The organism is Planktotalea sp. (assembly GCF_050633725.1).
Classification (GTDB): domain Bacteria; phylum Pseudomonadota; class Alphaproteobacteria; order Rhodobacterales; family Rhodobacteraceae; genus Planktotalea.
In genome coordinates, this window is sequence record NZ_JBOEHB010000004.1 from 1 (window position 1) to 56,549 (window position 56,549).

The window sequence follows — 56,549 nt, forward strand, 5'->3', positions numbered from 1 at the left end:
CTTTCTATCGCATCGTTGCAGCAGACAGCCGCATGCCACGCGATGGTCGCTACATCGAAAAGCTCGGCACATATAACCCACTGCTTCCAAAAGACAGCGAAGAGCGTGTGAAAATGAACGTTGAGCGCATCCAGTACTGGCTCGGTGAAGGCGCACAGACAACGGACCGTGTGTCTCGTATGCTCGAAGCGGCTGGTCTTGCAGAGAAGAAAGAACGCTCCAACCCTAAGAAGGGTACGCCAGGCAAAAAAGCAACTGAGCGCGCTGAAGAGAAAGCTGCAAAAGCGGCTGAAGCTGCAGAAGCAGCGGCAGCACCTGCTGAAGAAGCAGCGGCAGAAGAGTAAGAACCGCAATGACTGGTCCCGATTTCGATACCGAGTTTCGGGATCAGCTCAACGCGCTCTTTCGGTGGCGGCGCGATGTGCGCCGCTTCCAAACCACCCCTGTTGACGAGGCCACGCTGGCCCGTTGCTTGCAGGTCATTCCTTTGGCCCCCTCTGTGGGTCTCAGCGAACCTTGGCGCGTTGTGCGCGTGTCCTCAAAGGACGCCCGATCCGCCGCCCTAACCAATTTCGAGAGTGCGAATGAAGAGGCGCTTGCTGGATATTCTGGCGAGACTGCGAAGATTTATTCCAGTCTCAAGCTCTCTGGCATGCGCGATGCGCCTGTGCAGCTCGCGATCTTTTGCGACGATGAAACCACGCAAGGCAAAGGCCTTGGCGCTGGCACCATGCCCGAAATGCGCCGCTATTCGGTGGTCGCCGCGATCATGCAATTCTGGCTTTCTGCGCGCGCGGAAGGCCTTGGCGTTGGCTGGGTATCTATCCTTGATGCCAAGCGCCTGACCGCTGACCTGGATTGCCCTGAGGGCTGGAACCTTGTGGCCTATCTTTGCGTCGGTTGGCCCGAGCAAGACACAGAGACGCCCGAACTTGCAAAAGCGGGTTGGGAAACCCGTACGCCTCACTTAAAGATTGAGGAACGATGATGTTTAAGTTGATCCGTTTGCCGATCTTATTTGGCGTTGCCTTTATCCTAGGCGTTTTTTCGGAACGCAATGCAGCGCTGGACAAATGTCTGGAAGCTGGCGGAACTATTAAAAGCGGCGTCTGCCGAGGAGTTTCAGAATGAGCGACGATCTGATTTGCGTGGGCTCGTTAGGCGGCTCTTTCGGGGTGCGCGGCGATGTGCGGCTCAAGAGCTTTTGCGCCGAGCCTTCTGACATTGCCAACTACAACCCGCTCACGCTTGAGAACGGGCGTAGTTTTAGCATGACTTTGCTCGGCCCGTTGAAAAACGGTTATTCTGTGCGCCTGTCTGGCATTACAAGCAAAGAAGAAGCGGATGCGCTGAGCGGTGAAAAGCTCTATGCGCGCCGCGATCAACTGCCGGCTTTGCCCGACGATGAATTCTATCATGCAGACCTTGAGGGGCTTGAGGTTGTCGATACGGGCGGCACGGTTCTTGGCACGGTGAAGACAGTCCAGAACCACGGCGCAGGTGATCTACTTGAGGTGATTGGCCCAAACATAAAAACCGCTGTTTTGCTGCCCTTCACGCTTGCCGCCGTCCCGACGGTTGATCTTAAAGCTAAACGTATCGTAACCGATCCTCCAGAAGGATTGTTTGAGTGACCGACAAACCCCGCTCTTATGGTCGCAAGGCGATCCGCCCGACGTTCAAGCCGCGCGAATTGATGACGCCGACGCCTGAATTGGCGGGTGTTTGGCGTGCACAGATTATTACCCTGTTTCCAGAGAGCTTTCCGGGCGTTCTTGGCGCGTCGCTGACGGGTAAAGCCCTGCATGAAGGTTTGTGGCAGCTTGAAACCATTGATCTGCGCCCCTTTGGTGAGACCAAACACAAGAACGTGGATGACACGCCCGCAGGTGGCGGCGCGGGGATGGTTTTGCGCGCGGATGTGCTTGGCAAAGCTCTCGACAAGGCGGCGGAATCCGAGCGTGGGAATTGGCCCCGCGTCTACCTTTCGCCGCGCGGCAAACCGATGGATCAGGCGATGGCGCGGCGCTTTGCGCAATGCGACGGGATCACCTTGCTGTGCGGGCGTTTCGAGGGCGTGGACGAGCGCGTGATCGAAGAATACGGCATCGAAGAGGTCTCCCTTGGTGACTTTATCCTCACAGGCGGCGAGATTGCAGCGCAGGCCTTGATTGATGCAACAGTGCGGCTTATACCGCGCGTGCTTGGGAACTATGATTCCACGCAGGACGAATCGTTCTCGCATGGGTTACTAGAGCATCCTCAGTATACGAAACCTGCCGAATGGAAGGGTCGCAAGATCCCAGAGGTGCTTCTCTCTGGTCATCACGCGAAAATCTCCGACTGGCGGCAGGCTATGGCCGAAAGGCTAACAAAAGAACGTCGACCTGACCTCTGGCGGGCTTGGTGCGCATTGCGCGGCAGGGACCCGATTGAAGACCAAGAGCTCTGAGGACGCATAAACCTTTGCGGATCAACCGCGAGCATATCATAGGAGATGAGACATGGATCTTATCGCACAATTGGAGGCCGAACAGGTCGCCGCACTCGGGAATGACATTCCTGATTTCAAAGCCGGAGACACAATTCGTGTTGGCTATAAAGTAACCGAGGGCACGCGCTCTCGTGTTCAGAACTACGAAGGCGTTTGCATTGGCCGTAAAAACGGCAAAGGCATTGCGGGTTCTTTCACAGTTCGCAAGATCTCATTCGGTGAAGGCGTGGAACGTGTGTTCCCATTGCACTCCACGAACGTAGACAGCATCACAGTTGTCCGTCGTGGCCGTGTTCGCCGCGCCAAGCTGTACTACCTGCGCACACGTCGCGGTAAGTCTGCTCGTATCGCTGAAGATACGAACTACAAGCCACTTAAAGCCTAAGGAGCTTTCACATGAAAAACGATATTCACCCAGATTATCACATCATCAATGTGAAAATGACCGATGGCACCATCCACCAGATGAAATCCACATACGGTAAAGAGGGCGACCAGCTCGCGCTCGACATCGACCCATCTGCGCACCCTGCGTGGACAGGTGGCGGCACGCGCCTGATGGATGCCGGTGGCCGTGTATCCAAGTTCAAGAAGAAATACGAAGGTCTGGGCTTCTAAGCTTAGCTACTTTTTGTTTTGCAGAAACGCCGTTCCTTTTGGAGCGGCGTTTTTTTGTTTCCGCGCAGCTCAGAGACGGTTAATCAATTGACAGATGAAGGCGTTTATTTCGATAGTTTCCCGTTATCAGGAACCCTGGTGCGCGCACCTCTGGATAGGTATCCGCCCAATCGCGAAAGCGATCATTTGTTACGATCTGCGCACCCATGTCACGCGCGGCTGTCAGAATGTAGGGATCGGCGGGTGTGCCGCTAGGAACAACCATAATTCGCTCTTCAGGCAGACCTAAAAGGCGGCTGAACGCATCGTCATTCTGGTGTCGATCAATCAGTTTATATCCTGCATTTGCGTCAAACATGACACCAACGGTAAATCCGCGCCTTTCAAGGTTCTTAATCACATCTTTGACAGGTCTAATATTCGGCTCGCCGCGCCAATGCATCACGTTAGAGCCATCCACAACGATCCAGTTTTGCGCGCCTGTGCCTGTCCTGGAGCGTGCGCGAGGTGACTTTGCCGCGCGTTTGTTTCGCGTTTTGGCGGATCGTGGAGCGCTGCGTCGCCCCCAACCACGCCACAGCAACCAAAGGCTGGCAAGCACACAGGGCGCACCTAACAGTAACAAATCCGACCAAGCAGGAATAACAAATCCAACTGCACAAATAAGTGTTGAAATCACTAACAATAATAGAGGTATTTTCATCCAGACATGAGTAGGTGTGCAAGGAATCGGTGTCAATAACACACGCTAAAGCAGTGCGATGTTTCGCGGGCACTGGACATAACCCAGCAACAAGCGCAGGAGTTAGGGACCGCTTTCGTTGAGGCGCATACACATGACCAATCGCCCCCTCTGGCTCAGGCTCGCACCGTTCATGTTTTTGGTTTTGTGGTCGCTGGGCTATTCCTTTGCCAAGATAGGCTTGCAGTATACCGCCCCGATGACATTACTGGCACTGCGGTTTGGCTGCGTGGTCATCATAATGGCGCTTCTTTTCCTCTTTATTCGACCGCCTCTGCCAAAAACACGCTCGGACTGGGGACATTTAGCGCTTGTCGGATTTCTCATCCAAGCCGTGTATTTTGGCATGTGTTACTATGCTTTCAACTCTGGCATCGGTGCGGGAACGTTAGCATTACTCATGTCGTTTCAGCCCATTCTCGTGGCCTTGATCGCGCCGCTTTGGACAAGCGAAATTATCGGCCGTCGGAGCTGGATCGGTTTGGCGCTTGGCTTGTTCGGAACGCTTCTTGTGATTGGTTCTCGCTCGACAATAGAGCCGCCAACGTTGATCGGGCTAACATTTGCTGCAATTGGCCTGCTAGGCATAACAAGCGGCTCGCTGTGGGAAAAACGCTTTGGGCTAGATCATCATCCAGTAACCGCAAATCTGGTGGGTTATACTGCCGGGTTCATTGGAATATTGCCTGCGTTGGCCTTTCAAGACGATTTTCACATCGAATGGAGTGGCCCCTTTATTGGCGCGCTTGCCTATTTGGTGATAGGTAATTCTTTGATCGCAGTTGGCTTGCTCCTTGCGATGATCCGCGCGGGGGATGTGAGCCGCGTATCGGCTCTTTTCTTTATGGTACCGCCGCTTGCGGCGCTTGCAGCTTGGATCGCACTAGAAGAAGTGATGCCACCGCTTGCATGGCTCGGCCTTGCCTGCGCTTCGTTTGGAGTTTTTCTTGCAACCCGAAAGCCTAGCAATGTTTGAACGATATGCTGTCTATCACTCCTTCGATGTTCCATTGGCAACGCAAGGCGCCGCTTGGCTTGGCTGGGATATCGCATCTGGCCGCAAAGCGGAGCATCCCGCGCTGGATGACTTAGATCTGGACAGGGTCACGCAACGCCCACGAAAATACGGGTTTCATGCTACGATAATGGCCCCCTTTCATCCCGCAGATGGGATTCTCCAAGCCGACATCGAAGCCGCATTTGTTGAAATTTGCGAGGCGTTGGCACCAGCGCGTTACGATGGGCTTGAATTGAGCCAACTTGGTCGTTTTTTGGCGCTCACCCCAAGGGGGCGAACCACGCAGATAAACGCGCTTGCTCGCGATGTGATCACGCAACTTGATCGCTTTCGCGCACCGTTAAGTGCGCACGATTTACAGCGCCGTTCCAATTCCCGCATGACAGAGCGGCAACGCGAGAACCTTGAGCGTTGGGGATATGCGCGTGTGATGGAAGATTTCCAGTTTCACGCGACATTGACGGGCAATCTAAAGACCTCTGAAATTGGCAATGTTCATCGCCAAGCAGAGCGCTTTTTCGCGCCCGCTCTGACGGGGTCGGTTGCGCTCTCGCATTTGTCGTTGGTCGCAGAAGGCAAAGATGGAATGTTCCATGAAGTTCTTCGAAACCCCTTACGGGCTTAAGTGACCCTAATACTGCGCTTTGAAAAAGCCGTGCAAAGGCCCCTTCCCCTTGCGCTACGCTTGCTCTAATTCCTTCGTCAAGAACGAGCCGCAGGGGGCCAAAGCATGGCGCATATAATTGTTGTCGGAAATGAAAAAGGCGGGGCTGGAAAGTCTACGGTTTCGATGCATGTGGCGACGGCACTTGCGCGAATGGGCCATAAGGTCGGCGTGCTTGATCTGGACCTGCGCCAAAAGACATTCGGGCGTTATGTAGCCAACCGTATTGCGTTCCTTAAGGACCAAGGCATTGATCTGCCTTGCCCTGATTACCGCGAACTGCCCGAGATTGACAAAAATAACCTACGCCCCGGTGAAAATGTCTATGATCATCGCCTTTCCGCTGCGGTTGCGACGCTAGAGCCTGATTGCGATTTCATTGTGATTGACTGCCCCGGATCGCACACGCGCCTTAGTCAAGTTGCCCATTCGCTTGCTGACACTTTGGTGACGCCGCTCAATGACAGTTTCGTGGATTTCGATCTACTGGCGCATACCGACACCGATGGTGTCAAAATCAAAGGGCCGTCGGTTTATTCGGAAATGGTCTGGAACGCGCGTCAACTGCGCTCTCAAGCGAAATTGCCTCCGATTGATTGGATCGTTTTGCGTAATCGCATGGGCGCGCAAAACATGGTGAACAAGCAAAAAATGGAAGCTGCGATTGAGCAGCTTGCCAAGCGCATCGGCTTTCGGGTCTCCCCCGGCTTTAACGAACGCGTTATCTTTCGCGAACTGTTCCCGCGCGGTTTGACCCTATTGGACCTCAAAGACGTTGGCGTAAAGCAAATGAACATTTCAAACGTCGCCGCGCGTCAGGAATTGCGCGATCTGATGAAAGCGTTGAACCTTCCGGGTGTCACTGTTGATTTTTAGAAACGCGAAATAAAACCTCTGAGACGATGGATTTTGTAGTCCCCCATGATCCGAATTGGGCCGCTGACTATCGCACCGAAGCCGAAGACATTAGGCGCGCGCTCACTGGGCTTTCTATAGAGCTACACCATATTGGCAGCACTGCAGTGCCCGGCGTCCTCGCCAAGCCGATCATAGATATCATGGGAGTCGCCTCTGATCTTGCTGGTCTGGACAGATACAATGCAAATTTGGAGCGACTCGGCTACGAAGTGATGGGTGAGCTGGGCATTCCCAATCGACGTTTTTTCCGCAAAATCACGGCTGAAGGTCTGCGAACACATCACCTGCATGTCTTCCTATCGGAATCCCCACACGTTGTTCGCCACATTGCATTTCGGGACTATTTGCGAGCGACCCCAGAAATCGCGACCAAATACTGCGCACTGAAAGCAGCTTTGACGAAAAACGAGCAAGCAGGTTGGGATGCTTATCTGGACGGCAAAGAGCGCTTTGTTATCGAGACTGAAGCGCAGGCCTTAGTATGGTGGCAGAGCAATTCAACGTCTTCTGGCGACGCGCTATCCATTGCTCAGACGTAGCAAGAGCTTTTTCAGAACAGCGCTTTCCTGTTCGCTCATTTGGTTCGCGATTTCTTGATCATAGCGCCAAGCTTCTTCACGTAGGTCGTGATAAACACTCATGCCGAGCGGTGTCAGCTCCAAGGCCTCAACTCTGCGATCGGTTTCAAGCCGGGTGCGTTTGATATAGCGTCGTGTTTCCAGGGCTCCTACGGCCCGACTAATCTTGGTCTTATGCGAGCGCGCCCGCTCGCCGATCTCCTTCGCCGTCAACGTGCCATAGATCCCAAGGTGAAACAAAACCCGCCATTCTGTTCGCAGCATTCCATAGCGATCCTTGTAGATCTTGGTGAACGCAAGGCTCGACGCTTCTGCTGCTTGGTTCAGCAGATACGGTAGGAAGAGTTGTAGATCAAAATCATCTTTTTCGCTCATACCCCTGTTTAGGTGGTTGTTAGTTACAAAATCAACTAATATTCCCAGCGCCAAGCAATCTGCATGGGAGCCCACTATGAACCGCCAAGTCACACCATCCACCTTGACCCACGCTGCAACACCAATGGGAACCACAGACGGGTATATGCCCGGCTTTGGAAATGACTTCGAAACCGAAGCCCTGCCCGGTGCTTTACCGCAAGGTATGAACAGCCCGCAAAAGTGCAACTATGGCCTTTATGGCGAGCAGCTATCCGGCACTGCCTTTACCGCGCCATCGCATCAAAACGAGCGCACGTGGTGCTATCGCATCCGCCCTTCGGTCAAGCATTCGCATAGATATGAAAAAATCGATTTGCCCTATTGGAAGTCTGCACCCTGCGTTGACCCTGATGTGATCTCACTTGGTCAATATCGATGGGATCCTGTTGCGCACACTGATGAGCCGCTGACATGGCTGACAGGCATGCGCACGATGACAACAGCTGGTGATGTTAACACCCAAGTGGGCATGGCCACGCATATCTATCTTGTGACTGAGTCGATGGTGGATAGCTATTTCTTCTCTGCGGATTCCGAATTGCTGGTTGTCCCGCAAGAGGGCCGTTTGCGCTTTTCCACCGAGCTTGGCGTGATTGACGTTGAACCAAAAGAGATCGCGATTATTCCACGAGGCTTGCTCTACCGTGTTGAAGTGCTCGAAGGACCTGCGCGCGGCTTTGTTTGCGAGAACTACGGTCAGAAATTTGAACTACCGGGTCGCGGCCCGATTGGCGCGAACTGCATGGCAAACCGCCGTGATTTCAAAACCCCTGTTGCAGCCTATGAAGATCGCGATGCGCCTTCAACCGTAACAATCAAATGGTGCGGACAGTTCCATGAAACGAAGATCGGGCACTCTCCGCTCGACGTGGTGGCGTGGCATGGCAACTATGCGCCTTGCAAATACGACCTGCGCACGTATTGCCCTGTTGGCTCGATCCTGTTTGACCACCCTGATCCGTCGATCTTTACTGTTCTCACAGCGCCATCAGGCCAGCCAGGCACCGCGAATATCGACTTCGTTCTGTTCCGCGAACGTTGGATGGTGGCCGAGGATACGTTCCGCCCGCCTTGGTATCATAAGAACATCATGTCCGAATTGATGGGCAATATTTACGGTCAGTACGATGCAAAACCGAAGGGGTTTATTCCCGGTGGAATGAGCCTACATAATATGATGATCCCTCATGGCCCCGACAAGAATGCCTTTGAGGGCGCGTCAAACGCAGATCTGGGGCCAGAGAAACTGGACAACACTATGTCCTTCATGTTCGAAACCCGCTTCCCGCAGCACTTGACCGCCTTTGCCGCCAAAGAAGCACCGCTGCAGGACGATTACATCGATTGCTGGGAAGACATCGAAAAGAAATTCGACGGCACGCCCGGTAAGAAGTAAACCAAGCTCAAGGAGGGTGCGTGAGATCACGCACCCTACATTTGCGACACCCCGTAAGGTGCCGTGCTTCGCACGCACCGCCCGCCAAAAGGACCATACATGACGCTGTTAAAATCTTGGGTGGCTTCGGCTAACTCAGCCGAGACTGACTTTCCCCTTAATAACCTGCCCTATGGGGTTTTCTCTACTGACGACCTAGACCCACGCTGCGGCGTTGCGATTGGCGATATGATCCTAGATTGCCGCGCCGCTGAAGAAGCAGGCCTGCTGGTCGTCGCGGACGAGCCGCTCTTTGACGTGCCGTTCTGGAACGAAGTCATGGAAGATGGCTCCGAAACTTGGGCCAAACTGCGTGCGCGTTTAACCGCGATCCTTGCAGCGGGTTCCGAGGATGAAGCCGCCGCTAAAGACATGCTGGTGGCGCGCGAAGGGGTCGAGTTGCACATGCCCTGCCTCGTTGCGGAATACACCGATTTTTACGCGGGCCGTCAGCACGCGCAGAACATGGGCGCGATCCTGCGCGGCTCGCCTAGCCTGCCTGCGAACTGGCTGCACATCCCGATTGGATACAACGGACGCGCATCCTCTGTTGTTGTCTCAGGCACGGATATTCATCGCCCGAATGGACAAACTAAAGCGCCTGACGCAGAGATGCCAAGCTTTGGCCCGAGCAAGCGCCTCGATATCGAACTTGAGATGGGCGCTATCGTTGGCAAGAGCACTGACCTCGGCCAGCCGATCACCGTGGATGAAGCCGATGACATGATCTTTGGCTATGTGCTGCTCAACGACTGGTCCGCGCGCGATATTCAGGGCTGGGAATACCAGCCGCTCGGCCCGTTCCAAGGCAAAGCCTTTGGCACCACAATCAGCCCGTGGATCGTCACAGCCGCTGCACTAGAGGATTTCCGCGCGCCGACACCAGAGCGTGATTTCACGCTCTTGCCTTACCTCAACGGCTCCAAAGACGGGCTCTATGATATCGAACTTGAAGTGCTGATGCAGCCCGAGGGCGCGGCAAAAGCCACGTCTATCGCCAAGACCAACTACAACCGCATGTACTACTCCGCGGCAGAGCAGCTTTGCCATCACGCGATTGGCGGCTGCGCGATGACGGCGGGTGATTTGCTCGGGTCCGGCACGATCTCTGGTGCCGACAAGAGCGAATACGGCTCGCTCATGGAACTGAGCTGGGCTGGCAAGGAGCCTTTCACGCTCGACACGGGCGAGACACGCGGTTTCCTTGAGGACGGCGATACAATGACCCTGCGCGGCGCTGCAAAGGGTGACGGATATAAAATCGGATTTGGCGATTGCGTCGGGAAAATTCTCCCCGCCGTCACTTGGCCTGCAAAATAAGGACTTCAGACATGGCAAAAGCATTCGCATCACAAGGCGACATGACCGAAAAGAAAATCACCTTTGACGAGGTGGGCAAAGACCTATGGGCCTTCACGGCTGAGGGCGATCCAAACTCTGGCGTCATCATTGGCGATGAGAGCGTGATGATCGTCGAAGCGCAGGCCACGCCGCGCCTTGCAAACAAGGTGATCGAGAAGGTACGCGAAGTTACCGACAAGCCGATCAGCCACGTTGTCCTGACGCACTACCACGCCGTGCGCGTGCTCGGGGCCTCAGCCTATGGCGCGGATCAAATCATCATGGGCGACGCCGCCCGCGCGATGGTTGTTGAGCGTGGACAGGAAGACTGGGACAGCGAATTTCAGCGCTTCCCACGTCTGTTTGAAGGCCACGAGAGCATTCCGGGCCTTACCTACCCTACGACAACATTCAGCGATGACATGACGATCTACCTCGGCAATCGCCGCGTTGACCTGATGCACCTCGGCCGCGCGCACACGGCAGGCGATATTGTCATTCACGTGCCGGATGAGAACGTGATGTTCACAGGCGACATCGTGGAAGACCATTCCGCGTGCTATTGCGGCGATGGTCACTTTGCCGATTGGGGCGATACCTTGGACAACATCGCCTCCTTCGACGTGGACGCGATTGCACCGGGCCGCGGCGGCGCATTGATTGGCAAAGACGCCGTTCACCGCGCAATTGAAAGCACACGCGACTTTGTAGAGAGCACATATCGCCCAGCGGCCAAGGTTGCCGCACGCGGTGGCAGCCTCAAGGAAGCATGGGACGCTGTGCGCGCGGAATGCGATCCAAAGTTTGCGGACTATGCGATCTACGAGCACTGCCTGCCCTTCAACGTTGCGCGCGCCTTTGATGAAGCGCGCGGCATTGAAACACCGCGCATCTGGACGGCAGAGCGCGACCTGCAAATGTGGGCCGACCTGCAAGGATGACAACGAGCACGCTCATACTGCTCACCCTTCAAGGGGTGATCTTTGCAGTCTGGGCATTTTTGATGTTTAGAACACTTTTTCTTCTGGCGGGCCGCGCTCGCCAGAAGACCGGAAAGGCCTTTCCAGGCCTGCTAGAAGCGCTCAGGCAATGGCGTGAATGGTTAACATCGGCAGAAGATAAACGCTCCCGTCACCTCTTAGGTGCCGTGACGCTTCTATTAATCGCGACGAGCGGGGTTTTCGCGATTTTTCAACCTTAGACTGCCGAAAAGCCGAACATTGTCCGAAATGTGGCGCGTTTTGCTAATAGTTCCCCATATAGCCCCCAATGGAACAAACTTTTTACACACTACATAGAGAGAAAGAGCTCGTACTTATCTCGATCTTGAGATGGGGATGTGTCCTGTAGTGTACGATTTGATTGTTGGTTTTCGACTAACGGCCCTTTTCAGCAACCACTGAAAACTGGCCAACGGCTCAAGGCTCGGCTTCAACTCTAAGCATTGAAGGGTACTTTCCTAAACCTAAGGAATGCTACTATGCCGATCGCGTCGGAACTGAATATTGATAACACCGCTGATGCAACAACGCTGATGCAAACCATTTTTGGCAGCGGCGTAACAATTACCGCTGGCACGGCGACGGTTTCAGGCACTGCGTTGCAGTCGGCCACCTATTCTGGCGGTATCGCGACGCTTGGTGACATTGCGCCAGCAGACACTGGCATCATTCTTTCTACCGGTGATGCTGCTGAATTTACCAATGACAGCGGTACAATTGACACGAACACCGCAGCAGGCACTGGAACCAATCAAGGAGGCGCTGGTGACGCTGATCTGAACTTGGTTACGGGGCAAACCACTTTTGATGCGGTGGTCCTTGAAGCCGACTTCACGACGACCGGTGACTTCATCACGATGCAGTTCACTTTCTCGTCTGAGGAATATCTCGAATATGTAAACGGCGGTGTAAACGATGCATTTGGCGTATGGATCAACGGCGCGTACGTCCCGTTCACACCAGCGGCGAATGATCTCGTCTCAATCGACACGATTAATGATACAACATCGTCCAACCTATATCTGGACAACGACGCAACAGCAGATACCTACAACACAGAGATGGACGGCACGACGCTCGTCCTATCCATCAAGGCACCTGTGAATTCATCTGGGTCAAACTCGATCAAAATTGCTTTGGCCGATGGCGGCGACGGCGTATTTGATTCCAATGTTCTGATTGCTGCGAACTCTGTTCAAGTTATTGCCTTGGCATTCGATGACACTGTCACGATGGAAGCCAACACACAGATTTCCGTCGACCTTTTGGCGAACGATGACGACAATACTGGCACCGGCCTAACAATCACCGAGATTAACGGGCAAGACATTGTCGTCGGTCAGACAATTACGCTCCCGACTGGCGAGCAAATCACGTTGAATGCTGACGGTACAGTTACCATTGAAAGTGATGGTGATGTTGGCAGCGAAACCTTTACTTACAAAGTACTAGATGGCGCTGGCAATACTGACATCGGCTTTGCCACCATTAACACAGAAGCCGCGATTCCTAACGATTTTATCGTTGAAGGTACTGCTGGCGATGACACGATTGATGCCGCGTACACAGGTGACCCTGAAGGCGATCGGATCGACAATCTCGATCATAGCGATGCCTCTAACGCAGATAGCGTTGAAGCAGGTGCAGGCAATGACGTCGTCAATTCAGGTGCTGGCAACGACACGATCCATGCAGGAGCAGACAACGATACTGTAGATGCGGGTGCTGGTGACGATACCATTTTCGGTGAAACTGGCGATGACTCCCTTTCTGGCGGCGCGGACAATGACAGCATCGATGCTGGCGAAGGCGATGATTTCGTCTCTGGTGGAACTGGTACTGACACGATCCTCGGTGGAACGGGCGCTGATACGCTGACTGGCGATGGCGGCGACGATACTTTCATTTTGGAAGATGGTTTTGGCGCAGATGACATTCAGGGCGGAGAAACCAACGACGCGACAACCGGCGATACGCTGGATTTAAGCGCGGTAACAGACGACCTTGTCGTTGATCTTACAGATGCAAACGCTGAAACTGGCACTGTTTCTGATGGTACAGACACTGCGAGCTTCGTTGAAATCGAAAACATTACGCTTGGCTCGGGCGCAGACACGATCATTCTGGCAGACGGCAGCGGCGACGACGTTGTTTCTGGCTTCAACACGACAGATTCTGGCGACGGAACCACGGTTGATCAGCTCGATGTCTCTGGATTGACGAACGATGGTGGAACAACTCCTGTCAGCACTGACGATGTTGTTGTAACTGACACCAATGGTGACGGCACCGGTGACGCAATACTGACCTTCCCGGGCGGCGAGAGCATCACTCTGGTTGGCGTTTCCCCAACTGAGGTTGATACCCCAGCCGAATTGGAAGCAATTGGCATTCCTGCAGCTGTTGTGCCGCTAAACTACATTGTTGAAGGTGACGGCACGGCCAACTTGATCGACAGCGGCTATGTTGGTGATCCTGAAGGCGATCAAATCGACAACAGCGATGCGCTAGATGGCTCACAAGATGACTCTGTTGTTGGCGGCGCTGGCGATGACACGATTTTGTCTGGCCTGGGCGATGACTCTGTCGATGCAGGCGACGATGACGATAGCGTTGATGGTGGCGCGGGCTCTGACACAGTTCGTGGTGGTGATGGTGCAGATACTATCGAAGGCGGCGACGATCACGACTCGCTCTTTGGCGACGATGGAGACGACAGCATTCTCGGGGAAGCTGGCAATGATACGCTTGAAGGCGGTATCGGCAACGATACGCTAATTGGCGGTGCTGGAAACGACTCAATCAACGGTGATTTTGGTGACGACTCCATCGTAGGCGGCTCCGGCGACGACTTCCTGCGTGGTAGTTTTGGCGACGACACTCTGGTCGGTGGCACGGGCGATGATACGCTTTGGGGCGGATTTGGAGATGACAGCATCGTCGTTGATGCAAACTTTGGTGATTACAACATCGAAGGTGAAGAAGAAGACGAGACCCTTGGCGACACTATGGACGTCTCTGGCGTTACCGATGACCTCACTTGGGATCTGAGCAACGTAAACCCAGAAGCGGGTAGCTTCTCCGATGGCACCAACACAGCAACATTTGTTGACATTGAAAACATCGTTTTAGGAAGCGGCGAGGACACGCTCGTTCTGGACACCTTTGGCGGGTCAAATACCGTTATCGGATTCTCCGCGCCGACTGATACGGGTGGCGGGACCTTCTCTGGCAATGACTTGCTTGATGTAAGCGGCCTTGAAGATTTTGACGGCAACCCAACTCATACGGGCAATGTTACAGTCACAGAAGTAGGCGGCAACGCCGTTCTGACCTTCCCCAATGGGGAATCTCTGACACTTGTTGGCGTTCCAGCCGCTGATGTTTCATCCCCTGCTCAGCTCATCGCGATGGGCATCCCTGAAGGCCCAGACGGATATGTCGACGGTACCGCAGGTGATGACACGATTGACGGCTCCTATGTTGGTGATCCGAATTTCGATCTCGTCGACAGCGATGACGCCCTTCTCGTCGGCATGAGCGGAGATGATGACTATATCCGTGCAGGGGCAGGCAACGACAGCGTTGTTGCCAACCTTGGCGACGACAGTGTGGAAGGTGGCACTGGCAGCGACACAATCGAAGGCGGCGAAGGCGAAGACACGCTTCTTGGTGAAGCAGGTGACGATAGCCTTGTTGGCGGCCTTGGAAATGACAGCCTTGTTGGCGGCGTCGGTGACGACACGCTAAACGGCCAAATCGGCGATGATGTTCTTGAAGGCGGCGACGGCTCGGACAGCTTCGCGCTAGAAGACGACTTTGGCAACGACACGATCGTGGGCGGCGAAGTTGATGACGCAGCAGGCGACGTTCTTGATATGAGCGGCGTTGGCGGAGCGCTGACCTATGATCTGACTGGTGCAGATAGCGAAAGCGGCACGGTTACTGACGGTGTTGGCACGGTTGAGTTCAGCGAGATCGAGACAATCCAGCTTAGCTCTGGCACCGATACACTCACCCTGTCCAATACATCAGGGGCCGACAGCGTTACAGGCTTTACAGCGCCAACTTTGGCAGGCGACGGATCTTGGATCGGCTTCGATCAAGTTGACGTCAGCACAATGGTTGATGCGAACGGCGCGCTCGTAAACACGGGTGATGTTACGATTACCGATACCAATGGTGATGGCACAGGCGATACAATCCTGACGTTCCCTGGCGGGGCAACTTTGACATTGGTTGGCGTTCTTCCAAGCGCATTCCCCGTCCCAGAAGCTCTTGCGGCAATCGGGATTCCGCTCGCAGACTACATTGTCGAAGGCACTGCGGCAGGCGAGGTCATTGACGACACCTATCTGGGCGATCCCGAAGGCGATTTGGTCGACGCGAACGATGCCGAAGATGGCTCAAACGATGACATCATCGAAGCCGGCGCTGGCGACGATACGGTCACATCAGGAGTTGGCGACGATTCCATCTTTGCTGACGAAGGCGCGGATGAAGTAGATGCAGGCGCTGGTGATGACACTGTCTTTGGTGGCGATGACGGCGATACGATTTCAGGCGGCGCAGATAACGATAGCCTGCTCGGCCAAGAAGGTGCTGATAGCATATCTGGCGATGCCGGGAATGATTTCATCGAAGGTGGCACCGAGGATGACACGCTTCTAGGTGGCACCGGGGCTGATACGCTAGACGGCGGTGCAGACAACGATTCCCTTGAGGGCGGTGGCGGCAATGACAGCCTTCTTGGTAGCTTTGGCGAAGACACGCTGAATGGCGGAACTGGTGACGACACAGTTGAAGGCGGCTTCGGCGACGATACTATCTTGCTCACTGATGATTTCGGCGACGACGTTATCGACGGCGGCTCAGATTTCGAAACGGATGGCGATGTACTGGATGCGTCTGGCGTCACTGCCGAAGGTGTCAACATTGTCTATTCAGGCGATGAAACAGGTACGCTCACAGGCGCGGTTACTGGCGATGAAGCCGACTTTTTCGACATCGAAAACATTACCGCAACCGACAACGATGACACAATCAACGCGGCGCTCGACACAATTGGCGTTAACGTGGACGCAGGTGATGGCGAAGATGTTGTAACCGGTGGCAGTGGGCAAGATACGCTGGATGGCGGCGATGGCGACGATGTCATTTCAGGCGGCACCGATGGCGATTCAATCACTGGTGGCGCTGGCGATGACACAATAAATGTAGCGCAGGGCGACACTGTCACAGGTGGCGACGGCGATGATTTCTTTAACATTGTCGACTTGGCGGAAGTTGATACTGACGTCATCACGATTACTGGCGGTGAAGGCGATGAAACCGATGGTGACACGCTCGCGCTAAATGGCCTTCATGATCGCGATTCATTGGTCATTACCGATCCGGACGACGTAAATGGTGGCCTGACGGGTACAGTCACTCTTCTTGACGGGACAGTGATCAATTTCAGCAACATCGAAAACATCATTTGCTTTGTTCCTGGAACCGAAATCGCGACCCCATATGGCGCTCGCATGATCGAAGACCTCAAGATTGGCGATCGCGTGGTGACTCAGGACAACGGGGTGCAGAAAATCCGTTGGATTGGCAAAACTACCGTCCCTGCAACGGGTGCCTTTGCACCTATTCGCTTCTCCCAAAGCACCTTCCCCGGTGCTTGCGGTGATCTAGTCGTTTCGCCCCAACACCGAATGCTGTTCAAAGGTTACCAAGCAGAATTGCTCTTTGGTGAGCATGAAGTTCTGATCCCAGCGCTTCATTTGTTGGATGGACAGAATGTCGTTCGGGAAAACTGTGAGACAGTGACCTACATTCACATAATGTTCGAACAACATGAGATTATTTTCGCGCAAGGTGTTGCAACAGAAAGTTTCCACCCTGGCTCTTTCGGTGTCGACTGTCTCGCACCTCGCGCACGGGACGAACTATTCACGCTGTTCCCAGAGATGCGGAGCAACATTTCGAGCTATGGTAGAAGCGCAAGAACAAGCCTTCGCGCTTCGGAGGCCAAGGCATTGATAAACTGGTGATAGGACCACTAACTGGGTCTCGCAATTGGGGCTTGTGAGCCTGCCTCACTCCAGCCCAAGTTGCGACAGCTCAGCTTTGAAAGATGTGAGACTTTCCAGCAAGTCTTCGGTGTTTCGAACAGCTTGCGCGACGGGCGAGCGTGGCTGCGAAGGCGCGCTTTCTAGCGCGTTAGTTATTGTTTCATCTTGGATGCTGACAGGCGTTTCTTTTTGAGCTCCGACTTTTTCATTTAGGTCATTTTCTGGCCTAGATGCGGAGAGCTTGGATTGCGAAGCCGTTCCTAGTTGCCTTGCAAGATCAGCGAAGCCCAATTCAATAATCCGGTTTTGAATTTTGTCTTTTACTTCGTTAGCTGAACGCTCGAAATACCCACTTGGGTAGCTAACTGCCTCAGTCAGAAAGACCGCATTGCTTTCGATTTCACTTATCGCAATGCCAATTTCGTCAACAACAACATCGACTTGGCTGGACCTAACATGATTTTTGTACTCATCTGTGAGGGCGATCGCAGTTGCAAAGTCCTGCTCTTGAACTGCTGTTCGGATTCGCGCCCTTAAGAGCTCTGGCTCTAAAGTAGTTCCTTTGAGTTCTTCGCTGTAAGCAATAAGCGCCTCTTTTTGCGTTCCCTCTAACGGCGCGTCGTCTTCTAGCGCCATCTCAGCCAATGCAACCGCTGCCTGTGGGGCTTGATCGCTATCGTTTTCTATTGCTACTTCCAGAATTTCCATCGCAGAGCTTACACCCGACGTTTCCCTGGCAATCTTAGCTGCGACAACAGATCGCTGGCCCGTTTCGCTCTCAAATCCATCTTCCGTGCGCCTAAGCGAAAACGAAGCAGCATCAGTTGCCCCCGCGCGAAGCAGGATTTCAGCCCAATCCGCAACAAAAACGCCCTGCAAAGCGCGAGGCCATTGTTCAAACTGAAGTCTTAGGTCAACTATTTGCTGCTCTCCCAGAGCTCCTAACTCTGAAAGCTCATCACCCTGCTTATGTCCAACAAGTAAGCTCCAAAGCAATGCACCCGGGCAATGGGACAACCTAGAAAATTCAGACACAAGTTCCTTGTTTTGTTCCCCATCGATAAACTTCGAAAGCAGTTTTAAAATGTGATCATTTGATGTTGGCTGCGAGATTGTCGCTAGCAGAGCCCCAGCTTCCGCTCCCATCGCTAAAGCAAGGTAATTCCGAGCAAGCGTCCTCGCAGCTAAATCATCAAATTCGTTCGCATCAGTTGCAACTTTCCGTCTAGCTGTCTTGAGGATTTTTAACGCTTCATCCTCTTTGTTCCAATTTAGGGGATTAATCTCATCAAGCTCAGCACACTCTCTGACTTGGGTTGCCGCTGCACTCTCAACTTCATAGCTTTCTCGGTCAGCTAAGCTTGGCGACGGATGAAGCCGCATTTGAGTTACGTTGTTTGATAGGCCCTTTGGCGAAAGCATGTGTTGCCCACCCGCGGATGGGGGCGCATCTTTTTCAATGTCCAACCGCGACAGCAAGCGCAACTGAGAGCTGTTTTCACCTTTTGAAATAGTTGAAAGCAAAGGAACGGAAGGCCCTTTTAAAGTCTCCCTCGAATGAGGAACCTTAGGAGCAACTTCGCCAACGCTGGCTCCCTTGGTTTCAACCAAATTCCCAAACGTTAGCTGAGATCGAGAACCACGATCAGACGCGCGCCAAGTGGATCTTGGCCTAACTGTATCATCAGCTGAAGGCCGAAAAACATCGATAGCAAACATGTTTGTTCCCGCGATGTAGCTTTTGTATTCGCAACGACAATTTAAGGCTATTTCAATTTCACGAAACTGTTGATCCAAACGAATGCTACTTAATTGATCTCGAGATATTCTACGAAAGAAGTCGCTTGCATCTATTTCTTTCGTTGTTTTTGGCAAATTTACGATCAAGGACGTCTTTTTCATGGACACGGACGCAGTTTCGGGCTGTTTCATGTCCAAAACAATGCGCGTAAAGTCAGCATGTTGCGCTGTCCTCACGACGATCGTTTCAGATAAAGCCGCCTGCCCCCAAAGGCACAAACCAATCGCGAATCTAAGCCAAAAAGGTATCAAGCTGCTTCCTTTTTGAGGTCTTTCAACGCTTCTTCGAGCGCGTTGAAACTCGGGCGATAAGACGTGGGAGTATTCTGGCGCCCAACTTCGATGCAGTTATTGGCGGTGTGATTATGTAGGTTAGCGACAAGTACTTCCCGAATAAGTTGGTAGAAATGACCGTCTTCTTCGACTACCGTCTTTAATCGCGCAGCAAACGGGCCAACGATACCATAGGCGAGGAAAACGCCCAAAAAGGTCCCGACCAGCGCGCCACCGATCAGTTTCCCCAAAACTTCTGGTGGCTGATCGATAGAGCCCATTGTTTTAATCACACCTAACACAGCAGCTACGATTCCGAGCGCAGGCAGGCCATCTGCAACAGTCTGAAGCGCATGGCTCGAATGCAACGAATGATGCAAGTTCGCTTCCATTCGTTTCTCCAGGATTTCTTCAACTTGATGTGGATCATCATAGTTCATCGACGCGGAACGCAAGGTATCACATATTAAGGAAGTCGCTTCGGAATCTGCCAAGATCCTAGGATATGTCGAAAAGACGCTCGAGTTTTCCGGATCTTCGATGTGCTCTTCGATAGACATCGGGTTTTGCTTAACCATCCGAAGCAACTGGAACAAAAGGCACAAAAGGTCTTTGTAGTCTTCTGGTTTCCACTTTGCGCCTTTAAACACCTTTCCCATGTCCTTCAGCGTGTGCTTTGCCTCTGAACCGCTGTTGCTAATAAGAAATGCCCCCACAGCGGCCCCACCGATCATGGTCATCTCAAAAGGCAACGACTTGAGAATAATCGCCATTTTGCCACCAGCGGCAAGGTATCCGCCAAACACCATAACAAAGACAACCACAATACCAATTATGCCAACCATGTTGCGCTCCTAATTCGCTTTTCGCCGTTATTGCACCAAGGTGTTAAATTTTGGTCAGTTTGGATCGATTTCTCTAAAATCAGAATGCCGGCCTGCAAGGACAACACTAATTGCATAAGCTGACTTCGCCGAGAGGCTCGACATTACTGCCGCAGCAGATTCCGAGCGCATTCTGGCTAAAAACCCGGCTGCAAACCCCGGCTCCATTTCCTCAAAGATAACGGCTGCATCTTTGGCTTTCATGTTCTCATAAACAGCTGTCAGCCGAGAGACATCGTCCTCAGATGCTGTGCTGGCCACTGCAAGTAAAGAGCGCAAGCGCTCTTCAGCACGGGTAAGCTGTTCGAGTTTTTCAATAATTTCTTTTTCCGCTCGACCTAGATCATCTAGGCGCACCGAAATGCGTCGCTCTTCGATTTCCAGCTTTTCTTCTCTCGCTTGAAAACTCTCTAAGAGTGCATCCATCTCTTGCGTTTCTTCAATCTGAGTGCTTATTCCGTTTGCTGGCGTCGGTGGTTGAACTTGCGCATCAAGCGCAAAGGCTGCGGTTGACACCCCCACCAACCTTAATCCAGCCGAAACCAACAGAAGCGTAGCGATGACTGTGAGCGAGCCGATTTTTCGAGTTTTGTTTTTTTGCATCGGTTACCCCACTGAGCGCGCAAGCCGTGTCGAAAAAACCGGGCCTTCTTGATCTTGGCGATCTACTTCTGGCTGCCCGACCTCGGGGAGATCATGCATTGATGCAACCATCAGCTCCAAACGCTGAGCGACATTTTCAGCATTCTTTGTTAAATTTCTTAGAGAGTCAGCAGACGCCGAAGCCACTTTTTTCGCCTCTTCAACAGAGTCTTCAAGCTCGCTTACCTGTGCCGATAGCGACGCAACGGCCTGCCCTATGCTGCTCTCTGAATCCTTGAACGCGGACAAGCGGCGAGACAGCACAAAACAGTAGAACCCAGCAGCCAAAGCGCCAGCCATCATTAAAATATCAGCGATAAGTGTCATTAGCACCTCGTTATCATTGCAGAACAAATTCCATGATCAGTAAGTCTTCGATGCGCCCCGTCCCCGAAATAATTTGCAACCGTCGCAAAAGCTGAGAGCGCAGCTTTATCAAGGCAATTGGGTCTTCAAACCGCGCGGCTTCTAGGGCGTTGAGATAGGTATTCATAACGTCCATGAGGCGCGGCTTAAGATGCTCAATATCGGTTGCGTGTTCTGGCTTTACTTCGAGTTGGCCGACAAATTTCAGCATCTTGTACTGAGAAGACGAGCGGATATTTACAATCAATGGGTCCAAAGGAAGATATACTTTGTCACCAAGCGATTTGAGCGGCTCAACCTCTTGTTCGGTGTTTTCGTTTTGAGCGTCGCCACCAATCGCAAGCATTCCAGAAAAAGCCGCATAAAAGCTACCAGCACCGACCAAAATGGCCAACACTAAGACCAGAATGAAACCAATCTTGCTCTTCTTTTGCGGTACTTCTTCTTCGAGTGTTTCTGCGTTTGCCATATGACCTCCGGCACAAGAACTGATGCCAAACTAAACGCAACTCACTAACCGATTGTTAAGCTTGCACTGTCAAAACGAATGAAACGGCACGATCAACTTGCCGTGCGATCAGGAGGTCGATGGGTGAATCTGATAGTGAAGCGTTGGAAAGATCTGGAAGCACAGAAAAAGGTAGTTATTGCTCTTGGAATTGCCGCATTGATTACGACTCTTGCGGTTTTAGTTCGAATGGCGACACAACCATCAATGGTTCTGCTTTATTCTGGACTGGAGGCCCCTCAAGCTGGTGAAGTCATTCGCGCGTTAGAGCAGCGAAGTGAAACATATCAAGTAAAGGGTGGAACAATATTTGTCCCTCACCAGCGCCGCGATGAACTTCGTATGACTTTGGCGAGTGAAGGCTTACCAGCCAATAGCTCGAAAGGGTATGAACTACTTGATTCGCTGTCCGGATTTGGCACCACATCGCAAATGTTCGACGCCGCATATTTGCGCGCGAAAGAAGGAGAACTCGCTCGGACGATTGTGTCTTCTTCTCAAGTTGCGATGGCTCGCGTGCATATTGCGCAGCAATCGCGATCAGCTTTCAGCAAGAACAAGCAGGGGACTGCGTCCGTTTTCATAACGCCGAGCGGATCTGGCATTGATGGCTCCCAAGCTAAAGCGCTTCAGTTTTTAGTTGCGTCGGCAGTTGCGGGCATCGACCCCAAAAACGTTTCAATCGTGGATGAAAAGACAGGGCTTGTAGGTACTCAAGAAGCGAAGAGCATTGGCGAAACAGGAGACAGTAAAGCTGCGACACTAAGCGCAAAAGTCGAACGCCTTCTTGAGGCGCGGGTCGGTGCCGGTAATGCGATCGTAGAACTAAATGTAGATACTGTTTTACAAAGCGAGCAAATTACTGAACGCTTACTTGATCCCGACAGTCGCATTATCATCAGCACCGATAACGAAGAACGCTCAAATACGGCGGAAGGTTCAGGATCTCAGGCGGTCACCGTTGCGTCAAACCTGCCAGATGGCGACGCGGCAGGGCAGGAAAACTCTAAAAGCAATGCAAACGAAACACGCGAGCGCGTTAACTACGAAGTTTCGGAAACCCAAAGAGAAATTGTGAAGGGACCCGGAGCGATTAAGCGCTTGTCAGTTGCAGTATTGGTTAATTCTGCAAAAGATCCGAATGAACCCAGTTCCTTTGTTCCCAGAAGCGAAGAAGAGTTGGCTCAGCTAACCCAATTGGTACAATCGGCAATCGGCTTTGACGAGTCTCGTGGGGACACGATTTCAGTTCATTCCATGACCTTCTCACCGCAAATCCCGAAAGGTACCGGCCCCGTAGAAGCCTCACTTCTCAACACCACATTAGACCTTATGACGATCCTACAGATGGCAATTCTAGCGATCGTCGGTGTTGTAATCGCGCTGATGGTAGTAAGGCCCGTGCTCAAGGCCTCGAACGAGGTGGTTTTGCCAACTCTGGCTTCCCCAGAGGGAGCGGGCGAACATACGAAAACACCTGTATTGTCTGGTGAAATCGATTTTGACACGGAACCCGAGAACTTAATGACGGTTTTTGAGGGCAACGCTGAATTAGATCAGATGCCTGCAAAGGATCTAGATCTCGCCTCGACCGACAACCCAGTCAAAAGACTGCGGGAAATGATTGAAACGCGTCAGGAAGAAACCGTCGACATCTTGCGCCAATGGCTTGAACAAAAAGAACGAGCGGGGTCATGAGTTCGCAAATGATATTTCAAGACTTTTCAACAAACCAAGGCCCAACCGAAACCATCAACCCGCTTCAAAGTGATCCATTAGAAGGTTACGAGCTAGGCTATAAAGCCGGCTGGGACGATGCTCTCAAGTCTCACTTAGAATCGAAATCGCACATTTCTACGTCCTTAGCGCAAAATTTGGAGCAGATTGAATTTACGCTCGCCGAGGCGAAGTCGGAAGTGTTCTCCTCACTAAAACCAGTTTTGAATGAACTGACAAAAACACTTTTCCCAAGCCTAACTCACATCGCTTTACGCGATCTGATTGCGAACGAAGTAAACGACTTGCTAAATGCACACGCCCCTCAAGAGGTCTCCATCGTCGTCGCAGAAAACGACGAAGCAACGGTTGCGGCGCTGCTTAATTCTACTCGCGCTTTGTCTGAAATTTCGCTCGTCGCGAAAAACACCTTGGGTGATGGGCAAGCTTACATATCATGCTCCGAAATTCAGAGGAAGGTTGATGTAAAACAGGCCCTTAGCGAAATCCAAGAAACGATTGAAACCTTCCTAAACCAGCCAGAATTGGAGCATGCAGATGTCATCTGATGCGCAAGCTCAACCCAAATCACAGACACCTTTTAGCAATGTTCCAGTCGAAATCATTGTTTCGGTTGGTCGCGCACGCCCTAGCATTCGCGAATTGTTAGATCTTGGTGAAAATTCCATTCTAGCGCTCGATAGAACCGTCGATGCACCTGTTGAGCTGTTTATTGGCGACCGGCTTGTTGGGCGCGGTCAGTTGGAGGAAACCGAAGAAGGCGCCGCAGCATCTTTAGCCGTTCGTATAACTGAAATCGTCGAACCTGAAGTTGGCCACGGGTGAATAAGTATCTACGCCTTTTCCTTCTGTTTTTCGCATGTTGCGCAATGCCATCGTCTGCCATGGCGCAGATTGTTTCTGAGACATTGATCGAGGGCGGCTCGTTAACGCAAAGCAGTCTTCATCTCATTGCTCTGATCACTGTTTTAAGTTTAGCGCCCGGTATTTTGATCATGATCACGTGCTTTCCTTTCATGATCACCGTTCTTTCGATCCTTCGACAAGGGCTAGGACTGCAACAATCGCCACCCAATATGATGTTGGTGAGTCTCGCTCTCTTCCTAACCTACTTCGTTATGGAACCCGTATTCATAAAGGCATGGGATAACGGCATCGCACCGTTCAGCGATGGCGTCTTGGAATTTGAAGTCGCTTTTATGCGAGCAATGGCACCATTCAGAGAGTTTATGTCTGCACGCATCAATCCAGAGACATTCTTTGCCCTTGCTGAGCTTCGTCCAGATCTTGGTGGTCAAGACGCGGGTCCCGAAGCGCAACTGTCTTTGCTAGTTCCCAGTTTCATGCTGTCCGAAATCGCTCGCGCATTTCAAATTGGGTTTCTACTTTTCTTGCCTTTTTTGATCATCGACTTGGTGGTCGCGGCAATACTGATGTCAATGGGCATGATGATGGTGCCGCCCGCAATCGTATCGCTGCCGTTCAAGCTCGCCTTCTTTGTGGTGGCCGACGGCTGGACACTTATCGCGAGCGGCTTAGTTCAAAGTTACAACTAACCCTAAATCCATTTTGCGAGAGGTGGCAGGCTCATCAAGACGGCATTTGCATCGTGTCCAGTTTCCAGGCCAAACTTGGTCCCGCGATCATAGACCAGATTGTATTCAGCATAGAGACCGCGATGGACTAGTTGTGCCTCTTTATCCGCCTCACTCCATTCTTGAGTGCGCCGTTTCTCTATCAGTGGCAAAAAGGCGGGCAAAAAGGCACGTCCAATATCTTGGGTCAGCGAGAAATCCGCTTCCCAATCATCCGTGCAACGATCGTCCATGAATATGCCACCCACACCACGCGCACGCCCGCGATGAGGGATGTAAAAATACTCATCAGCCCATTCTTTCAATTTTGGATAGTGCTCTGTGCCATGTGGATCGAGATGCATTTTCTGCGTATCGTGAAAGTGTTTCGTATCGTCGTCATACTCCAAGCACGGGTTCAGATCGGAACCACCGCCAAACCACCAGGCATGAGGAGTCCAAAACATGCGCGTATTCATGTGAACCGCTGGGCAATGAGGGTTTTGCATGTGTGCAACGAGTGAAATCCCCGAAGCCCAGAACCGCGGATCATCCGCCATTCCTGCGATGCCTTTGCGCGCGGCCATTGCGTTTTGCGCACGTTCTCCCAAAGTACCGAAAACAGTGGAAATATTAACACCAACTTTTTCGAAAACACGGCCGCCGCGCATAACGCTCATCAATCCGCCGCCAGCGTCGCCGCCATCTTGCGACTGCCGTTTTGTCGTGCTCACGTCAAATCGACCAGGCTCCGCATCAGAAAGTGGCCCTGCCGAGTGACTGTTCTCAATAGCCTCGAAGGCCGCCACAATTTCGTTGCGAAGCTCTTCAAACCATGCGGACGCGCGTGATTTCTCTGATTGCATGTCTAATGTCACGACATTTCCTCTTACCAAAATTGTGTTTAATGCGCCGGCGCTTCAACCGGATCGAGTAAAGTACGCCCGCCATCAACTGTGAGAACTTGCCCCGTGACAAACCCTGACGCGTCAGACGCGAGATATTGCACGGCTTCCGCCAATTCAGAAGGCGCGGCAATGCGACCAAGTGGTGTTTTGCCCTCAATCGTTTCCCGATAATCGCTGTTTCCGCGGAGCGTTTCTTTCAAACTGGCACTCATGACAGATCCAAAAGCGACGGCGTTCACTCTTATTCGTTCAGGCGCAAAAGCGACGGCGAGCGATCGCGTCATTTGATCCAAGGCTGCCGTGGAAATCGAATAGGCCAAAAGCTCTGGGCGCGCGCGGCGCGCGGCGATGGAAGACAAGTTGATGATGGAGCCAACACTGTTCGTTTCGCGATCTTTTGCTTGCTTTATCATTCGGCGCGCGACCAGCTGAGAGAGACGCAAACTCGTCATCAAATTTTGTTGAAGCAACGTGCTAACAGTGTCGTCTTCCGCATCCAATGGCGACGTCGTGAGCATTTGCCGCGATCCGTTCACCAAGATATCAACGGAATCGAAAGCATCGATTGTGCCAGACAGCAGATTCGCAGTCGTAAGTTTCTCGCGTAAATCACCAGAGAAGTAGCGAATTTTACTGTCGTCTTCTACTTCGCCCAATTCCTCCGACAACCGCGTATCGTCCATATCTGCGAACATAACATTCGCACCTTGGCTCGCGAAGTGCCGCGCGATGGCAAGGCCAATGCCATTTGCAGCACCGGTCACGATAGCGGTTTTGCCATCAATCGAAAAAGACATTGGCAGACTCCAATTTGGCTTCGTTAGAATGGTGCATCTACGTCAGTTGCTAGCGAAGCTTACCGCGCGTTCGCTCAGCTTTATATACTTTGAAGCGGTTCGTACGTGCCAGCAATTCGCTTTTGGCAAAGCACTCTTCCAATGTATTTTCATACGGCAGGTGCGAATTTGCCACCATAAAGAGTTCACCGCCAGGCTTTAGAAGGCGCGCGGCAGATTTGATGAACGCGATGCCAAGCTCGGGCGTCGCATTGCGCCCCTGATGAAACGGCGGATTCATTATTATTGCTGAGATCGACTCCGGTGCCGCCCAATTCAATGCGTCCGCCCAATGAAAACTAGCTCGTGCGTCAGTCACATTCTCTTTTGCGCAATACAACGCAATTTGGTTATCCTCCACTAAGTGAAGGTTTGTGATTTTAGGAGATCGAGAGAGCAATTCAGCGGACAGATACCCCCAGCCCGCCCCCAAGTCACAGACCGTTCCGACCAAGTCCAAAGGAAGGTTTTGCAACAATAGCTCTGAGGCGGGGTCAATCCCATCAGCTGAAAATACGCCTGGCGCGGTTTTGAAGCCCGACTCTAACGTGCTTGGTTGCGCGAGCCACTTGGCCAATCCTTGCGCCCGATTTGCTTGAAACCAAATCGTCTTGCCATGACCTTTGGAATAGCTCCCGCCAATCTCAAGCTCGCGAGTGATTTGCTTGGCGATACTTTCGATACCATCCGTTTTCTGACCATCCACGATGATCCAGCCATTCGGGGCCAGCGAAACGGCACGGGCGATCAGGTGGAGCGCTTCAGCTTTGGCGCGAGGGAGTAAAACGATCGCATTGTCATAGTGCGCGTCATTCAGATCACCAGTTTGGAAACCTGATGCTTTCAGGGTTGATGTTTGTGTAAAAGAAGCACTTTCACACCGCAGATCAGCTATATTCAAACCACTCAAGCGATCGGGCGAAAGCTGCCCAAGCACGCAAGTCAGCCCTTCCAATGCTGGCAACACTTCAGCGCTGCGCGCAAGAGCTAGACGCGCATGTTTCATGCGATATCTACTCTTTTTCCATAGTGCATTGCAGCGGATGCTGATTGCGACGCGCGAGATCCATAACTTGGCTCACCTTGGTTTCAGCAATTTCATGACTGAAAACACCTACAACAGCGACGCCCTTTTTGTGAACTGTTAGCATGATTTCAAATGCTTGCGCATGGGTCATGCTAAAGAACCGCTCAAGAACATGCACGACGAACTCCATCGGCGTGTAGTCATCATTCAACAAAAGAATTTTGTAGAGTGGCGGCTTCTTGGTTTTTGGACGCGTTTCAACGACGACGCTAGCGTCGGTGTCATCGTCCGAATTGCCAGAGGCAAGAATTGGCTGAATGTGCATAGCCTGCCATGTCCAAAGTAAATCAACGTGTTTGAGCTAACTATATAGCTTCTAAGCTGCGATAGAAAAGAGCTCAGTGCAGACAAGGCCCCAAATTACAAGAAACCCCGCGCTGCAAAGCAAGCCGAGATGATCATCCAAGCGCCCGACTCAACTGAACTATCGCGATGACACATTGCTGACACAATCGCTTGTTTTGTGGCACGCTTTCAGCAAACCGCAAGATGCTGCGTTTTTGGACGCAAAATAGATCGAAATTTCCTTTATTTTGAATGCTTTATTAATCGAAATTTATGTGTTAGGCTTTAGCCATAATAAATAAGCCAGTCGAAAAATCGGCGGCATTGAGGCAGTAAAAGGCAGACATCGTGAAGGTACGGCATACATCGCCGGCCCGACTAGGGCTATTGATCGTTTCACTCATTTGGTTGGTTGTTGCGCTTCCATTAAGCGTCTCGGCTGCGCCATATGCCGCATTTGTCATGGACGCACGTTCAGGCGAAGTTTTGCACTCGCGCAATGCGGATACGCGACTGCACCCCGCCTCTCTCACCAAAATGATGACGCTGTACATTGCATTTCAAGCGATTGAAAATGGTGAGATTTCTCTCGATACAACCGTAAAAATTTCAGCCAATGCCGCTGCAGAGCAACCTTCCAAACTTGGTTTGCGTGCAGGGCAGCGGATCAAGTTTCGCTACCTCATTCGCGCGGCAGCGGTTAAATCCGCAAATGACGCGGCGACGGCCATTGGCGAAACCCTCGAAGGCTCTGAGGCCGCATTTGCGCGCCGCATGACCCGCACAGCGAAGTCTCTTGGTATGTCCAAGACGACCTTCAAGAACGCACATGGGTTAACCGAAGCTGGGCATCTCTCGACAGCGCGCGATATGTCCCAACTTGGCCGCCACCTGCTTTACGATTACCCAGACTACTACAACCTGTTCTCTCGCATCACGACAGACGCAGGTGTTAAGACCGTCCCAAATACAAACCGTCGCCTTTTGAGCAACTACCGTGGTGCGGATGGCATCAAAACTGGATACACGCGCGCAGCAGGTTTCAACCTGGTAGCATCCGCTGAACGCGGAAAAGAACGTATTATCGCGACAGTTTTTGGCGGCCGCTCAACAGCGACTCGAAACGCCCGCGTCGCAGAATTGCTCGACATGGGTTTCAAGCGCGCACCTACACGCGTTGCGCTACGCAAACCAAAAAAACCAGCCTATGGCGGGTCTCGCGCGACAGCAAAAACCATCCGCGTCGTGCGCGCCGTAAAGAAAAGCCCGCGGCCCAAAGCCCGCCAAGCACGTGTAGAAACCGCACCAGTTCTTGTCTCGCTCAAGGATGATGTGCGTCAAGCGTTGGTAGAAGCGCAGGTGAACACAGCCTCCGCCGGAACAGCGGTGCAGAGCGCATCGGCTTCAACGGCCGCAGTCATGGTATCACCAAAACCTGCGGCGCGCCCGAAAGCGCTCATGATGGCATCGTTGACGCAACCAAAACCAGTGGCAAAATCCAAGCCCAAGCAGGAGGTCGTGACCCGACTATCCACCTCTGGCGGACGTCACTGGGGGATTAACATTGGCCGATACCCAAATCGCTACAAGGCCGAGCGTGTTTTGCTAAAGACCGCTCTTGCAGAAATGAGCACATTGGGTGGCGCGCGACGCACCGTGTATGAGCGCAAGGCGGGATATGACGCAAACTTCGTTGGAATGACCCAAGAAAGTGCAGATCTAGCCTGCCGTCGCTTGCAGGCTCGGAATGTGAAGTGCTCGATGGTCGGCCCTAGCTCTTAGGCTTTGGCCTCACGGCTTAGGTTTATCGTCCCACTCATCGCTTAGAATGCGCGCAGCGTTCCCGTCAGGGTCGTCGTATTGCTTTGAACGCACAGAATAGATGAATGCCGCCAAGCCAACTCCGCCAAGAGTCAAGGAAATCGGTATCAGGTAAGCGAGTACGTTCATTTGTTACGTCCTAAGCGCAATGCGTTGAGCGAAACAGTAATAGATGAACTCGACATCGCCAAGGCCGCGATCAAAGGCGTTGCCAGGCCAGCAATCGCAAACGGAACCGCAATAATGTTGTAAAGCGTTGCGATCTGGAAGTTTTCCTTAATCCGAGAGGTCGCTTTTTGCGCCACTGTAATAGCGCCGCCAATTGGCGCGAGCGTATTGCCTAGCAGCACAATATCAGAGGCAACACGCGCCGCATCAAGAGCAGAGGCAGGGGAAATAGAAACATCCGCAACGCTCAAAGCCGCCGTGTCATTAAGACCATCCCCTACCATCAAAACATGCGCACCTTTTGATTTCAGAGCGCCGATAAAGTCAGCCTTATCTTCAGGCAACGCATTTGCCTGCCAATTCGATAGTCCCAGCGTTTCAGCCAAAGCGCGTACTGGTACTGGCGCATCCCCCGAGATCAAGTGCATTTCGATCCCTTTCGCCTTGAGATCACCTATCAACTCTTCAGCACCTTCGCGCACGGCATCCTCAAACAGAAATTCTGCTGGAGCAGTTTCCCCGATTTGTAACCACGTCGCTGTTTGATCGCCTTGCTCTGCACCCAGCCAGCTGGCACGGCCAAGGCGGACCTGCGATCCGTTCCAAGTCGCTTCGCTGCCAAATCCTGGCACTTCACGAATGTCATCGAGCTTGGCTGCGCAAACTGATTTGTCCGCAAGGGCGGTCACAATCCCTTGGGCGAGTGGATGAGAAGACCCCTGCGCCAATGCAAGAGCGATGCCAAGCGCGGTAGGATCATGAGCATCAAGGTTGGTTAGTTTAGGATTGCCTTGAGTCAGGGTGCCCGTTTTATCGAAGACAACCGTATCAACCTTGGCCAACCGCTCCATCGCGGTTCCGTCTTTTATCAGCAGGCCTTTGCGAAACAAGCGACCCGAGGCCGCTGTTGTGACGGCAGGCACGGCCAAGCCAAGCGCGCACGGACATGTAATAATCAGTACCGCGGCTGCAATGTTTAGAGCGACACGCATATCGCCCGAATAGAGGAACCAACCAACGAAACTAAGGGCCGACAGGATATGGACACCTGGTGCGTAGAGCTTGGCAGCTTTATCCGCGAGCGAGGTATAATTTGAACGCCCGCTTTCCGCGATCGCGACCAACTGCGCCATTCGAAAGAGGGAGGTATCCTCACCAACGGCTGTCACGCGGATCGTAAGCGGTCCAGTTAGGTTAACCTCGCCAGCGCTCACGACTTGACCCGGCTCCGCCAGAACGGGATTGGTCTCGCCAGTAAGCAGTGCTCGATCTAGCTCGGAGTGCCCCTCGACTATGACCCCATCGACGGGCATACGCCCTCCGGGACGCACAAGCACCAAGTCGTCGATGGCAAGATCTGCAACGCTGACTTGGCTCGTCTCGCCATTTACTATTCTTAGCGCGCGCGGGACTTCAAGCGCGGCCAACTCTTCAGCCGCCGAACGCGCGACAGCGCGTGCGCGATGATCCAAAAACCGCCCTGCGAGCAAGAAAAACGTTAGTGTCAACGCCGCATCAAAATAGGCATGCTCGCCCGAAAGACTGGTTTCCCAAAGCGACGTCGCAAGCGCCAAGGTGATCGCCAAAGCGATTGGCACATCCATGTTCAACCGACCAGCCCTCAAGGCGGTGTACGCGTTCAAGAAAAACGGTTGCGCAGAAAATGCAATAGCAGGCAGAGTAATCGCCGCAGACAGCCAATGAAACAAATCGCGCGTTGCTGCTTCTGCACCGGACCAAACAGCGACAGACAGTAACATAACGTTCATCGACGCAAAGCCAGCGACGGCCAGACGCATCAGTAAATCGCGTCCTGCTTTGTCCGTTTCGGTCGCTTTTAGGGATCCTGTATCAAGCTCATGTGCTTCGAACCCAATAGCTTCCAGCTTGAGCTTGAGCTGCTCCGCCGTAACTTCGGGATCCGCTTGGATTTGCGCGCGCTTGAGCGTGAGATTAACCCGCGCACCGTGAACACCCGGGTGCGCATTTAAAACCCGCTCAACAGAGGAAATGCAGGCGGCGCAGTGAATAGAGGGGAGCGAAAGCGCGAGATTTACTTCTTTAGGTGCTTGCGCATCGGCCAAAGCTTCGGCCGCCGGGGCGGCTGTACACGCGGGGCATGCTGAAATCGCGCTCAACGGATCACTCCTTGATGTGCAAAATGACGCGTTGTTCGAACTTTGAACCGTCGATTGCTACCGCCTTCATCCGCACGTTCCAATTGCCCTCACCCAGCGCGGCGCGCGCAACATAGCTAGACCCGTCAAAAGCAAAATCAGGCGTAAGATCATCCTTAACATGCGTTGCTCGACCGACTGTCGCGTCCAGCTTTGCAACCTGAACTGGTTGGCCCGCATCATCGCGAATATCCAAAATAACGAGACCACCCGTCGATTTCGCGTTTACTGTCCAGCCCAACGCTTCTTGGACAGAACGGCGCGCATCAAACTGCTGCGACGCAACATAGGAGTTCTTAACTTCCAAGCCTGGGAACGTACGCACTGCATTGTAAGCAAGTGCCAGATTAACCGTGATGATTACGGCAAAGCCGGAGGCAAAGATCGCGAATACTCCGCGACCTGTTAATGGTTTGGAACTGGTCATCAGTTGTCCTTCCCGTTGAAGATCGTGTCTTTATGCGCCCGCTCACCATTAGAGGTATCTTCTACCCAGATGCGGAACGGTGTGCGCTCGGCGTTCGCGGCTGTCGATGCTGACGGTGCTATCACATAAACCCGTTGAAGATAGTTGCTGTCAGCAGGCACATTAACACTTTCGTATGCAGTGCCTTCAAGTTGCACGCGCAAGGTAGGATCACCAGAAACCGTCAAGCGGAACGGGCGGTCTTCGCCATGCTTGTTGAGCAACCGAACGTCGTAAGTGTTGCGAACAGAACCGTCCGAAAGCGTCACAAACGTTGGATTGCGAACCGGTGCCACGCTCATTTCGATGTCTGGACGGATGAACAAAGCAAATACAAGCCCCAGTCCAACAAGCGCCCAAAGAACGGTGTACATGATTGTTCGCGGGCGCAGAATATGCTGCCAAACAGGTTTGATAGGCTTGCCAGCGCGTTCATTTTCTTCGTCGGTTGACGCCATGTAATCGATCAACCCACGAGGCTTGCCGATCTTGTCCATCATGTCATCACAGGCATCAATACACAGCGCGCAGGTGATGCACTCAAGCTGCTGACCGTCGCGAATATCGATGCCAACAGGGCACACGTTCACGCAAGCCATACAGTCAATACAATCGCCCTGTGGTTCACCCGCTTTGACGGCTTCGGAATGCTTGCGCGGCTCGCCGCGCCACTCGCGATAGCCGACAACCAACGTATCTTCATCCATCATCGCCGCCTGAATACGGGGCCAAGGGCAGGCGTAGATGCAAATTTGCTCACGCGCGATGCCGCCAAAGAAAAAGGTTGTCGCAGTAAGAACCAGCATTGTTGTGTAAGCAATCGGGTGCGCTTGGCCAGTAAGCAAATCAACCATCAAAGTCGGCGCATCAGCAAAGTAGAAGACCCAAGCACCACCAGTCGCGAGGCCGATCAAGGCCCAAGCAATCCATTTCGTGATACGTAAACGCGCTTTTCGCAAGTCCCACTTCTTTTGTTTATGCAAGCGAAGCCGCGCGTTGCGATCCCCTTCGACCCAACGTTCGACGAGAATGAAGAGATCCGTCCAAACAGTTTGCGGACAGGCATAACCGCACCAAACGCGCCCTAAAGCGGAGGTAAACAAAAACAACCCAAGCCCCGCCATGATCAGAAGGCCCGCGATAAAGTAGAACTCATGAGGCCAGATTTCGATCCAGAAGAAAAAGAAACGACGGTTGGCGAGATCAATCAAGACAGCTTGATCTGGCAGATTGGGACCACGGTCCCAACGGATCCAAGGTGTGAGGTAATAGACACCCAGAGTAAGCGCCATAATAATCCACTTGAGATTGCGAAACCAACCCGTCACGCGGCGTGGGAACACAGGTTCTCTGGCGGCATACAGGCTTGGTGCGGGTTCATTGTCTTGTGAGCTCACGGAATCACCCCGTTATAAGCATTTGCGTTGCTCTGCTTGTCTCAGTCTAGTGGTGGATTATCTTTGACCTAAGTCAAATTCCGATTCTTAGAGGTATATTTAACGTGGCGCTACTTTTGCGTCTTTAGCCAACGCAGGAATGACTTTAACGCGCTTCGCTGCACACCGGGTCGCGTTACGGTAAAATACCCGAAATCTTCATCGTCTTCGAAAAGCTTGACCAAACGGCCACTCTCAAGATCAGCCTTGACCCAAATCTCAGCAGTCACAGTGATCCCCTGCCCCGTGCGCGCGGCGTCTAAGGTCAGGTTTCCAGGCAGAATGATACGGCCGCCTTGACCCGCTTCGCAAACGCCATGTTTGGCAAGCCACAGAGAGCTTTCAGAAGTCCCAACTTCTTGCAGTATCGGAAACCGCGCTAGATCAGAGGGGCTTGTCGGGCAATCGTCGCAAATGAAGCTGGGCGCTGCGACGGCGACACGGCGCGTTTTCGCTAACAGCTTTGTCTCAAATCCGCTCCAGCTACCTTTTCCAAAACGAATGGCCAGATCCATTTTGCTTTCTTTGAGGTCAACCGCCATTGGGTTTGCATCAATAACGACGTCAATCTCGGGGTGCTTTGATCTGAAATCAGCAAGGCGCGGCACTAGCCAGTTGGCGGCGAAGCTAGGGGTCGTTGAAACGGTCAACGGACGTGCATCCTGGATTCCTGTAAGTTTTTCGACTTCCTCCGCGATAAGAGAAAAGCCCTGACGCAAAGCATCCGCAAGATCGCGACCTTCGATGGTAAGGCGCGCTTGCCGCCCTTTCCGATCCAATAGCTGCACGTCCAAATGCGCCTCAAGGTTCCTAATTTGCTGGCTAATCGCTGCATGAGAGACACTTAACGCATCTCCTGCGCGCTGCACTGAACCTGTCTCGGCATAAGCGCTGAACGCTCGAAGCGCAGACATAGGGGGAAATTCACGCCAGTTCATTTGAAAGCCTACCTTACATATGGTCATTCTTCCTGACTCGCTTGAAACAACTTTGCAAGTAGTATCGGGATATCAAGTCAGCATTGGAGATCGGATATGATAGGAATTTTCGCAGACAGCTTTTTGATAGCGACACGCCAGTACGACAGTCACCGCGCTCACTGGCAAGCGCCTCGCCATTGGATTGAAAGCGACCCTCATGAGATCCGCATCAAACCCAAGAAAGGAACGAAGCATGATTGATCCGATAGTATATCGAGCGCCGTCAATCGCTGAAAGTCGCTCACCCAAACCACGTTGGCCATGGCGCGGACGTCGTTGGACCACGCCCAAGACGCGCTAAAAAAAAGCGCCCGAAGCCTAACACTTCGGGCGCTTTTGCTTTTTCACAATTAGGCGATCTTATTCAGATGCTTCACCGCCGCCGAGGCCATGAACATAGGTCGCAACTGCACGAAGTTCAGCTTCTGACAAACGCTCTGTCCAAGCTGGCATAACGCCGTAGCGACTGTAAGTGATCGTCTCGACGAGCTTGTCGTAGCTCCCGCCATAGAGCCAGATCGCATCGGTTAAGTTCGGCGCGCCTTGCTCGCGATCACCTGCACCATCTTCCATGTGACAGCTTGAGCAATTGTCTTCGAAGACCACGGCGCCCGCTTCAACCATGCTGGCATCCTGAGCAGTACCAGACAGGCTCATCACGAAATTGGTGACCTGAGAGATTTCCTCTTTTTCAAGCATTTCGCCAAAAGCAGGCATCTCTGAGTAACGTGTGTCATCGTCGGTTTCTGTGCGGATACCATGACTAATCGTAGCATGGATTGCCTCAACAGAACCGCCCCAAAGCCAGTCATCATCTAGCAGGTTTGGATAGCCAGATGCTTGAACACCCGCCGCGCCAGAACCGTGACACTGTGCACACCATGTACGGAATACAGCGCCGCCAGCAGATTTAGCATAAATTTCCAGCTCAGGGTCAGCCGCGATTTCACCCAACTCAACAGATGCAAGCTTTGCGTTGATCGTTTCGTTAGACTTTTCGACCGCCGCAATGTCCGCTGCGACTTCGCCGCGTGTGGAGTACCCAAGAACACCAGCAGTTGCCGAGTTAATCATGGGCCACGCCGGATAAGCGATGGTGTAGCCAACCGCCCAAACGATACATGCGTAGAGCGTCCAAAGCCACCAACGTGGCAAGGGATTGTTGTACTCCTCAATACCGTCCCAGCTGTGGCCAGTCGTTTCGACCTCTTCCTTTTTGACAGGTTTCTTGCTCATTTTTGAGCCTCCTCATCAATGTAGGGTTTATCTTCATGCTGGAACGGGATGTTTGCTGTTTCCGCGTAGGTTGCTTTGGATCCTGGGCGGAACACCCAGAAAACAATGCCTGCGAAGAACAAAAAGAGGAACAAAAGCATCCAGCTATCGGCGAATTCACGTAAGAAAGAATAAGTTTCCATGTCATTCCCTCCTTAGCGGTTTGCGTCAGGCGTGAAGGTCGAGAAATCAACCATCGTGCCCAGCACTTGCATGTAAGCGATCAGCGCATCCATTTCGGTAACGCCGGGCGCTCCGTCAAAATTGCTGACTGTTACGTTTTCGCCGTAGCGCTCAAGTAGCCCGTCATAATCGCTGTCAGGATCTGCCTGCGCTTTAAAGTCAGCTTGCGCTGCTTCGATCATCTCGGACGTATAGGGCACGCCAACAAACGCATGGGTAGACAGCAGATCGCCGATATATTTCCCATCAATGAGCGTGCGCTCAAGATAGTCGTACTTTGGCATAACCGACTCAGGCACCACGGATTGTGGATCGCGAAGGTGATCAACGTGCCATTCGTCAGAATAACGTCCGCCAACACGCGCAAGGTCAGGCCCTGTCCGCTTGGACCCCCATTGGAATGGGTGATCATACTTGGACTCAGCTGCGAGCGAATAGTGGCCATAGCGCTCAACCTCGTCCCGCATAGGACGGATCATCTGGCTGTGGCACACGTAGCACCCTTCGCGAATGTAAATGTCGCGACCTGTTAGCTCCAGAGGTGTGTAGGGGCGCATGCCCTCTACATCCTCAATCGTGTTTTCGAGGTAGAAGAGTGGCACAATTTGCACCAATCCCCCGATTGTTACGACCAGAAAGCTGAGAACCAGCAGAAGGGTCGCATTGGTCTCGATAATTCTATGTTTGTCGAGAATTCCCATAGGTCTGCTCCTTCCTATTCGGCCGCTACGGCAGCGTGGGTGTTAGCAGCTTCAGCTTCTACAGCTGGGCTACGCTTGACAGTCATCCAAAGGTTGTAGGCCATGATCAAAGCACCGGTGAGATACATCACCCCGCCAAGACCGCGCACCACATACATTGGGAACTTGGCTGCAACAGTGTCCGCGAACGAGTTCACCAAGAAGCCGTTTGCATCTACTTCACGCCACATCAAGCCTTCCATAATGCCAGTCACCCACATGGACGCCGCATAAAGAACGATACCGATTGTCGCGAGCCAGAAGTGCCAGCTAACCAGTGTCAGGCTATAAAGACGCGTACGGTTCCAGAGCTTTGGCACGAGGAAGTAGAGCGCACCGAAAGTGACCATACCGTTCCAACCAAGTGCGCCAGAGTGCACGTGTCCAATTGTCCAGTCGGTGTAGTGCGACAGGGAGTTCACAGCGCGGATCGACATCATCGGTCCTTCAAATGTGGACATGCCGTAGAAACCGATGGAGATAACCATCATGCGCATAACAGGGTCAGTACGCAGTTTGTCCCAAGCACCAGAGAGCGTCATCAGACCGTTGATCATACCGCCCCAGCTTGGCATCCAAAGAACGATCGAGAAGACCATCCCAAGTGTCGCCGCCCAATCAGGCAAAGCTGTGTAGTGAAGGTGGTGAGGACCAGCCCAGATATACAGGAAGATCAACGCCCAGAAGTGGATGATAGACAGTTTATAAGAATAAACTGGGCGCTCAGCTTGCTTCGGAACGAAGTAGTACATCATGCCAAGGAAACCAGCCGTCAGGAAGAAGCCAACAGCGTTGTGTCCATACCACCACTGAACCATCGCATCTTGAACGCCAGAGAAGACTTGAACCGACTTGGAGCCGAACAAGCTAACCGGAATGCTGATGTTGTTAACAACATGCAACATCGCAACTGTGATGATGAAGCTCAGGTAGAACCAGTTCGCAACATAGATGTGCTTTTCTTTGCGCTTGATGATCGTTCCCAAGAACACCGCGAGATAGGCAAGCCAAACAACAGTCAACCAAAGGTCAACATGCCACTCGGGCTCCGCGTATTCTTTAGACTGCGTGCTTCCAAAGAGATAACCCGTCGCCGCAAGAACGATAAACAATTGATATCCCCAGAACACGAACCATGCGAGGTTGCCGCCCCAGAGGCGCGCCGCGCTTGTTCGCTGCACCACATAGAATGATGTTGCGATTAAAGCGTTGCCGCCAAATGCAAAAATCACCGCCGAGGTGTGCAATGGACGAAGGCGACCAAAGTTGGCGTAACCTTCCGCCCAATCAAAGTTCCAAGCCGGAAAAGCCAGCTGAAACGCAATAAAGGTTCCCACAAGGAAACCTGTTATGCCCCAGAAGGTTGTCGCGATAACGCCGTAGCGCACCACGCCGTCCATGTATTCGTGTTCCATTGACCCGCCTGAAACCGGCTCGCCCGTTTGGCGCACCGTCCACAGGAACATGCCACCCGCAACCAACATAATGATGAGTGCGTGAACCATGTAGGCAAGGTCTCGTGCGTAGTTGGCAGCAATCATCGCCATAAGCGTGATAAGGCCAAGCACGATAATCTTGATGTAGTTCATCATTTTTCGTCCCTTCGTCCTTCCCGCGCGATTCGTAATTCGTGCGCAGGGTTCATTTGACTGAGTGTCTTGTGCGAGATCACGCCAATCCATTCTTTGATCTGGGTCAAACTTTTGGCGGCGATAGGTTGATTGGCGTCAAGGATATCTGTGCAATTCCGCCTCAAGCTAAGGGGGAGCTTAAAGAAAAGGAGGCTACACAATGGAATATAAGACTCTTATTACCCATCTCGCCGATCTGGACACGAGCACCGCCTTTCTAGGTGCCGTATCATCGCTGGCGGTCGCGTATGACGCACATCTTGACGTTGTGTGCCACGGCATTGATCGAATGACGCCAGGCTTTCACTATGGTGGCGTTGATCCAATGTTGTTGCAACGCACGATGGAAGCGGCAGGCGCGGAAGCGAAATCAATCTCCGACGCGGCGCGCGCAGCGCTCGACAAAACCAATGCGCGTTGGAGCGTTGAAAATGTCGTCAATCCTATCGGCAATATCAATCGCAGCGTGGCCATTCGTTCACGTTTTGCCGATCTCGCAGTTTTGCCAACGCCTTATGGCGACAACACCTCTCAACTAGAGGCCGAAGGAGTCTTGGAAGGTGCATTATTTGGCGGTCAATCTGCCGTGATGATCCTTCCCGAGGACTGCACTCTAAAAGCCACGCCAGATAGGGTGATCATCGCTTGGAATGAGAGCGCTGAAGCCATGAATGCTATTCGAGCCGCACTTCCGCTGTTGAAAAAAGCCAACTCTGTGCGAGTCACGGTCATTGACCCGCCGCGACACGGGCATGAACGGTCTGACCCGGGTGGCCCTCTTTCGGTCTTCCTTGCACGGCATGGCATCAAAGTCGAAATCGATGTGCTTGGCAAAAGCTTGCCCCGTGTCAGCGACGTTTTATTGCGTCATGCCGCTGACAAAGACGCTGATCTGGTGGTTATGGGCGCTTATGGGCACTCTCGTTTCCGCGAAGCCATTCTAGGCGGAGCAACACGTGACATGCTGGAAGAGGCAAAACTGCCCGTCTTTATGAAACACTAAGCGCCTTAGGCCAGCATTCCACCATCGCTATCATCTCCGGCTTCATTGAGCAGACGCTCAAAGTCGGGGATGGTTACATGACGCTTACCCTCAAGCACGATAACGCCATCGCGCTTCAATGCGCTTATCTGACGGCTTACCGTTTCGAGCGTCAGACCAAGATAATCGGCCATCGCTTCGCGCGTTAGCGGCAAATCAAACACCATCTTGTCTTGCGATGCGCTCAAATTCAGCGAGGCGTCGCGACGCGCGATGATAGACAAAAGCGATGCGATCTTTTCGCGCGCGGTTTTTCGGCCCAGAACAAGCATCCATTCACGCGCAGCATCCAGTTCATCTAGCGTCATCTCAAGCAATCGCTGAGCGATGTGGGGCGTGCGCTCCATCATTTCTTCGAAAGGAACTTTGCGAAAACAGCACATCACGACATCCGTCGTTGCGACAACATCATAAGCTGCACCGCGACGACCTGGGCGACCAACAAAATCGGAAGGCAGCAACAAACCTACCATCTGAGTGCGTCCGTCTTCCATCGTTTGGGTAAGTGTCGCAATCCCGCGCACAACAGACCCGACAAATTCCATCGGCTCGCCTGACCAGACAATAGTCTGCCCTGCTTCATAAGTACGATAGTACTTAATCTGGTCCAACAGCGCCAACTCATCCGTTTCACAACGCGCGCAGACAGCACGATGGCGGATTGGGCAATCTCCGCAGTCTTGAGGTTCAGTCGCGAGTGTTAGGGACATAACAATGTGTTTCCATTGATCTGAATCAAAGAAGTAGCGCCCATTACATCTTATCGGCGAAGATATGACAATGAGAAACCAACTAGAACGGCTAGGTCTTTTTGACGCTAAAGTACCGCGTTACACCAGCTACCCTACCGCACCGCACTTCAACGGAGAGGTCAGCGATGCTGATGTCTCGCGCTGGATTTCAGAGATTAAGCCGCACAGTAAGATATCTCTTTACGCCCATATTCCGTTTTGTCGTCGGCTATGTTGGTTTTGTGCGTGTCGCACTCAAGGCACACAGAACGTGGCTCCAATTGTCGCCTATTTAGAGACGGTTAAGGCAGAAATCGCCACGCTCGCCAAACATTTGCCCGAAGGCGTCACGTTAGAGCGACTCCATTGGGGCGGCGGTACGCCAACCTTGCTTTCTCCTGACATGATCACCGATCTTGCCGGTGAAATACTCGCTGTAACACCAATGGCAGCAGGCGGCGAATTTTCTGTTGAAATCGATCCGAACGAGATTGATGGCGCGCGATTAGACGCGCTCGCTACAGCCGGCATGAATCGCGCATCTATCGGTGTTCAAGACTTTGATCCCGAGATTCAGAAATGTATCGGGCGCGAACAAAGCTATGACATCACCCGCGATGCAATCGACATGATCCGCGCGCGCGGAGTTCAATCTCTCAACGCTGATATCCTTTTTGGACTGCCACATCAGACAGGTGCGAAGATCACCGAAAGCGTGCAAAAGCTGCTTTCGCTTAACCCTGACAGGGTCGCGCTTTATGGGTATGCGCACGTTCCGTGGATGGCGCGTCGTCAATCCATGATCCCGTCCGATGCGCTTCCAACACCGCAGGAGCGGCTCAAACTGTTTGAAACCGCGCGGCGCTTGTTCCTCTGGGACGATTACACTGAAATCGGCATAGACCATTTCGCGACCAAATCCGACGGGCTAAGCAAAGCGCTGGAAGCTGGCAGGCTTCGACGCAATTTCCAAGGATATACCGAAGACACCTCCGAGGTGCTCATTGGCCTCGGAGCCTCGTCGATTTCGCGCTACCCGCAAGGCTATGCGCAAAACAACGCAGCCACATCGAACTACACCGCTTCGGTACGCGAAGGACGCATTCCAATCGCGCGCGGACACAGGTTTGGCGGAGACGACAAGCTCCGCGCACGTCTTATCGAGGCGTTGATGTGTGACTTTCGCATTTCACGTACAGAAATTACAGCAAACTTCGATATCACGGATGCGGCGCTTGAGACGCTCTTTCAAGAAGCAAACAGAGCCTTTGAAGATTTGCTCTCGATTGACTCGCAAGGCTTGTCCATTCCACTGGAAGCACGCCCTCTCACTCGCCTTATCGCCCGCCAGTTTGATGCCTACGATCTCAACCACGCGGGGCATAGCTCCGCAATCTAATCCCCTATGTAGGCGGTCAAATGGATGGGCTACTCTTCGTGTCTGTGATCCAAGGCAGCACTCAAGAGCGCGCGCGTGTATTCATGCTTGGGCGCTTTGAATAGCTCTTCGCTATCGCCGATTTCAACGATATCGCCACGCTTCATCACCAAAACTTTGTGTGACATCGCGCGCACCACGTTGAGATCGTGACTGATGAAGAGATATGCCAATCCATATTTCTTTTGCAGCCCACGCAAGAGTTCAACGATTTGCACCTGAACAGTCATATCAAGCGCACTTGTAGGTTCGTCCAATACAACCAATTTCGGGCGCAGGATCATTGCACGCGCAATCGCGATGCGTTGGCGTTGGCCACCGGAAAACTCATGCGGATAGCGATGCATCGTTTCGGGATCAAGGCCGACTTCGATCATGATCTCAGCGACCATATCTCGCGATGACTTGTCGCCATCCGTGCCATGTACGCCAAGTCCTTCGGCAATAATCTGTTCGGCCGTCATACGCGGAGAGAGCGAGCCGAACGGATCCTGAAAAACGATCTGCATGTCTTTTCGCGCAGCGCGTAGCTGCTTGGTTGACCAAGCGCGCGTATCTTCACCTTCGAACGTAATGCCGCCTTCCGACGCGATCAGTCGCATCATCGCAAGCGCAAGCGTCGTTTTGCCAGAGCCACTTTCGCCAACGATACCAAGCGTTTCGCCAGCGCGCACACTGAGCGTTGCATCGTTCACCGCTTTCACATGCCCGACAGTTCGCTTCAAAAAGCCCTGCTGAATAGGAAACCAGACTTTCAAGTGTTCCGTGCCAATGCTTTCAAGCGCGCCTGTGGGCACGGGATCAGGTGTCCCGACAGCATGCGCATTCAAGAGCGTTTTTGTGTATTCATGTTGCGGATTATTAAAGACGTCTTCCGTTGTACCAGCTTCAACAATCTCGCCAGCTTTCATTACACAAACTTTGTCTGCAATGCTCCGCACGATACCAAGATCATGGGTGATAAACAAAAGACCCATGTTTTCGGTCTTTTTCAAATCCGCCAAGAGGCCAAGAATTTGCGCTTGAATAGTTACATCCAGAGCAGTCGTAGGCTCGTCTGCGATCAATAAATCTGGCCCGTTTGCCAGTGCCATGGCGATCATGACACGCTGACGTTGCCCGCCCGAAAGCTGATGCGGGTAAGAACTCAATCGGCTTTCAGGATCGTGAATGCCAACTTTATTCATCAATTCAATGATACGCGCACGCGCGGCATCACCAACCACACCTTGGTGTAACGCAAGGGACTCGCCCAGTTGTTTTTCTAGCGTATGAAGCGGGTTGAGCGAGGTCATAGGCTCTTGAAAGATAAAGCTGATGTCATTGCCGCGAACCTTCCGTAGCAGCGCCTCATCCGCTCCGACCATTTCCTGACCATCATAGGTGATAGAGCCTTTGGTCACGGCACTTGAGCCAAGCAACGACACAGAACTCAGTGCAGTTACAGACTTGCCCGACCCACTTTCCCCAACAAGCGCAACGGTTTCTCCTCGATCAACCGTAAAGCTAACTCCGCGCACTGCTTCACTCAGCTTGCCATCTTGGCGAAAAGCAACTGTCAGGTCATTCACCTTCAACAATGCGCTCATGAGAAGGTCTTTCTTGGGTCAAATGCATCGCGCACGCCTTCAAAGATGAAGACAAGCAGCGAGAGCATGGCAGCGAAGGTGAAAAAGGCAGTAAAGGCGAGCCAAGGTGCTTGCAGGTTTTGCTTGGCTTGCAATGTCATCTCTCCTAGCGAAGGTGATGAAGATGGAAGGCCAAAGCCCAAGAAATCAAGGCCAGCAAGGGTGCTGATTGTTCCAGTAACAATGAACGGTAACATCGTCACGGTCGCAACCATCGCGTTGGGCAGCATGTGGCGGAACATGATAACCGAATTTGAGACGCCAAGCGCTTTGGCGGCGCGCACATATTCCAAATTGCGGGCGCGCAAGAATTCCGCGCGCACAACGCCGACCAGTGCCATCCATCCAAACAGCACCATAAGAAAGACCAAAAGCCAGAACCCGCGCCCCAAAATAGCAAACATAATGATGATGATATAAAGCGACGGAACCGCGCCCCATATCTCGATCACCCGCTGGAAGATCAGATCAACCCAGCCACCGAAGTAGCCTTGCAATGCGCCTGCCGCGATACCGACAACACTGGCCAAAGTCGTCACAACCAAAGTGAACAAAATCGACAGGCGGAACCCATAGATCACGCGGGCAAGCACATCGCGCTTTGTATCATCCGTTCCTAGCAGGTTTTGCGCATTCGGTGCGAGCGGCGCTGCACCGGGGCGATCAACTGTGGTGTCATAGGCATATGGGATAAGCGGCCAAATCATCCATCCTTTCTGAAAATCTTCGATGCTTTCATCAAATGATCCTCGGTCGATGGCCTCGACAATACCTTCGGGATCATCCCAGCATGACTCTAACCCGCCTGACTTGATCAGGCATTGCACCTCTACATCGCGATAGACGGCCTCTGTTTCGAAATCCCCACCAAAGGCGGTCTCGGGATAAAACTTGAAAACAGGCATATGCAGCTCACCGCGGTAGCTGACCACAATAGGTTTATCGTTGGCGATGAACTCGGCAAGCAAGCTCAACCCGAACAGGACCGAAAAAATCGCCAAAGACCAAAGCGCACGACGATTGCGTTTGAAATTGCGCCAGCGGCGCTGATTCAGCGGAGAGAGCTTCATTTGATCAACCTTCCCGCTTTTCAAAGTCGATGCGCGGATCAACCAGCACATACATCAGGTCGGACAAGATATTCACCACGAGACCGATAAGGCCGAAGATAAACAAAGTGCCAAACATCACTGGGTAGTCGCGTCCAACAGCTGCTTCAAAACCTAGACGGCCAAGGCCATCAAGCGAGAAGATCGTTTCGATTATGATAGAGCCGCCAAAGAACACGGACACAAAAACCGCAGGGAACCCTGCGATAACGATCAACATCGCATTGCGAAAAACATGACCATAAAGAACTCTACCTTCGCTAAGCCCCTTCGCGCGCGCGGTCATCACGTAGTGTTTTTTAATTTCGTCAAGAAAACTGTTCTTGGTCAGCAACGTGAGTGTTGCAAACGCAGAAATCGTTGAGGCAAACACTGGAAGCGCGATATGCCAAAGGTAGTCCGTCGCTTTCCCAATCAAGCTAAGGTCGTCAAAGTTTTCGGACGTCAGCCCACGCAGAGGGAATATTTGCCAGTAAGATCCACCCGCAAACAGAACAAGCAAAAGAATCGCGAACAAAAATCCTGGGATAGCGTATGCGACGATAATCATCGCAGAGGTCCATGTGTCAAAGCTACTGCCGTCATGTACCGCTTTGCGAATGCCCAAAGGTATCGAGACGAGATAAGCGATAAGCGTCGACCAAAGCCCCAAAGTGATCGAAACAGGCATCTTTTCCAGCACCAAATCGACAACACTAATCGAGCGAAAATAGCTCTCGCCGAAATCAAGGCGCATGTAGTTCCAGATCATATTAAGGAAGCGTTCTAGAGGCGGCTTGTCAAAGCCAAACTCTTTTTCCAACTCTTCAATGAACTCTTTGGGAAGACCACGCGCGCCGACATATTCGCTGTCCGAGCCGAATGTCTCTTCACCTACATCATTGCCCCCACCTGAGAACCCCTCAAAAACATCGCCTCCACCCTGCATCTGCGCAAGCACCTGTTCAACAGGACCACCCGGCACAAACTGCACCAGTGTGAAGTTAACAATCATGATCCCTAGTAGAGTGGGAATGATCAGCAAAAGTCGTCGTAGAATATAAGCGCCCAAAGCGATTTACCTCAAAACGCCAGCGGACTTAAGCGCATCGTATTTCTCTTGATTGAACCACCAAAAATCGAGCGCACCCAAGGCAAGCGGCGGTAAGTTTTCGGGTTTTTCAAACATGTCAAAGTAAGACACCCAGTACTCGGGAACAAATCCAGCATGCGCGATTATGCGTTCATACCGCAGCGCACGATCAAGGGCTTTGAGGGACGTGATCTCTGCGGCTCGCGTTTCGGCTTTGAGCGCAGCTTCGATAATCGCATCAACAACCGGGCTACGCAGAGCCGCCGGGTTGTAGGACGACACTTCCGCTGTTTCAGAAGCAAACAATTGCTTCAAGCCAGTTCCAACCGTTGAGAAGGTTAGTATCCGCGTGTAGATCAGATCGTAGTCTTTATCGAGAAAGCGCTGCTGCCCTTGGGCGCTATCCACTGCGCTCGCGTTCACCTTGATCCCCCAACCTTCTAAAGTTTTGGAATAAGTCTCGATAATTGCCTTTCTCGTGTCGTCCCATGACGTGATGACCAAAAAGTTGAGCGTCATACGCGCGCCCTGCTCGTCAACCATATGGCCTTTGCCATCCACCGACCAACCGGCCGCTTTGAGCAAACGAAATGCTTCACGCTTATTGCGGCGATCGCTTGGTTTGTCTTTTCTTGAGGTGTGCGGCATCACAGCCGGCTCAGTCAGCATGTCAGGTGGAACCACAGAGCCCAGACCTTGCAAGAAGGCTAGCTCGTCACCCTCTGGCACGCCTTTGGCTTCCCAGTCTTGATTTTGCACAAACGAATTTCGTTGCGTCGTTAGATCAAATTGCAGGGATTCTCGTGTCCATTCGAAGTTGAACGCCAAAGACAGAGCATGGCGCACATCCCTATTGTCCAAGGGCGCGCGCAGTGTGTTGAAAATAATGCCTGAATTGTTAGGAGCCGTCCCATCCGGGATCGATTCCTTCTTCACATGCCCGCTGTCCAAAGATGCGAAATTGTACCCCGTCGCCCAGCGCTTGCTAGAGCCTTCTTGGCGAAAGTTCACTTCTCCCGATTTGAAGGCCTCAAACTCCGCCGTTGCATCAGCAAAATACTCGATTCGAATGCGATCAAAGTTATGACGCCCGATGTTGGCGGGATGATCCCAACCCCAATAGTTCGGGTTGCGCTCATAGACGACATAACGATTGAACTCATAGTCACCGACTTGATAGGGGCCCGAGCCCATGGGCGATTGAATAGACGGCTCATCCAGACGTTCACCCGTTTGCTTATACCATTGCTCTGACAAAATTGGTGTTCCACCAACTTGATCAATCAACGAGCGTCTTGAAATGCCATCTACAAACTTAAACCGCACAGTGTGATCATCGATGACTTCCACGGCTTCGATACGTTCTTTAACCGAACGCGCATAAGAGCGAATGCCCTGTTCAAGGAAAAGATTGTGGGTAAATGCAGCGTCCTGAGCGCGAAGCGGGGATCCGTCGCGAAACACGACATCCTTGCGCATGTGAAAAACACACCACTCTTTAGACTTCGGGTATTCGATTTCACGCGCGATCAAGCAATAGGAATCAGTCAAGGAATCAGCAGGCGCAGGGCCACCCCATGGCATCTCGGCAAACATCGCTTCGCCCACGACGCTGGAGTTGGTTTCGGGGCTTCCGCGCCACGCCCATCGGTTAAACCCGTCAAAAGTACCGCGCGTGCTAAGGGTGATCTGACCACCCTTCGGTGCATTCGGATTCACATATGAGAAGTGAGAAAAATCTGGCGGGTACTTCAAATCGCCAAAAAAGGAGTAGCCGTGACTTTTGATAAGTTCTTGCGCATGGCTGTCCGCATAGGCGGTGCTGGAATGCAGTCCGAGCGCGGCACCAGCGCTCCCCGCAGCCATTCCAAGCATCAGATCACGGCGCTTTATCGTTAGTTCACGCTTTGGAGTTTTTCCCATCATCGTCATGCTCCCACAGATATTCGCATTTTGATCTATGCGTTTATTATAGCTAATGCCCTGCGCTCACCACATTCAAGCGCCGATTGGATAAACTGGTTGTGAATGCTGGGTGCGCTGCCAATAAATCCGCGCAACGGCACGAAAAAGCCGTCCAGCATGATGCTGAACGGCTTCTAAATCGTGAGTCTGTCAGTTTTTGTTACTGAATTGTCTCAAGATAAGCGATCAAATTTGCACGATCGCCTTCTTTCTTCAGACCCGCAAAGCTCATCTTTGTGCCCTTCGCGTATTTCTTTGGGTTAGCCAAGAAGCCGTCTAGCTCTGCGTAGCCCCATGCGCCGCCCATCTCAGCAAGAACGCCAGAATAACCAAAGCCGTCGATCTTACCGATTTCACGGTTCACAATGTTAAACAAATGTGGACCTGTGCCGTTCGCGCCGTCTTCCAGCTTGTGGCAGGCTTTGCATTTTCCGAAAACTTTTTCGCCTTTAGCAACGTCCGCTTCAGCAACCAAAGTTGCGATGTCTGGACCTGCTTCTTCTTCAGCGCCATCATCGTCGCTCTCGACTTCGATTACATAGGCTGCGCCATGATCATCGCCGTGGCCACCACCCGTGTGATACATTTCTTCTGCAGCCCATTTGCTCATAAGATAGATTAGAAATGCACCACAGAAGCCGCCAAGGACTTTGGTAAAGGTCATCGTGTCAAACATTTGGCTTGTCCCGTTGTATATCGTTGCGCGGCTGTCTATGGGTTTCGCGCGCGTATGGCAAGGTGTACACCCCGCGACTAAACGCCCAACTGCATCAGATTTTATAGGAACAGCATTTATGACGAACAAGATTGCATTCCAAGGCGAATTAGGAGCCTATTCTCACGAAGCCTGCGCAGACAATTATCCCGATCTTGAACCTTTGCCCTGCAGAACGTTTGAAGATGTTATTGACGCTGTCAATTCAGGTCGCGCTGAGTTGGCCATGCTGCCTGTAGAAAACTCGACTTATGGGCGCGTTGCAGACATTCACCGCCTCTTGCCTAGCTCTGGCCTTCACATCATTGGCGAGGCTTTCACACGCGTGCGTATCTGCCTAATGGTCAATCCTGGCGTCAAATTACAAGACTTGGAAAAGGTGCGCGCGCATTTGGTTCTATTGCCTCAAGCGGCTAGTTTTCTTGCCGAAAATGGCATCAAGGGCGAAGCCGCGGCTGATAGCGCAGGCGCTGCCGCAGAACTGGTTGAAAGCGGGGACAAGACTGCCGGTGTTTTAGCAAGTGAGATCGCGGCGCAAATTTATGGCCTCGACGTGCTTGCCCGCGATATCGAAGACCATGGGCACAATACGACCCGCTTTTTGGTCATGTCTCCGAAAAGCAAACTCGAAAAACGTGGAAGCCACGGAATGATGACCAGTTTCGTGTTTCGCGTGCGCAACCTTCCCGCCGCGCTCTACAAAGCAATGGGCGGCTTTGCGACCAATGGCGTCAACATGACCAAGCTGGAAAGCTATATGGTTGGCGGACATTTCACGGCAACGCAGTTTTACGCTGACATCGAAGGTCATCCAGATGATGAAAACGTCAAGCGCGCGCTAGAAGAACTCGATTATTTCACAAGCGAAATCAATATCTTGGGAACCTACCCACGCGCGCCTGAGCGTGACACTTAACGCTTAAGCTTTGTTTTTGGCTTGATAGTCGCGCTCAAGGTTGCGAACAAAGTCCCCAGCCTTTTTCTTGAACTTCTTATCCAAACGCGCTTTACCAAGACGCAAAGACTGTACCAGCAAACGCCCTGCAAGGCTGATCGGCTTTAGCTCAACAGATACAGAAGCGCGGGTTCTTCCTTTGGACAACGGCATAAGCTCTACATGTGCGAGTGCTGTCACCTCTTCGCTTTGAAGCTGGAGGCAGAAATTTTCAGGTTCGCAATATTCGACCATCTCTGCGTCGATCTTGCGTTCCTTGCCGCGCAATTTGAATTGCGTGTTCCACGCCATGCCAACGCCGTTTTGACCCAAAGTATCGATTCGGCGCACATCAGCACTTCGACGAAGCGCAGAGCGCTCAAATTGATCAAAGTCAGTAAACAACGCGAAAGCGTCTTTGATCGGTGCTTCAATATCTTCGTTGCTTGAGAATTTCATCAGTGTGCTCGCGTCTTTTGAGTTTTTTATCCTATAGCTGAGATTTGTCAGTCAAGTCTATCGCTGAGCCAGTGCTTTAAGATGAAATGTGCTATCGCGCCTTTACGCGCAGGAAGAATTTTCGGATTCTCCCCCGCAAAGGACAGCATCATCTCTTCGCGGCTTACCCAAATCGCATCCTCAATTTCTGTTGGATCGATCGTGATTTCTTCGCTTGTCGCGATACCGCGACAGCCAAACATGAGCGAATTAGGAAAAGGCCAAGGTTGGCTTGCAAGGTAATCTACCCGCCCAACGGTGATTCCCGCCTCTTCAAAAACTTCCCTACGTACAGCGCCTTCAAGCGTTTCGCCCGGTTCAACAAAGCCAGCCAAAAGCGAATACATGCCCTCCGGCCATCCCGGCGAGCGACCCATAAGAACCGAATTTCCGTAAGTAATCAGCATTATGACAACAGGATCAGTGCGCGGAAAATGTTGTCCGCCACACGCATTGCAACTGCGTTGCCAGCCAGCCATCGACATATCACTCGGCGCACCGCATTTAGAGCAAAACTTGTGACTACTGTGCCAACAATAAAGCGCGCGCGCAGATGCGACGAGCTCTGCATCGCGTGACGAAAGGCGCGTCATATTCATTCGCAACTCTGCAAAAACATCGCTCTCGGGAAGATCAGGATGCCGCTGCTCTGAGCCATCTAGAAAAGCACCCAATTCGGCTTCATCGACATTTTCAGGCTGCCAATCAGAAAGATCGCAGGCAAAAACAGGTGCCTCTCCTTCCAAGCCAAGGAAAAATGCCTGATCCAAGCGGGATTTCAACACATCATCGTTCATCGAAATCCGAGCCAGCGCATCACGTGGGCCACGTCGGATCAAAGGTTTACCACGCCAGAACAGTATCGCCACCGCATCGCCTCGGGCTTTCAACGCGTTAAGCTTGGTTGCATCTGCGCGAAGATGGGCTGCCCGATCTAGCGAAGATCCGCCAAAAGTTACCGTTTCTGCAAGTTTCATGTGGCGCTCCTCAATTGAGGGGCACGCTATGTTTTTTTGCTAACAAGGATCAAGTCTTGGTTTTCAGGTGTTTTGCAAACGCTCTTGCATCATGAACTGGTGACTGAAGCGCCAAGCCTTGCAATGCCCTCTCGCCCTGTCTATATCAGCAAGCGAGGGGTTGGCGCGGGCAAGTGCCTCGCCAACCTGGTCAGATCCGGAAGGAAGCAGCCACAACGAGCCCCACTTGGGTCGATGTCCAACCTCTCACCTAATCCTCTTGCACTAAGCCTGTTACCGCCCAGCGCAATTGGGCGTCGGTTTCGACCGCACATGGGCGCAATTTTCGCAGCCTTAACAGCGCCTCCACAGCATCTTCGCCGGCTTCGACCATAAGGCGAAGCGCCAACATGCCTGAACGCCCACACCCACCTTTGCAATGAATGAGAACCCGTCCACGGCCCCGCAGCGCGCTCAGCGCTGCATCGCGTGAATCGGGCCATGTCGCCATGAAGTCCGAGTCGGGAATCCCGAAATCCTTTATCGGCAAATGCAGCCAACGCGCGCCGCTTTCTTGGATGTCTGCGCCCAGCGTTTCTGCTCCTGCGTCCGCCAGTTCTCCGCGTGTCGTCATCGTTATGACCAAAGACGGTTTCCACTCGCGTATGAAATCCAGATCATCCTCATAGTTGCCTTCGCGGCCCGGCATCTGGCAAATCGCGAGCGAGCCATCAGCAACCCTAAGAGCGTGGATGATCAGATCGCTCATTCGTCAGAGCCGGTTTGCACTAAATGTGTCGCAATCACGCATGTCACCGCTCTTGAACCCCTTTGCAAACCAGCCCGCACGCTGCGCACTCGTTCCATGGGTGAATGTATGCGGCTGAGGCACTTTGCCTGCCCGTTTTTGCAGACGATCATCCCCAATCATCCGCGCCGCATTCAGCGCTTCTTCTAAATCGCCCGGCTCGAGCAAGCCTTCGACCGATCTAGCCCAGACTCCGCTGAGACAATCTGCTTGCAACTCTAAGCGAACTGTAAGTGCATTTGCCTCTTCGATGCTCGCTCGACGACGTGCTTCATGCACTTTGCCTAAAATTCCAAGCTCGTTCTGAACATGATGGGCAACCTCATGAGCGATAACGTAAGCCGCAGCAAAATCTCCCTTCGCACCGAGTTGACGCGACAAGGTGGCGAAGAAATCAGTGTCTAAATAGGCTTTGTTGTCGGCAGGGCAGTAAAATGGCCCTGTAGCACCAGATGCTCCGCCGCAAGGGCTTTGTGTGACATCGGAATACAACACCAAAGTTGGCGCGCGATAATCGCGCCCGACCTGCGCGGGAAATATCTGTCCCCAGACTTGCTCTGTTGTCGCCAATACCCGCGATGAAAATTCGCCAGCGCGTTCTTCCTCTGGCGAGATCGCCCGCGTTGACGTTTGCTGCGGTGCATTTCCTTGTTGCAACAAAGGCGTAACATCAATGCCCGCAAAATAGCCGATCGCAAGGACAACAATCAGCCCAACGCCCCCGATAGGCGCTGCGCGTCCGCCACTGCGGCCACGACGACCGCGACGGTCCTCAATGTTTCGGCTGCCTCTTGCCCCGCGTAACCGCATAATCGTTCTCCAACTTCGCGGCACCCACTTCATGCGTGCCTTTCGGCCGTATTATGGGCATGACCCTATGGAAAAAAGCAAGCGTTAGCATAATCATCCTCAAATCGATCTCACCGTTCAATTTATTTACGCTCATGTACAGCTGCGCCGCTGCCTGCACCTCGCTTGCACTGGACCCGACGCGAGCCGCCCATTAAAGTCGGCACCAACGCGATTCCGGGACATATGAATGACTGACGAACCGAACACAGCCTACAGAGTTCTCGCGCGTAAATACCGCCCTGAAACTTTCGTTGACCTTGTTGGCCAAGAAGCCATGGTGCGGACGCTGAAAAATGCGTTTGAAGCAGATCGCATCGCCCAAGCCTTTGTAATGACGGGCATTCGCGGAACGGGGAAAACGACAACTGCACGAATTATTGCTAAGGGTATCAACTGCATTGGCCCAGATGGCAACGGCGGCCCGACGACAGAACCTTGTGGGGTGTGTGAAAACTGCGTCGCGATCATGGAAGGGCGTCACGTCGATGTCATGGAAATGGACGCCGCATCGCGCACGGGCGTAGGCGACATTCGTGAAATTATCGAAAGCGTCCACTACCGCGCGGCGTCTGCCCGATACAAAATATATATCATCGACGAAGTTCACATGCTTTCGACGTCGGCCTTTAACGCGCTGTTGAAAACGCTCGAAGAGCCCCCCGCGCATGTGAAGTTCATCTTCGCGACAACTGAAATTCGCAAGGTTCCAGTTACAGTCCTTAGCCGCTGCCAGCGTTTCGATTTGCGCCGGATTGAGCCGGAAGACATGATCGGCATGCTCAAACGCATTGCCAGTGGCGAAAACGCAGAAATCTCCCAAGACGCGTTGGCCCTCATCACACGCGCCGCCGAAGGGTCCGCACGGGATGCGACCTCCCTACTTGATCAGGCGATAAGCCATGGCGCGGGTGAAACAACGGTTGAACAAGTCCGTGCGATGCTCGGGCTTGCAGATCGCGGCCGTGTTCTTGATCTTTACCAAATGGTGATGCGCGGCGATGCAGCAGCAGCGTTGACCGAACTTGGCGCACAATACGCAGCAGGTGCAGACCCGATGGCGGTTTTGCGTGATCTGGCTGAGATAACGCATTGGATCAGTGTCGTGAAAATCACGCCCGACGCTGCCGATGATCCAACTGTTTCCCCTGACGAGCGCGCGCGCGGTCTGCAAATGGCAAGCGATCTTCCCATGCGCGCAATGACGCGGATGTGGCAAATGCTGCTCAAAGCGCTGGACGAAGTCGCAAGCGCACCCAATTCGATGATGGCTGCTGAAATGGCAATCATTCGTCTAACCCATGTCGCTGAACTTCCAAGCCCCGAAGAATTGATCCGTAGGTTACAAGATACGCCGCCCCCTCCCTCCCCATCTGGCGGCGGTGGCGGCGGAGTGAGCGCGGGAGTAACGGCTGTTGCCAACGCCCAATCTCGCATGACGGTCTCGGGTGGCAATGCAGGTGGTGCAGCGACAGCTCAACAACTGGATGCTGATGCGCTTGAGCGCTTTCCAACCTTCAATCATGTCGTCGAGCTGATCCGCGCTAACCGCGATGTGAAACTTCTGGTCGAAGTCGAAGGCGGCGTAAAACTTGCTCACTACCAACCGGGGCGAATCGAATTCGAACCCCATTCCAACGCGCCCAATGACCTTGCCCAACGCCTCGGTCAAAAGCTTCAGCTATGGACCGGCAATCGTTGGGCAGTCACCTTGGTCAATGAAGGCGGCGCTGACACCATTACGGAAAAACGCGATGCCGCCGACAATGCAATCAAAGCAGAAGCCGAACAGCATCCGTTGTTTCTAGCCGTTAAAGAAGCCTTTCCCGGCGCAAAGATCATTGACATAAAGACCCCGCAGGAAATTGCGAATGAGGCCATGGCAGAAGCCCTGCCAGAAGTGGAAGATGAATGGGACCCTTTCGAGGAGGATTGATCCTCACGCTGCTCCCCAGCTTGCTCGCGGCCGAGGTTTGCGACAAAGCGCGACCTGATTGGGACGGTGTTCCAGTTTCAGGTGTGAGCGAAGCAATCGCTTTGGCAAGTTCTCCTGCCAGTTTGCTCCTTTTTGCGCTGACGCTCATTGCGATTAGGTTTCGCAACCAATGGGGCGCATTGCTCGTTCTTATCCTTTGGGTCGGATATGGCAGCCTTTTGACTATGGCAGACCCAACTGGAATACGCGCACTTGCCCAAGCCGAAGGATGTATTGGCTCCCCCACCTTGTTCATCGCTGCTGTCACTGCAATATGTATAGGGATGATACTCTATACGACGCCCAAAGAGGCGCGCAAAACTTAACGGAGACGAAGATGTTCAAAGGACTAGGCCAGCTCGGCGATATGGCGGGCATGATGAAAAAAGCCAAGGAAATGCAAGACCAGATGGGTCAACTGCAAGAAGATCTTGGCTCGATGATGGTTGTTGGCGAAAGCGGCGCAGGTCTTGTTAAGGCAACAGCTACGGCAAAGGGTGAACTCACCGCGCTCGACATTGATCCATCGATCTTCAATGGCGATGAAAAAGAAATCGTCGAAGATTTGATCCTAGCGGCAATCAAAGAGGCGCAGCAAAAAGCGGCTGAAAAGTCTGCGGCTGAGATGGGCAAACTGACCGAAGGCCTTGGTCTTCCAGCAGATATGAAACTGCCATTCTAAAGCAAATTTGGTGAGCAGCACAAAAGACATCGAAGCGCTTATTGAGTTGATGGCCAAGCTTCCCGGGCTTGGCCCTCGCTCTGCGCGCCGTGCTGTGTTGCACCTAATTCGCAAACGCGCGTTGCTCCTCACCCCTCTTGCGGACTCGCTGCAAACCGTTGCTGCGAGCGCGCGTGAGTGTCTCAATTGCGGCAACGTCGGCACTTCTGACATTTGCGATATTTGCGAAAGCGAAAAACGCGCAAATGGTATCCTCTGCGTTGTTGAGGATGTCTCTGATTTATGGGCGATGGAGCGCTCGGGCGTCTTTCATGGTCGCTACCACGTGCTCGGCGGAACCCTTTCCGCCCTCGACGCGATCGGGCCCGATGAGCTACGCATTCCCCGCTTGATTGATCGGGTTATCAGTGAAGACATCACAGAAGTGATCCTTGCTCTCAATGCGACGATCGACGGCCAAACCACAGCGCATTACATCGCTGATCTGCTAGAAAACCGCGTCACGTTAACTTCTCTTGCGCAAGGCGTGCCAATAGGCGGCGAACTCGACTATTTGGACGACGGTACGATCACTGCCGCCATGAATGCGCGCAAACCGATCTAGCAAGACATCCCCTCACATCACGACAAAACCTCGAAAGGACGCCTTTTGATTCCTCGAATAGACGCTGCTGCGCTCATTGACCCGAAACACCCAAACCACGCCGCAGCGCGTGATGCAGCCCGAATTGGTGCGTCAGAGATCGGCTTTTTGACGGTCTACAACACACCAATCTCTGCCGCTTCTGTTGAGGGAGTTATTCAAAACTACCGCACGTTTTTTCATCTGCCCAGCGCTGAAAAAGAGGCCTATGACATGGCAAAAACGGGATCCAATCGTGGATGGGGCGGCGCGCAATCCGAACAGGTCGATCCAAATGCGAACCCTGACTACAAGCAAGTGTTCGATTGCGGAATAGAGCTGGATCAAAACGACCCCCTGACAAAACTCCAACTACCTGCATATGCGCCGAATATCTGGCCTGAAAATCCCGAAAACTTCGCGAAGACATTGCAAACCTACTATCGCGAAACAACTACGT

The 56,549-nt window shown here is 52.7% G+C and carries 57 protein-coding genes and 1 other RNA gene (1 of these 58 running past the window's edge); 28 read left to right on the plus strand and 30 right to left on the minus strand.

What is annotated here, in order from left to right; translation table 11 throughout:
* The 6 genes from rpsP to rpmE all read left to right on the plus strand — a co-directional run.
* Nucleotides 1-344, plus strand: a 344-nt coding sequence (rpsP, locus tag ACRBCU_RS04695; protein ID WP_431364215.1) for a 30S ribosomal protein S16, incomplete at its 5' end; no start/stop codon positions are given.
* 8 nt (nt 345-352) lie between these two features.
* Nucleotides 353-988 carry a 5,6-dimethylbenzimidazole synthase gene (gene bluB, locus ACRBCU_RS04700; protein ID WP_431364216.1) on the plus strand — a complete coding sequence of 212 codons (636 nt, stop codon included), beginning with the start codon at nt 353-355 and terminating at the stop codon, nt 986-988.
* Nucleotides 989-1,127: 139 nt separating this feature from the next.
* Nucleotides 1,128-1,634, plus strand: coding sequence for a ribosome maturation factor RimM (gene rimM, locus ACRBCU_RS04705; RefSeq protein WP_431364217.1), 507 nt, complete (start codon nt 1,128-1,130; stop codon nt 1,632-1,634).
* Entirely contained in the window at nt 1,631-2,452 is an 822-nt protein-coding gene (gene trmD, locus ACRBCU_RS04710; protein ID WP_431364218.1) for a tRNA (guanosine(37)-N1)-methyltransferase TrmD, read from the plus strand. The genes rimM and trmD overlap by 4 nt, the downstream gene beginning before the upstream one ends.
* A gap of 52 nt (nt 2,453-2,504) precedes the next feature.
* On the plus strand, nt 2,505-2,879 hold the full coding sequence (gene rplS / locus ACRBCU_RS04715) for a 50S ribosomal protein L19 (protein ID WP_431364219.1): 375 nt from the start codon (nt 2,505-2,507) through the stop codon (nt 2,877-2,879).
* An 11-nt stretch (nt 2,880-2,890) separates the two neighbouring features.
* A complete protein-coding gene (rpmE, locus tag ACRBCU_RS04720; protein ID WP_009830561.1) occupies nt 2,891-3,112 on the plus strand; it encodes a 50S ribosomal protein L31 in 222 nt (73 codons plus the stop codon).
* A 79-nt stretch (nt 3,113-3,191) separates the two neighbouring features.
* Here the strand turns inward: rpmE and ACRBCU_RS04725 are convergent, their stop codons facing one another.
* Entirely contained in the window at nt 3,192-3,713 is a 522-nt protein-coding gene (locus ACRBCU_RS04725) for an NYN domain-containing protein (RefSeq protein ID WP_431364220.1), read from the minus strand.
* A 235-nt stretch (nt 3,714-3,948) separates the two neighbouring features.
* On the opposite strand from ACRBCU_RS04725, the gene ACRBCU_RS04730 reads away from it, so the two are divergent.
* From ACRBCU_RS04730 to ACRBCU_RS04745, 4 genes are all read left to right on the plus strand, one after another.
* Entirely contained in the window at nt 3,949-4,830 is an 882-nt protein-coding gene (locus ACRBCU_RS04730; RefSeq protein WP_431364221.1) for a DMT family transporter, read from the plus strand.
* Nucleotides 4,823-5,497 (plus strand): DUF1045 domain-containing protein, encoded by a 675-nt coding sequence (locus ACRBCU_RS04735; protein WP_431364222.1) that lies wholly within the window; start codon nt 4,823-4,825, stop codon nt 5,495-5,497. Before ACRBCU_RS04730 ends, ACRBCU_RS04735 begins: the two co-directional genes overlap by 8 nt.
* 105 nt (nt 5,498-5,602) lie before the next feature.
* Nucleotides 5,603-6,412 carry a division plane positioning ATPase MipZ gene (locus ACRBCU_RS04740; protein WP_431364223.1) on the plus strand — a complete coding sequence of 270 codons (810 nt, stop codon included), beginning with the start codon at nt 5,603-5,605 and terminating at the stop codon, nt 6,410-6,412.
* Nucleotides 6,413-6,438: 26 nt separating this feature from the next.
* Complete coding sequence (locus tag ACRBCU_RS04745) at nt 6,439-6,993, plus strand: GrpB family protein (RefSeq protein WP_431364224.1); 555 nt, start codon at nt 6,439-6,441, stop codon at nt 6,991-6,993.
* Here the strand turns inward: ACRBCU_RS04745 and ACRBCU_RS04750 are convergent.
* A complete protein-coding gene (locus tag ACRBCU_RS04750; protein WP_431364225.1) occupies nt 6,973-7,407 on the minus strand; it encodes a MarR family winged helix-turn-helix transcriptional regulator in 435 nt (144 codons plus the stop codon). The genes ACRBCU_RS04745 and ACRBCU_RS04750 overlap by 21 nt on opposite strands.
* Nucleotides 7,408-7,483: 76 nt before the next feature.
* Here ACRBCU_RS04750 and hmgA point away from each other — a divergent pair, with 76 nt between their 5' ends.
* From hmgA to ACRBCU_RS04770, 4 genes are all read left to right on the plus strand, one after another.
* Nucleotides 7,484-8,845 (plus strand): homogentisate 1,2-dioxygenase, encoded by a 1,362-nt coding sequence (gene hmgA / locus ACRBCU_RS04755; protein ID WP_431364226.1) that lies wholly within the window; start codon nt 7,484-7,486, stop codon nt 8,843-8,845.
* 99 nt (nt 8,846-8,944) lie between these two features.
* The gene (gene fahA, locus ACRBCU_RS04760; protein ID WP_431364227.1) at nt 8,945-10,204 is read left to right on the plus strand and encodes a fumarylacetoacetase; all 1,260 of its coding nucleotides are present in this window, start codon (nt 8,945-8,947) and stop codon (nt 10,202-10,204) included.
* A gap of 11 nt (nt 10,205-10,215) precedes the next feature.
* A complete protein-coding gene (locus tag ACRBCU_RS04765) occupies nt 10,216-11,166 on the plus strand; it encodes an MBL fold metallo-hydrolase (protein ID WP_431364228.1) in 951 nt (316 codons plus the stop codon).
* A 539-nt stretch (nt 11,167-11,705) separates the two neighbouring features.
* Nucleotides 11,706-17,267, plus strand: coding sequence for a Hint domain-containing protein (locus tag ACRBCU_RS04770; RefSeq protein ID WP_431364229.1), 5,562 nt, complete (start codon nt 11,706-11,708; stop codon nt 17,265-17,267).
* 45 nt (nt 17,268-17,312) lie between these two features.
* On the opposite strand, the gene ACRBCU_RS04775 is transcribed toward ACRBCU_RS04770, so the two are convergent.
* Genes ACRBCU_RS04775 through ACRBCU_RS04795 form a run of 5 tightly spaced genes read right to left on the minus strand, consistent with a single transcriptional unit; the run spans nt 17,313 to nt 21,722 of the window.
* Complete coding sequence (locus ACRBCU_RS04775; protein ID WP_431364230.1) at nt 17,313-19,340, minus strand: hypothetical protein; 2,028 nt, start codon at nt 19,338-19,340, stop codon at nt 17,313-17,315.
* Nucleotides 19,337-20,206 (minus strand): flagellar motor stator protein MotA, encoded by an 870-nt coding sequence (gene motA, locus ACRBCU_RS04780; RefSeq protein ID WP_431364231.1) that lies wholly within the window; start codon nt 20,204-20,206, stop codon nt 19,337-19,339. Before motA ends, ACRBCU_RS04775 begins: the two co-directional genes overlap by 4 nt.
* 54 nt (nt 20,207-20,260) lie before the next feature.
* A complete protein-coding gene (locus tag ACRBCU_RS04785) occupies nt 20,261-20,848 on the minus strand; it encodes a MotE family protein (protein ID WP_431364232.1) in 588 nt (195 codons plus the stop codon).
* Nucleotides 20,849-20,851: 3 nt separating this feature from the next.
* Nucleotides 20,852-21,214, minus strand: a complete 363-nt coding sequence (locus ACRBCU_RS04790; RefSeq protein ID WP_431364233.1) for a DUF6468 domain-containing protein — start codon at nt 21,212-21,214, stop codon at nt 20,852-20,854.
* 13 nt (nt 21,215-21,227) lie between these two features.
* The gene (locus ACRBCU_RS04795; RefSeq protein WP_431364234.1) at nt 21,228-21,722 is read right to left on the minus strand and encodes a flagellar basal body-associated FliL family protein; all 495 of its coding nucleotides are present in this window, start codon (nt 21,720-21,722) and stop codon (nt 21,228-21,230) included.
* Nucleotides 21,723-21,857: 135 nt separating this feature from the next.
* Here ACRBCU_RS04795 and fliF point away from each other — a divergent pair, with 135 nt between their 5' ends.
* Genes fliF through fliP form a run of 4 tightly spaced genes read left to right on the plus strand, consistent with a single transcriptional unit; the run spans nt 21,858 to nt 25,054 of the window.
* A complete protein-coding gene (gene fliF, locus ACRBCU_RS04800; protein WP_431364235.1) occupies nt 21,858-23,459 on the plus strand; it encodes a flagellar basal-body MS-ring/collar protein FliF in 1,602 nt (533 codons plus the stop codon).
* Nucleotides 23,456-24,046 carry a hypothetical protein gene (locus ACRBCU_RS04805; protein WP_431364236.1) on the plus strand — a complete coding sequence of 197 codons (591 nt, stop codon included), beginning with the start codon at nt 23,456-23,458 and terminating at the stop codon, nt 24,044-24,046. Before fliF ends, ACRBCU_RS04805 begins: the two co-directional genes overlap by 4 nt.
* Nucleotides 24,036-24,323: a FliM/FliN family flagellar motor switch protein gene (locus ACRBCU_RS04810; protein WP_431364237.1), complete on the plus strand. Its 288-nt coding sequence runs from the start codon at nt 24,036-24,038 to the stop codon at nt 24,321-24,323. Before ACRBCU_RS04805 ends, ACRBCU_RS04810 begins: the two co-directional genes overlap by 11 nt.
* A gap of 44 nt (nt 24,324-24,367) precedes the next feature.
* Nucleotides 24,368-25,054, plus strand: a complete 687-nt coding sequence (gene fliP, locus ACRBCU_RS04815; RefSeq protein ID WP_431364238.1) for a flagellar type III secretion system pore protein FliP — start codon at nt 24,368-24,370, stop codon at nt 25,052-25,054.
* Between the two features lie 2 nt (nt 25,055-25,056).
* Here fliP and hemF read toward each other — a convergent pair whose 3' ends face one another.
* From hemF to clpS, 4 genes are read right to left on the minus strand one after another with little or no spacing between them, the layout of a single operon-like run.
* The gene (hemF, locus tag ACRBCU_RS04820; RefSeq protein WP_431364502.1) at nt 25,057-25,938 is read right to left on the minus strand and encodes an oxygen-dependent coproporphyrinogen oxidase; all 882 of its coding nucleotides are present in this window, start codon (nt 25,936-25,938) and stop codon (nt 25,057-25,059) included.
* 38 nt (nt 25,939-25,976) lie between these two features.
* On the minus strand, nt 25,977-26,777 hold the full coding sequence (locus tag ACRBCU_RS04825) for an SDR family NAD(P)-dependent oxidoreductase (protein ID WP_431364239.1): 801 nt from the start codon (nt 26,775-26,777) through the stop codon (nt 25,977-25,979).
* A 49-nt stretch (nt 26,778-26,826) separates the two neighbouring features.
* On the minus strand, nt 26,827-27,822 hold the full coding sequence (locus tag ACRBCU_RS04830) for a methyltransferase (protein ID WP_431364240.1): 996 nt from the start codon (nt 27,820-27,822) through the stop codon (nt 26,827-26,829).
* A gap of 7 nt (nt 27,823-27,829) precedes the next feature.
* Complete coding sequence (clpS, locus tag ACRBCU_RS04835) at nt 27,830-28,168, minus strand: ATP-dependent Clp protease adapter ClpS (RefSeq protein WP_431364241.1); 339 nt, start codon at nt 28,166-28,168, stop codon at nt 27,830-27,832.
* Nucleotides 28,169-28,536: 368 nt separating this feature from the next.
* Here clpS and ACRBCU_RS04840 point away from each other — a divergent pair, with 368 nt between their 5' ends.
* Entirely contained in the window at nt 28,537-29,970 is a 1,434-nt protein-coding gene (locus tag ACRBCU_RS04840) for a serine hydrolase (protein WP_431364242.1), read from the plus strand.
* 9 nt (nt 29,971-29,979) lie between these two features.
* Here ACRBCU_RS04840 and ccoS read toward each other — a convergent pair whose 3' ends face one another.
* The 9 genes from ccoS to ccoN form a co-directional block, all read right to left on the minus strand.
* Nucleotides 29,980-30,138: a cbb3-type cytochrome oxidase assembly protein CcoS gene (gene ccoS / locus ACRBCU_RS04845; RefSeq protein WP_431364243.1), complete on the minus strand. Its 159-nt coding sequence runs from the start codon at nt 30,136-30,138 to the stop codon at nt 29,980-29,982.
* Nucleotides 30,135-32,315: a heavy metal translocating P-type ATPase gene (locus ACRBCU_RS04850; protein WP_431364244.1), complete on the minus strand. Its 2,181-nt coding sequence runs from the start codon at nt 32,313-32,315 to the stop codon at nt 30,135-30,137. The genes ccoS and ACRBCU_RS04850 overlap by 4 nt, the downstream gene beginning before the upstream one ends.
* Nucleotides 32,316-32,319: 4 nt before the next feature.
* Nucleotides 32,320-32,781, minus strand: a complete 462-nt coding sequence (locus tag ACRBCU_RS04855; protein ID WP_431364245.1) for a FixH family protein — start codon at nt 32,779-32,781, stop codon at nt 32,320-32,322.
* Complete coding sequence (ccoG, locus tag ACRBCU_RS04860; protein WP_431364246.1) at nt 32,781-34,217, minus strand: cytochrome c oxidase accessory protein CcoG; 1,437 nt, start codon at nt 34,215-34,217, stop codon at nt 32,781-32,783. Before ccoG ends, ACRBCU_RS04855 begins: the two co-directional genes overlap by 1 nt.
* Before the next feature lie 110 nt (nt 34,218-34,327).
* Nucleotides 34,328-35,194: a LysR substrate-binding domain-containing protein gene (locus tag ACRBCU_RS04865; RefSeq protein WP_431364247.1), complete on the minus strand. Its 867-nt coding sequence runs from the start codon at nt 35,192-35,194 to the stop codon at nt 34,328-34,330.
* 402 nt (nt 35,195-35,596) lie between these two features.
* Nucleotides 35,597-36,472, minus strand: a complete 876-nt coding sequence (ccoP, locus tag ACRBCU_RS04870) for a cytochrome-c oxidase, cbb3-type subunit III (protein ID WP_431364248.1) — start codon at nt 36,470-36,472, stop codon at nt 35,597-35,599.
* A complete protein-coding gene (locus ACRBCU_RS04875) occupies nt 36,469-36,654 on the minus strand; it encodes a cbb3-type cytochrome c oxidase subunit 3 (RefSeq protein WP_431364249.1) in 186 nt (61 codons plus the stop codon). The genes ccoP and ACRBCU_RS04875 overlap by 4 nt, the downstream gene beginning before the upstream one ends.
* 12 nt (nt 36,655-36,666) lie before the next feature.
* Nucleotides 36,667-37,395: a cytochrome-c oxidase, cbb3-type subunit II gene (ccoO, locus tag ACRBCU_RS04880; protein WP_431364250.1), complete on the minus strand. Its 729-nt coding sequence runs from the start codon at nt 37,393-37,395 to the stop codon at nt 36,667-36,669.
* A 14-nt stretch (nt 37,396-37,409) separates the two neighbouring features.
* Nucleotides 37,410-39,026 (minus strand): cytochrome-c oxidase, cbb3-type subunit I, encoded by a 1,617-nt coding sequence (gene ccoN / locus ACRBCU_RS04885; protein ID WP_431364251.1) that lies wholly within the window; start codon nt 39,024-39,026, stop codon nt 37,410-37,412.
* Nucleotides 39,027-39,225: 199 nt separating this feature from the next.
* Between ccoN and ACRBCU_RS04890 the strand changes: the two genes are divergently transcribed.
* Nucleotides 39,226-40,068 (plus strand): universal stress protein, encoded by an 843-nt coding sequence (locus ACRBCU_RS04890; RefSeq protein WP_431364252.1) that lies wholly within the window; start codon nt 39,226-39,228, stop codon nt 40,066-40,068.
* A gap of 5 nt (nt 40,069-40,073) precedes the next feature.
* On the opposite strand, the gene fnrL is transcribed toward ACRBCU_RS04890, so the two are convergent.
* Nucleotides 40,074-40,817 (minus strand): transcriptional regulator FnrL, encoded by a 744-nt coding sequence (fnrL, locus tag ACRBCU_RS04895; RefSeq protein ID WP_431364253.1) that lies wholly within the window; start codon nt 40,815-40,817, stop codon nt 40,074-40,076.
* A gap of 64 nt (nt 40,818-40,881) precedes the next feature.
* Here fnrL and hemN point away from each other — a divergent pair, with 64 nt between their 5' ends.
* Nucleotides 40,882-42,237 carry an oxygen-independent coproporphyrinogen III oxidase gene (gene hemN / locus ACRBCU_RS04900; RefSeq protein WP_431364254.1) on the plus strand — a complete coding sequence of 452 codons (1,356 nt, stop codon included), beginning with the start codon at nt 40,882-40,884 and terminating at the stop codon, nt 42,235-42,237.
* A 29-nt stretch (nt 42,238-42,266) separates the two neighbouring features.
* Here hemN and ACRBCU_RS04905 read toward each other — a convergent pair whose 3' ends face one another.
* The 5 genes from ACRBCU_RS04905 to ACRBCU_RS04925 form a co-directional block, all read right to left on the minus strand.
* Entirely contained in the window at nt 42,267-43,865 is a 1,599-nt protein-coding gene (locus tag ACRBCU_RS04905; RefSeq protein WP_431364255.1) for an ABC transporter ATP-binding protein, read from the minus strand.
* Nucleotides 43,862-44,974, minus strand: a complete 1,113-nt coding sequence (locus ACRBCU_RS04910) for an ABC transporter permease (protein WP_431364256.1) — start codon at nt 44,972-44,974, stop codon at nt 43,862-43,864. The genes ACRBCU_RS04905 and ACRBCU_RS04910 overlap by 4 nt, the downstream gene beginning before the upstream one ends.
* 4 nt (nt 44,975-44,978) lie before the next feature.
* Nucleotides 44,979-46,064, minus strand: coding sequence for a microcin C ABC transporter permease YejB (locus ACRBCU_RS04915; protein ID WP_431364257.1), 1,086 nt, complete (start codon nt 46,062-46,064; stop codon nt 44,979-44,981).
* 6 nt (nt 46,065-46,070) lie between these two features.
* Nucleotides 46,071-48,011, minus strand: a complete 1,941-nt coding sequence (locus ACRBCU_RS04920) for an extracellular solute-binding protein (protein WP_431364258.1) — start codon at nt 48,009-48,011, stop codon at nt 46,071-46,073.
* A gap of 199 nt (nt 48,012-48,210) precedes the next feature.
* Nucleotides 48,211-48,726 carry a c-type cytochrome gene (locus tag ACRBCU_RS04925; RefSeq protein WP_431364259.1) on the minus strand — a complete coding sequence of 172 codons (516 nt, stop codon included), beginning with the start codon at nt 48,724-48,726 and terminating at the stop codon, nt 48,211-48,213.
* Between the two features lie 118 nt (nt 48,727-48,844).
* Here ACRBCU_RS04925 and ACRBCU_RS04930 point away from each other — a divergent pair, with 118 nt between their 5' ends.
* Nucleotides 48,845-49,681 carry a prephenate dehydratase gene (locus tag ACRBCU_RS04930; protein ID WP_431364260.1) on the plus strand — a complete coding sequence of 279 codons (837 nt, stop codon included), beginning with the start codon at nt 48,845-48,847 and terminating at the stop codon, nt 49,679-49,681.
* Nucleotides 49,682-49,684: 3 nt separating this feature from the next.
* Here ACRBCU_RS04930 and ACRBCU_RS04935 read toward each other — a convergent pair whose 3' ends face one another.
* Nucleotides 49,685-50,158 (minus strand): SRPBCC family protein, encoded by a 474-nt coding sequence (locus tag ACRBCU_RS04935; protein ID WP_431364261.1) that lies wholly within the window; start codon nt 50,156-50,158, stop codon nt 49,685-49,687.
* 47 nt (nt 50,159-50,205) lie between these two features.
* A complete protein-coding gene (nudC, locus tag ACRBCU_RS04940) occupies nt 50,206-51,174 on the minus strand; it encodes an NAD(+) diphosphatase (protein ID WP_431364262.1) in 969 nt (322 codons plus the stop codon).
* Nucleotides 51,175-51,327: 153 nt separating this feature from the next.
* On the opposite strand from nudC, the gene ffs reads away from it, so the two are divergent.
* Nucleotides 51,328-51,426, plus strand: an RNA gene (ffs, locus tag ACRBCU_RS04945) — signal recognition particle sRNA small type.
* Here the strand turns inward: ffs and ACRBCU_RS04950 are convergent.
* On the minus strand, nt 51,425-51,922 hold the full coding sequence (locus ACRBCU_RS04950; RefSeq protein WP_431364263.1) for a protein-tyrosine phosphatase family protein: 498 nt from the start codon (nt 51,920-51,922) through the stop codon (nt 51,425-51,427). The two genes, ffs and ACRBCU_RS04950, sit on opposite strands and share 2 nt — an antisense overlap.
* A 3-nt stretch (nt 51,923-51,925) precedes the next feature.
* Nucleotides 51,926-52,771, minus strand: a complete 846-nt coding sequence (gene ypfJ / locus ACRBCU_RS04955; protein ID WP_431364264.1) for a KPN_02809 family neutral zinc metallopeptidase — start codon at nt 52,769-52,771, stop codon at nt 51,926-51,928.
* 229 nt (nt 52,772-53,000) lie between these two features.
* On the opposite strand from ypfJ, the gene ACRBCU_RS04960 reads away from it, so the two are divergent.
* The 5 genes in view from ACRBCU_RS04960 to ACRBCU_RS04980 are tightly spaced (at most 45 nt apart) and all read left to right on the plus strand, a layout consistent with a single transcriptional unit that may run on beyond the window.
* Nucleotides 53,001-54,746 (plus strand): DNA polymerase III subunit gamma/tau, encoded by a 1,746-nt coding sequence (locus ACRBCU_RS04960; protein ID WP_431364265.1) that lies wholly within the window; start codon nt 53,001-53,003, stop codon nt 54,744-54,746.
* Nucleotides 54,722-55,111 carry a hypothetical protein gene (locus tag ACRBCU_RS04965; RefSeq protein WP_431364266.1) on the plus strand — a complete coding sequence of 130 codons (390 nt, stop codon included), beginning with the start codon at nt 54,722-54,724 and terminating at the stop codon, nt 55,109-55,111. Before ACRBCU_RS04960 ends, ACRBCU_RS04965 begins: the two co-directional genes overlap by 25 nt.
* 11 nt (nt 55,112-55,122) lie before the next feature.
* Entirely contained in the window at nt 55,123-55,467 is a 345-nt protein-coding gene (locus tag ACRBCU_RS04970; RefSeq protein ID WP_431364267.1) for a YbaB/EbfC family nucleoid-associated protein, read from the plus strand.
* 10 nt (nt 55,468-55,477) lie between these two features.
* On the plus strand, nt 55,478-56,071 hold the full coding sequence (recR, locus tag ACRBCU_RS04975; protein WP_431364268.1) for a recombination mediator RecR: 594 nt from the start codon (nt 55,478-55,480) through the stop codon (nt 56,069-56,071).
* A 45-nt stretch (nt 56,072-56,116) separates the two neighbouring features.
* A protein-coding gene (locus tag ACRBCU_RS04980; protein ID WP_431364269.1) for an isopenicillin N synthase family dioxygenase crosses the window boundary here: on the plus strand, nt 56,117-56,549 show its 5' portion. It continues 494 nt past the right edge of the window; the window shows 433 of its 927 coding nt (coding positions 1-433); the start codon lies at nt 56,117-56,119; its stop codon lies beyond the right edge, outside the window.

What these genes read in the sequence shown, in the direction of transcription:
- ypfJ (WP_431364264.1), bottom strand. Translation starts at nt 52,771, where the DNA reads ATGCGGTTACGCGGGGCAAGAGGCAGCCGAAACATTGAGGACCGTCGC.
- ACRBCU_RS04745 (WP_431364224.1), top strand. Translation starts at nt 6,439, where the DNA reads ATGGATTTTGTAGTCCCCCATGATCCGAATTGGGCCGCTGACTATCGC.
- ACRBCU_RS04750 (WP_431364225.1), bottom strand. Translation starts at nt 7,407, where the DNA reads ATGAGCGAAAAAGATGATTTTGATCTACAACTCTTCCTACCGTATCTG.
- ACRBCU_RS04770 (WP_431364229.1), top strand. Translation starts at nt 11,706, where the DNA reads ATGCCGATCGCGTCGGAACTGAATATTGATAACACCGCTGATGCAACA.
- ACRBCU_RS04965 (WP_431364266.1), top strand. Translation starts at nt 54,722, where the DNA reads ATGGGACCCTTTCGAGGAGGATTGATCCTCACGCTGCTCCCCAGCTTG.
- fliP (WP_431364238.1), top strand. Translation starts at nt 24,368, where the DNA reads ATGCCATCGTCTGCCATGGCGCAGATTGTTTCTGAGACATTGATCGAG.
- rpmE (WP_009830561.1), top strand. Translation starts at nt 2,891, where the DNA reads ATGAAAAACGATATTCACCCAGATTATCACATCATCAATGTGAAAATG.
- fahA (WP_431364227.1), top strand. Translation starts at nt 8,945, where the DNA reads ATGACGCTGTTAAAATCTTGGGTGGCTTCGGCTAACTCAGCCGAGACT.
- ACRBCU_RS04890 (WP_431364252.1), top strand. Translation starts at nt 39,226, where the DNA reads ATGGAATATAAGACTCTTATTACCCATCTCGCCGATCTGGACACGAGC.
- ACRBCU_RS04910 (WP_431364256.1), bottom strand. Translation starts at nt 44,974, where the DNA reads ATGAAGCTCTCTCCGCTGAATCAGCGCCGCTGGCGCAATTTCAAACGC.
- motA (WP_431364231.1), bottom strand. Translation starts at nt 20,206, where the DNA reads ATGGTTGGCATAATTGGTATTGTGGTTGTCTTTGTTATGGTGTTTGGC.
- ACRBCU_RS04810 (WP_431364237.1), top strand. Translation starts at nt 24,036, where the DNA reads ATGTCATCTGATGCGCAAGCTCAACCCAAATCACAGACACCTTTTAGC.
- ACRBCU_RS04830 (WP_431364240.1), bottom strand. Translation starts at nt 27,822, where the DNA reads ATGAAACATGCGCGTCTAGCTCTTGCGCGCAGCGCTGAAGTGTTGCCA.
- ACRBCU_RS04735 (WP_431364222.1), top strand. Translation starts at nt 4,823, where the DNA reads ATGTTTGAACGATATGCTGTCTATCACTCCTTCGATGTTCCATTGGCA.
- ccoP (WP_431364248.1), bottom strand. Translation starts at nt 36,472, where the DNA reads ATGAGCAAGAAACCTGTCAAAAAGGAAGAGGTCGAAACGACTGGCCAC.
- ACRBCU_RS04785 (WP_431364232.1), bottom strand. Translation starts at nt 20,848, where the DNA reads ATGCAAAAAAACAAAACTCGAAAAATCGGCTCGCTCACAGTCATCGCT.
- ccoN (WP_431364251.1), bottom strand. Translation starts at nt 39,026, where the DNA reads ATGATGAACTACATCAAGATTATCGTGCTTGGCCTTATCACGCTTATG.
- ACRBCU_RS04875 (WP_431364249.1), bottom strand. Translation starts at nt 36,654, where the DNA reads ATGGAAACTTATTCTTTCTTACGTGAATTCGCCGATAGCTGGATGCTT.
- ACRBCU_RS04935 (WP_431364261.1), bottom strand. Translation starts at nt 50,158, where the DNA reads ATGAAATTCTCAAGCAACGAAGATATTGAAGCACCGATCAAAGACGCT.
- rimM (WP_431364217.1), top strand. Translation starts at nt 1,128, where the DNA reads ATGAGCGACGATCTGATTTGCGTGGGCTCGTTAGGCGGCTCTTTCGGG.
- ccoO (WP_431364250.1), bottom strand. Translation starts at nt 37,395, where the DNA reads ATGGGAATTCTCGACAAACATAGAATTATCGAGACCAATGCGACCCTT.
- ACRBCU_RS04795 (WP_431364234.1), bottom strand. Translation starts at nt 21,722, where the DNA reads ATGGCAAACGCAGAAACACTCGAAGAAGAAGTACCGCAAAAGAAGAGC.
- ACRBCU_RS04930 (WP_431364260.1), top strand. Translation starts at nt 48,845, where the DNA reads ATGACGAACAAGATTGCATTCCAAGGCGAATTAGGAGCCTATTCTCAC.
- hemF (WP_431364502.1), bottom strand. Translation starts at nt 25,938, where the DNA reads ATGCAATCAGAGAAATCACGCGCGTCCGCATGGTTTGAAGAGCTTCGC.
- bluB (WP_431364216.1), top strand. Translation starts at nt 353, where the DNA reads ATGACTGGTCCCGATTTCGATACCGAGTTTCGGGATCAGCTCAACGCG.
- ACRBCU_RS04790 (WP_431364233.1), bottom strand. Translation starts at nt 21,214, where the DNA reads ATGACACTTATCGCTGATATTTTAATGATGGCTGGCGCTTTGGCTGCT.
- nudC (WP_431364262.1), bottom strand. Translation starts at nt 51,174, where the DNA reads ATGAAACTTGCAGAAACGGTAACTTTTGGCGGATCTTCGCTAGATCGG.
- hmgA (WP_431364226.1), top strand. Translation starts at nt 7,484, where the DNA reads ATGAACCGCCAAGTCACACCATCCACCTTGACCCACGCTGCAACACCA.
- hemN (WP_431364254.1), top strand. Translation starts at nt 40,882, where the DNA reads ATGACAATGAGAAACCAACTAGAACGGCTAGGTCTTTTTGACGCTAAA.
- ACRBCU_RS04905 (WP_431364255.1), bottom strand. Translation starts at nt 43,865, where the DNA reads ATGAGCGCATTGTTGAAGGTGAATGACCTGACAGTTGCTTTTCGCCAA.
- ACRBCU_RS04865 (WP_431364247.1), bottom strand. Translation starts at nt 35,194, where the DNA reads ATGAACTGGCGTGAATTTCCCCCTATGTCTGCGCTTCGAGCGTTCAGC.
- ACRBCU_RS04970 (WP_431364267.1), top strand. Translation starts at nt 55,123, where the DNA reads ATGTTCAAAGGACTAGGCCAGCTCGGCGATATGGCGGGCATGATGAAA.
- ACRBCU_RS04855 (WP_431364245.1), bottom strand. Translation starts at nt 32,781, where the DNA reads ATGACCAGTTCCAAACCATTAACAGGTCGCGGAGTATTCGCGATCTTT.
- clpS (WP_431364241.1), bottom strand. Translation starts at nt 28,168, where the DNA reads ATGCACATTCAGCCAATTCTTGCCTCTGGCAATTCGGACGATGACACC.
- fnrL (WP_431364253.1), bottom strand. Translation starts at nt 40,817, where the DNA reads ATGTCCCTAACACTCGCGACTGAACCTCAAGACTGCGGAGATTGCCCA.
- ccoS (WP_431364243.1), bottom strand. Translation starts at nt 30,138, where the DNA reads ATGAACGTACTCGCTTACCTGATACCGATTTCCTTGACTCTTGGCGGA.
- ACRBCU_RS04925 (WP_431364259.1), bottom strand. Translation starts at nt 48,726, where the DNA reads ATGTTTGACACGATGACCTTTACCAAAGTCCTTGGCGGCTTCTGTGGT.
- ACRBCU_RS04730 (WP_431364221.1), top strand. Translation starts at nt 3,949, where the DNA reads ATGACCAATCGCCCCCTCTGGCTCAGGCTCGCACCGTTCATGTTTTTG.
- ACRBCU_RS04960 (WP_431364265.1), top strand. Translation starts at nt 53,001, where the DNA reads ATGACTGACGAACCGAACACAGCCTACAGAGTTCTCGCGCGTAAATAC.
- ACRBCU_RS04740 (WP_431364223.1), top strand. Translation starts at nt 5,603, where the DNA reads ATGGCGCATATAATTGTTGTCGGAAATGAAAAAGGCGGGGCTGGAAAG.
- rplS (WP_431364219.1), top strand. Translation starts at nt 2,505, where the DNA reads ATGGATCTTATCGCACAATTGGAGGCCGAACAGGTCGCCGCACTCGGG.
- ACRBCU_RS04920 (WP_431364258.1), bottom strand. Translation starts at nt 48,011, where the DNA reads ATGATGGGAAAAACTCCAAAGCGTGAACTAACGATAAAGCGCCGTGAT.
- ACRBCU_RS04825 (WP_431364239.1), bottom strand. Translation starts at nt 26,777, where the DNA reads ATGTCTTTTTCGATTGATGGCAAAACCGCTATCGTGACCGGTGCTGCA.
- ACRBCU_RS04805 (WP_431364236.1), top strand. Translation starts at nt 23,456, where the DNA reads ATGAGTTCGCAAATGATATTTCAAGACTTTTCAACAAACCAAGGCCCA.
- ACRBCU_RS04950 (WP_431364263.1), bottom strand. Translation starts at nt 51,922, where the DNA reads ATGAGCGATCTGATCATCCACGCTCTTAGGGTTGCTGATGGCTCGCTC.
- ACRBCU_RS04765 (WP_431364228.1), top strand. Translation starts at nt 10,216, where the DNA reads ATGGCAAAAGCATTCGCATCACAAGGCGACATGACCGAAAAGAAAATC.